General features: G+C 73.7%; 56 protein-coding genes and 1 pseudogene (2 of these 57 running past the window's edge). 27 read left to right on the forward strand and 30 right to left on the reverse strand.

The annotated features are described in order from the left end of the window. Nucleotides 1–118, forward strand: the final stretch of a protein-coding gene (locus tag ACW14Y_RS01565) for an SDR family oxidoreductase (RefSeq protein WP_456985605.1). Its footprint begins 992 nt before the window's first position; 118 of the gene's 1,110 nt are visible here — the last part of the coding sequence; its start codon lies beyond the left edge, outside the window; its stop codon occupies nt 116–118. A 330-nt stretch (nt 119–448) separates the two neighbouring features. On the opposite strand, the gene ACW14Y_RS01570 is transcribed toward ACW14Y_RS01565, so the two are convergent. The 3 genes from ACW14Y_RS01570 to ACW14Y_RS01580 form a co-directional block, all read right to left on the reverse strand. Continuing rightward, nucleotides 449–868 carry an ASCH domain-containing protein gene (locus ACW14Y_RS01570; RefSeq protein WP_456985606.1) on the reverse strand — a complete coding sequence of 140 codons (420 nt, stop codon included), beginning with the start codon at nt 866–868 and terminating at the stop codon, nt 449–451. A gap of 172 nt (nt 869–1,040) precedes the next feature. Continuing rightward, entirely contained in the window at nt 1,041–2,471 is a 1,431-nt protein-coding gene (locus tag ACW14Y_RS01575) for an amidohydrolase family protein (protein ID WP_456988408.1), read from the reverse strand. 130 nt (nt 2,472–2,601) lie between these two features. Next, a complete protein-coding gene (locus ACW14Y_RS01580) occupies nt 2,602–2,883 on the reverse strand; it encodes an Atu4866 domain-containing protein (RefSeq protein WP_456985607.1) in 282 nt (93 codons plus the stop codon). A gap of 113 nt (nt 2,884–2,996) precedes the next feature. On the opposite strand from ACW14Y_RS01580, the gene ACW14Y_RS01585 reads away from it, so the two are divergent. The 3 genes from ACW14Y_RS01585 to ACW14Y_RS01595 all read left to right on the forward strand — a co-directional run bounded on the left by ACW14Y_RS01585 (nt 2,997) and on the right by ACW14Y_RS01595 (nt 5,513). After that, nucleotides 2,997–3,896 (forward strand): helix-turn-helix domain-containing protein, encoded by a 900-nt coding sequence (locus ACW14Y_RS01585; protein ID WP_456985608.1) that lies wholly within the window; start codon nt 2,997–2,999, stop codon nt 3,894–3,896. Between the two features lie 146 nt (nt 3,897–4,042). Further along, on the forward strand, nt 4,043–4,942 hold the full coding sequence (locus ACW14Y_RS01590; protein WP_456985609.1) for a DUF4344 domain-containing metallopeptidase: 900 nt from the start codon (nt 4,043–4,045) through the stop codon (nt 4,940–4,942). 136 nt (nt 4,943–5,078) lie between these two features. Next, nucleotides 5,079–5,513, forward strand: coding sequence for a YdeI/OmpD-associated family protein (locus ACW14Y_RS01595; protein ID WP_456985610.1), 435 nt, complete (start codon nt 5,079–5,081; stop codon nt 5,511–5,513). A gap of 33 nt (nt 5,514–5,546) precedes the next feature. On the opposite strand, the gene ACW14Y_RS01600 is transcribed toward ACW14Y_RS01595, so the two are convergent. After that, nucleotides 5,547–6,263 (reverse strand): hypothetical protein, encoded by a 717-nt coding sequence (locus ACW14Y_RS01600; RefSeq protein WP_456985611.1) that lies wholly within the window; start codon nt 6,261–6,263, stop codon nt 5,547–5,549. A gap of 315 nt (nt 6,264–6,578) precedes the next feature. On the opposite strand from ACW14Y_RS01600, the gene ACW14Y_RS01605 reads away from it, so the two are divergent. Beyond that, nucleotides 6,579–7,973, forward strand: a complete 1,395-nt coding sequence (locus ACW14Y_RS01605; RefSeq protein WP_380301425.1) for an alpha/beta fold hydrolase — start codon at nt 6,579–6,581, stop codon at nt 7,971–7,973. A gap of 178 nt (nt 7,974–8,151) precedes the next feature. Next, complete coding sequence (locus tag ACW14Y_RS01610) at nt 8,152–8,544, forward strand: hypothetical protein (RefSeq protein ID WP_456985612.1); 393 nt, start codon at nt 8,152–8,154, stop codon at nt 8,542–8,544. A gap of 112 nt (nt 8,545–8,656) precedes the next feature. Here the strand turns inward: ACW14Y_RS01610 and ACW14Y_RS01615 are convergent, their stop codons facing one another. Then, on the reverse strand, nt 8,657–9,520 hold the full coding sequence (locus tag ACW14Y_RS01615; RefSeq protein ID WP_380393877.1) for a LysR family transcriptional regulator: 864 nt from the start codon (nt 9,518–9,520) through the stop codon (nt 8,657–8,659). Nucleotides 9,521–9,563: 43 nt separating this feature from the next. After that, a complete protein-coding gene (locus ACW14Y_RS01620; RefSeq protein ID WP_456985613.1) occupies nt 9,564–10,778 on the reverse strand; it encodes an RNA-guided endonuclease InsQ/TnpB family protein in 1,215 nt (404 codons plus the stop codon). Between the two features lie 50 nt (nt 10,779–10,828). Here ACW14Y_RS01620 and tnpA point away from each other — a divergent pair, with 50 nt between their 5' ends. After that, nucleotides 10,829–11,257 (forward strand): IS200/IS605 family transposase, encoded by a 429-nt coding sequence (gene tnpA / locus ACW14Y_RS01625; protein ID WP_380393883.1) that lies wholly within the window; start codon nt 10,829–10,831, stop codon nt 11,255–11,257. Continuing rightward, a complete protein-coding gene (locus ACW14Y_RS01630) occupies nt 11,154–12,734 on the forward strand; it encodes an aminotransferase class I/II-fold pyridoxal phosphate-dependent enzyme (RefSeq protein ID WP_456985614.1) in 1,581 nt (526 codons plus the stop codon). The genes tnpA and ACW14Y_RS01630 overlap by 104 nt, the downstream gene beginning before the upstream one ends. A 13-nt stretch (nt 12,735–12,747) precedes the next feature. On the opposite strand, the gene ACW14Y_RS01635 is transcribed toward ACW14Y_RS01630, so the two are convergent. The 4 genes from ACW14Y_RS01635 to sigK all read right to left on the reverse strand — a co-directional run bounded on the left by ACW14Y_RS01635 (nt 12,748) and on the right by sigK (nt 16,536). Beyond that, on the reverse strand, nt 12,748–13,131 hold the full coding sequence (locus ACW14Y_RS01635) for a hypothetical protein (RefSeq protein WP_456985615.1): 384 nt from the start codon (nt 13,129–13,131) through the stop codon (nt 12,748–12,750). A gap of 71 nt (nt 13,132–13,202) precedes the next feature. Next, entirely contained in the window at nt 13,203–14,816 is a 1,614-nt protein-coding gene (locus ACW14Y_RS01640; protein WP_456988410.1) for an AMP-binding protein, read from the reverse strand. Nucleotides 14,817–15,046: 230 nt separating this feature from the next. Continuing rightward, nucleotides 15,047–15,955: an anti-sigma factor gene (locus tag ACW14Y_RS01645; protein ID WP_456985616.1), complete on the reverse strand. Its 909-nt coding sequence runs from the start codon at nt 15,953–15,955 to the stop codon at nt 15,047–15,049. Continuing rightward, entirely contained in the window at nt 15,952–16,536 is a 585-nt protein-coding gene (gene sigK, locus ACW14Y_RS01650; protein ID WP_380301414.1) for an ECF RNA polymerase sigma factor SigK, read from the reverse strand. Before sigK ends, ACW14Y_RS01645 begins: the two co-directional genes overlap by 4 nt. Nucleotides 16,537–17,051: 515 nt before the next feature. On the opposite strand from sigK, the gene ACW14Y_RS01655 reads away from it, so the two are divergent. The 3 genes from ACW14Y_RS01655 to ACW14Y_RS01665 all read left to right on the forward strand — a co-directional run bounded on the left by ACW14Y_RS01655 (nt 17,052) and on the right by ACW14Y_RS01665 (nt 18,646). After that, complete coding sequence (locus ACW14Y_RS01655; protein ID WP_380301412.1) at nt 17,052–17,450, forward strand: hypothetical protein; 399 nt, start codon at nt 17,052–17,054, stop codon at nt 17,448–17,450. A 169-nt stretch (nt 17,451–17,619) separates the two neighbouring features. Beyond that, entirely contained in the window at nt 17,620–18,111 is a 492-nt protein-coding gene (locus ACW14Y_RS01660; protein WP_456985617.1) for an ATP-binding protein, read from the forward strand. Between the two features lie 109 nt (nt 18,112–18,220). Then, nucleotides 18,221–18,646 (forward strand): YidH family protein, encoded by a 426-nt coding sequence (locus ACW14Y_RS01665; RefSeq protein WP_456985618.1) that lies wholly within the window; start codon nt 18,221–18,223, stop codon nt 18,644–18,646. Nucleotides 18,647–18,771: 125 nt separating this feature from the next. Here the strand turns inward: ACW14Y_RS01665 and ACW14Y_RS01670 are convergent, their stop codons facing one another. From ACW14Y_RS01670 to ACW14Y_RS01680, 3 genes are all read right to left on the reverse strand, one after another. Beyond that, nucleotides 18,772–19,566, reverse strand: a complete 795-nt coding sequence (locus tag ACW14Y_RS01670; protein WP_456985619.1) for a pyridoxamine 5'-phosphate oxidase family protein — start codon at nt 19,564–19,566, stop codon at nt 18,772–18,774. 84 nt (nt 19,567–19,650) lie between these two features. Continuing rightward, the gene (locus ACW14Y_RS01675) at nt 19,651–21,081 is read right to left on the reverse strand and encodes a S10 family serine carboxypeptidase-like protein (RefSeq protein ID WP_456985620.1); all 1,431 of its coding nucleotides are present in this window, start codon (nt 21,079–21,081) and stop codon (nt 19,651–19,653) included. 27 nt (nt 21,082–21,108) lie between these two features. Next, entirely contained in the window at nt 21,109–22,347 is a 1,239-nt protein-coding gene (locus tag ACW14Y_RS01680) for a phosphatidylserine decarboxylase (RefSeq protein WP_456985621.1), read from the reverse strand. A 384-nt stretch (nt 22,348–22,731) separates the two neighbouring features. Between ACW14Y_RS01680 and ACW14Y_RS01685 the strand changes: the two genes are divergently transcribed. Then, nucleotides 22,732–23,232 (forward strand): hypothetical protein, encoded by a 501-nt coding sequence (locus tag ACW14Y_RS01685; protein ID WP_380301401.1) that lies wholly within the window; start codon nt 22,732–22,734, stop codon nt 23,230–23,232. Nucleotides 23,233–23,355: 123 nt separating this feature from the next. After that, entirely contained in the window at nt 23,356–24,738 is a 1,383-nt protein-coding gene (locus ACW14Y_RS01690) for a hypothetical protein (RefSeq protein WP_456985622.1), read from the forward strand. On the opposite strand, the pseudogene ACW14Y_RS01695 reads toward ACW14Y_RS01690, so the two are convergent. Continuing rightward, nucleotides 24,620–24,912: pseudogene (locus tag ACW14Y_RS01695) on the reverse strand (hypothetical protein); the annotation flags it as partial. The gene ACW14Y_RS01690 and the pseudogene ACW14Y_RS01695 sit on opposite strands and share 119 nt — an antisense overlap. 94 nt (nt 24,913–25,006) lie before the next feature. Here ACW14Y_RS01695 and ACW14Y_RS01700 point away from each other — a divergent pair. Then, entirely contained in the window at nt 25,007–26,227 is a 1,221-nt protein-coding gene (locus ACW14Y_RS01700) for a hypothetical protein (RefSeq protein ID WP_456985623.1), read from the forward strand. A 39-nt stretch (nt 26,228–26,266) separates the two neighbouring features. Here ACW14Y_RS01700 and ACW14Y_RS01705 read toward each other — a convergent pair whose 3' ends face one another. The 4 genes from ACW14Y_RS01705 to ACW14Y_RS01720 form a co-directional block, all read right to left on the reverse strand. Next, complete coding sequence (locus tag ACW14Y_RS01705; RefSeq protein ID WP_380301395.1) at nt 26,267–27,451, reverse strand: MFS transporter; 1,185 nt, start codon at nt 27,449–27,451, stop codon at nt 26,267–26,269. Nucleotides 27,452–27,652: 201 nt separating this feature from the next. Further along, nucleotides 27,653–28,354: a hypothetical protein gene (locus tag ACW14Y_RS01710; RefSeq protein WP_456985624.1), complete on the reverse strand. Its 702-nt coding sequence runs from the start codon at nt 28,352–28,354 to the stop codon at nt 27,653–27,655. Continuing rightward, the gene (locus ACW14Y_RS01715) at nt 28,354–29,004 is read right to left on the reverse strand and encodes a SigE family RNA polymerase sigma factor (protein WP_402725281.1); all 651 of its coding nucleotides are present in this window, start codon (nt 29,002–29,004) and stop codon (nt 28,354–28,356) included. Before ACW14Y_RS01715 ends, ACW14Y_RS01710 begins: the two co-directional genes overlap by 1 nt. Nucleotides 29,005–29,182: 178 nt before the next feature. Further along, nucleotides 29,183–30,214, reverse strand: coding sequence for an NAD(P)-dependent alcohol dehydrogenase (locus ACW14Y_RS01720; protein ID WP_456985625.1), 1,032 nt, complete (start codon nt 30,212–30,214; stop codon nt 29,183–29,185). Between the two features lie 235 nt (nt 30,215–30,449). Here ACW14Y_RS01720 and ACW14Y_RS01725 point away from each other — a divergent pair, with 235 nt between their 5' ends. The 4 genes from ACW14Y_RS01725 to ACW14Y_RS01740 all read left to right on the forward strand — a co-directional run bounded on the left by ACW14Y_RS01725 (nt 30,450) and on the right by ACW14Y_RS01740 (nt 34,803). Further along, on the forward strand, nt 30,450–31,061 hold the full coding sequence (locus ACW14Y_RS01725) for a TetR/AcrR family transcriptional regulator (protein ID WP_380395117.1): 612 nt from the start codon (nt 30,450–30,452) through the stop codon (nt 31,059–31,061). 181 nt (nt 31,062–31,242) lie between these two features. Next, on the forward strand, nt 31,243–32,073 hold the full coding sequence (locus tag ACW14Y_RS01730; RefSeq protein WP_380395118.1) for a PIG-L family deacetylase: 831 nt from the start codon (nt 31,243–31,245) through the stop codon (nt 32,071–32,073). A gap of 276 nt (nt 32,074–32,349) precedes the next feature. After that, nucleotides 32,350–34,017, forward strand: a complete 1,668-nt coding sequence (locus ACW14Y_RS01735) for a molybdopterin-dependent oxidoreductase (protein WP_456985626.1) — start codon at nt 32,350–32,352, stop codon at nt 34,015–34,017. 117 nt (nt 34,018–34,134) lie between these two features. Next, entirely contained in the window at nt 34,135–34,803 is a 669-nt protein-coding gene (locus ACW14Y_RS01740; RefSeq protein WP_456985627.1) for a fasciclin domain-containing protein, read from the forward strand. Here the strand turns inward: ACW14Y_RS01740 and ACW14Y_RS01745 are convergent. The 4 genes from ACW14Y_RS01745 to ACW14Y_RS01760 all read right to left on the reverse strand — a co-directional run bounded on the left by ACW14Y_RS01745 (nt 34,767) and on the right by ACW14Y_RS01760 (nt 38,189). Then, the gene (locus ACW14Y_RS01745) at nt 34,767–35,093 is read right to left on the reverse strand and encodes a hypothetical protein (RefSeq protein WP_456985628.1); all 327 of its coding nucleotides are present in this window, start codon (nt 35,091–35,093) and stop codon (nt 34,767–34,769) included. The two genes, ACW14Y_RS01740 and ACW14Y_RS01745, sit on opposite strands and share 37 nt — an antisense overlap. Nucleotides 35,094–35,154: 61 nt before the next feature. Continuing rightward, nucleotides 35,155–36,732 carry an MFS transporter gene (locus tag ACW14Y_RS01750; RefSeq protein ID WP_402725285.1) on the reverse strand — a complete coding sequence of 526 codons (1,578 nt, stop codon included), beginning with the start codon at nt 36,730–36,732 and terminating at the stop codon, nt 35,155–35,157. A gap of 195 nt (nt 36,733–36,927) precedes the next feature. Then, nucleotides 36,928–37,506: a helix-turn-helix domain-containing protein gene (locus tag ACW14Y_RS01755; protein ID WP_456985629.1), complete on the reverse strand. Its 579-nt coding sequence runs from the start codon at nt 37,504–37,506 to the stop codon at nt 36,928–36,930. 107 nt (nt 37,507–37,613) lie between these two features. Next, the gene (locus ACW14Y_RS01760) at nt 37,614–38,189 is read right to left on the reverse strand and encodes an O-methyltransferase (RefSeq protein WP_456985630.1); all 576 of its coding nucleotides are present in this window, start codon (nt 38,187–38,189) and stop codon (nt 37,614–37,616) included. Nucleotides 38,190–38,286: 97 nt separating this feature from the next. On the opposite strand from ACW14Y_RS01760, the gene ACW14Y_RS01765 reads away from it, so the two are divergent. Together ACW14Y_RS01765 and ACW14Y_RS01770 are read left to right on the forward strand one after the other, a co-directional pair. Then, nucleotides 38,287–38,670, forward strand: a complete 384-nt coding sequence (locus ACW14Y_RS01765) for a cyclic-phosphate processing receiver domain-containing protein (protein WP_456985631.1) — start codon at nt 38,287–38,289, stop codon at nt 38,668–38,670. A 200-nt stretch (nt 38,671–38,870) separates the two neighbouring features. Further along, entirely contained in the window at nt 38,871–41,633 is a 2,763-nt protein-coding gene (locus tag ACW14Y_RS01770; protein WP_456985632.1) for an ATP-binding protein, read from the forward strand. 75 nt (nt 41,634–41,708) lie between these two features. Here the strand turns inward: ACW14Y_RS01770 and ACW14Y_RS01775 are convergent, their stop codons facing one another. Next, nucleotides 41,709–42,650 (reverse strand): GNAT family N-acetyltransferase, encoded by a 942-nt coding sequence (locus tag ACW14Y_RS01775; RefSeq protein ID WP_456985633.1) that lies wholly within the window; start codon nt 42,648–42,650, stop codon nt 41,709–41,711. A 330-nt stretch (nt 42,651–42,980) separates the two neighbouring features. Here ACW14Y_RS01775 and ptlI point away from each other — a divergent pair, with 330 nt between their 5' ends. After that, a complete protein-coding gene (gene ptlI, locus ACW14Y_RS01780; protein ID WP_456985634.1) occupies nt 42,981–44,375 on the forward strand; it encodes a pentalenene oxygenase in 1,395 nt (464 codons plus the stop codon). Between the two features lie 40 nt (nt 44,376–44,415). Here the strand turns inward: ptlI and ACW14Y_RS01785 are convergent, their stop codons facing one another. After that, entirely contained in the window at nt 44,416–44,943 is a 528-nt protein-coding gene (locus tag ACW14Y_RS01785) for a CGNR zinc finger domain-containing protein (protein WP_380391325.1), read from the reverse strand. A 26-nt stretch (nt 44,944–44,969) separates the two neighbouring features. Here ACW14Y_RS01785 and ACW14Y_RS01790 point away from each other — a divergent pair, with 26 nt between their 5' ends. Continuing rightward, complete coding sequence (locus ACW14Y_RS01790) at nt 44,970–46,391, forward strand: MFS transporter (RefSeq protein ID WP_456985635.1); 1,422 nt, start codon at nt 44,970–44,972, stop codon at nt 46,389–46,391. A 99-nt stretch (nt 46,392–46,490) separates the two neighbouring features. On the opposite strand, the gene ACW14Y_RS01795 is transcribed toward ACW14Y_RS01790, so the two are convergent. Then, nucleotides 46,491–47,588 (reverse strand): baeRF3 domain-containing protein, encoded by a 1,098-nt coding sequence (locus tag ACW14Y_RS01795; protein ID WP_380301363.1) that lies wholly within the window; start codon nt 47,586–47,588, stop codon nt 46,491–46,493. A gap of 151 nt (nt 47,589–47,739) precedes the next feature. After that, a complete protein-coding gene (locus ACW14Y_RS01800; protein WP_456985636.1) occupies nt 47,740–48,447 on the reverse strand; it encodes an IclR family transcriptional regulator in 708 nt (235 codons plus the stop codon). A gap of 76 nt (nt 48,448–48,523) precedes the next feature. Here ACW14Y_RS01800 and ACW14Y_RS01805 point away from each other — a divergent pair, with 76 nt between their 5' ends. The 4 genes from ACW14Y_RS01805 (at nt 48,524) to ACW14Y_RS01820 (ending at nt 51,336) form a co-directional block, all read left to right on the forward strand. Continuing rightward, nucleotides 48,524–49,174 carry a nitroreductase family protein gene (locus tag ACW14Y_RS01805; protein ID WP_456985637.1) on the forward strand — a complete coding sequence of 217 codons (651 nt, stop codon included), beginning with the start codon at nt 48,524–48,526 and terminating at the stop codon, nt 49,172–49,174. Between the two features lie 204 nt (nt 49,175–49,378). Next, complete coding sequence (locus ACW14Y_RS01810; protein ID WP_456985638.1) at nt 49,379–50,296, forward strand: GNAT family N-acetyltransferase; 918 nt, start codon at nt 49,379–49,381, stop codon at nt 50,294–50,296. A 200-nt stretch (nt 50,297–50,496) separates the two neighbouring features. After that, nucleotides 50,497–50,823, forward strand: a complete 327-nt coding sequence (locus ACW14Y_RS01815) for a hypothetical protein (RefSeq protein ID WP_380301354.1) — start codon at nt 50,497–50,499, stop codon at nt 50,821–50,823. A gap of 66 nt (nt 50,824–50,889) precedes the next feature. Continuing rightward, on the forward strand, nt 50,890–51,336 hold the full coding sequence (locus tag ACW14Y_RS01820) for a hypothetical protein (protein ID WP_380441744.1): 447 nt from the start codon (nt 50,890–50,892) through the stop codon (nt 51,334–51,336). Between the two features lie 27 nt (nt 51,337–51,363). Here ACW14Y_RS01820 and ACW14Y_RS01825 read toward each other — a convergent pair whose 3' ends face one another. From ACW14Y_RS01825 to ACW14Y_RS01835, 3 genes are all read right to left on the reverse strand, one after another. Next, a complete protein-coding gene (locus tag ACW14Y_RS01825) occupies nt 51,364–52,152 on the reverse strand; it encodes an HAD hydrolase family protein (RefSeq protein ID WP_456985639.1) in 789 nt (262 codons plus the stop codon). A 66-nt stretch (nt 52,153–52,218) separates the two neighbouring features. Then, on the reverse strand, nt 52,219–52,905 hold the full coding sequence (locus tag ACW14Y_RS01830) for a M24 family metallopeptidase (RefSeq protein ID WP_380301446.1): 687 nt from the start codon (nt 52,903–52,905) through the stop codon (nt 52,219–52,221). A 119-nt stretch (nt 52,906–53,024) separates the two neighbouring features. Continuing rightward, complete coding sequence (locus ACW14Y_RS01835) at nt 53,025–53,801, reverse strand: class I SAM-dependent methyltransferase (RefSeq protein ID WP_380301348.1); 777 nt, start codon at nt 53,799–53,801, stop codon at nt 53,025–53,027. Nucleotides 53,802–54,087: 286 nt separating this feature from the next. Between ACW14Y_RS01835 and ACW14Y_RS01840 the strand changes: the two genes are divergently transcribed. Next, on the forward strand, nt 54,088–54,456 hold the full coding sequence (locus ACW14Y_RS01840; RefSeq protein WP_456985640.1) for a gamma-glutamylcyclotransferase family protein: 369 nt from the start codon (nt 54,088–54,090) through the stop codon (nt 54,454–54,456). A 41-nt stretch (nt 54,457–54,497) separates the two neighbouring features. Here the strand turns inward: ACW14Y_RS01840 and ACW14Y_RS01845 are convergent, their stop codons facing one another. After that, nucleotides 54,498–54,815, reverse strand: the 3' end of a protein-coding gene (locus ACW14Y_RS01845) for an ABC transporter ATP-binding protein (protein WP_456985641.1). The gene runs 1,242 nt beyond the window's last position; only the last 318 of its 1,560 coding nucleotides appear in the window; its start codon lies off the right edge, out of view; its stop codon occupies nt 54,498–54,500.

Raw genomic sequence — 54,815 nt, forward strand, 5'->3', positions numbered from 1 at the left:
GGCGGATCTGCCCGCCGCCGCGGCCGGGTGTCTCGCCCGGATCCGGCACGCACGCGGCCCGCGCACGCCCCCAGGGACGGAAGGAGTGACCATGCCGCCGTCGACCACTCCCGGTTGACCGGGCCGGAACCCGCACACGTCCCCGACCGACAGGAGATCCGCATCCATGGGCACCGTCCCCGTCCCCCCGGACCCCGACCTCACTCCCGCACCCCCGCCCGGACCGTCCGCACCGCCCTCGCCGCCCGCACCTCCGGTGCCGGACCGGCCGCCCGTGACCCCGGACCCGCCGGCCCCGCCCGGCCGCCCGGTCCCGCCCGAGCTGCCGGAGCCGCCAGAGCCGCCGTCCCCGGGACCCGACCGCGGCCACCCGGCCCCCGGGCGGCACGGCCCCGCCGAGCCGCCGGACTGACGGCACCCCGCCGGTCGCACGCGCCGCCGACCGCGGTCACGGGTGGCCGGCGACCAGCAGGACGACCTCGATGGCGAGAGCGCCCAACTGCTCCTTCTCGGGCGGGTAGATGCCGCGCAGGGCGGCGAGTATGCCGTCCCGGTCGGCGGCCGGGTCGATGGTGGCCGGGTCCTCGCGGTCGAGGAGGGCATCGAAGCCCGAGTAGCGGTCGACCCGGAGGACCTCGCAGGTGACCGGTCGGTCGTGGTCGGTGCGGAAGACGATCCGGTCGCCGGGCCGGATCAGGGCCTTGGCCGGGCTCGCGGTGCGCACCTCGACGGTCTTGGTGCCGTCGGCCACCAGGGCGTGGTAGTCGGGGAGGAGGTGAAGGTCGTGGGTAGTGGCCGGCCGCTGGTGCTCGGGCGGGGAGCGGCGGGCACCCCGGTCGAGGTGGACGCTGTCCTTGGGTTGGGTCACAGGCTGCTTCTCTCCTCCGGAAGGCGGGCTGCCCGGCCTCCGTCATGGCCGGGCAGCCACGGGCCGGAACCGGCGCCCGGCCCGTCCCGGCAGTGTGTACCCGGTCCGCGCGCGGGCAGTCGGCCGCGGCGGGGGGCGGGGCCGACTGCCGTGGTCGCGCGACCGACCACCCCTACCGGCCACCGCCGGTCGCGCCCGCCGCCACCCCCGCCGCCACCGCCGCACGGTGGACGTGGTCGCGGGAGGCCGCGGCCTCCGCCCGGAGGGCCGGGAGGTCGACGTCCAGCAGGCGCCCGGCCCACTTGCGGACGCGGCCGGCGATCAGGACGGTGTCGATGTTGCGGGCGTCCGCGCCGAGGACGACGGTGCCGATGGGATCGTTCAGGGGGAGGTTGTTGATCTCGTCGGCGGTGATCATCAGCAGATCGGCCTGCTTGCCCGGGGTGAGCGTGCCGGTCGTCGCGCCGAGGCCGACGGTGGCGGCGCCCTGGCGGGTGGCGAAGTCCAGCACGTCGGCGGTGGTGATCCGGTCCGGCGGCCCGTAGCCGTCGTGGGCGCCCCGAGCGGCGTTGACGGCGCGCATCCGCTGGATCGCGTGCAGCGCCCGCATCTGGGTGAACATGTCGCCCGCCAGCGCCACCTCGACGTCGAGGCCCAGGCCGGGCCGGACGCCCGCCGCCAAGGCCTCGTCCACCGCCGGGACGGCGTCCTCCAGGCCGATCTGGGCCTCGGAGGTCGGGGCGAGCGACACCCGGGTGCCGCTCGCCCCGATCGCCCGCCACGCCTCGCCGGTCAGCCCGGTGGCATGGATCAGGGTCAGTCGTTCGCCGAGCAGGCCCGCGCGCTCCCAGTCGAGCACGGCCGCGGAGGAGGCCCGGCCGAACACCGCGTCCACGCTGACGCCGACGCCGAGTTCGGCGGCGACGCGGGCCAGTCCGGGCCCGAACGCCAGGGCGGGACCGGCGATCTCCGCCGTCGCGAGGGCCGCCAGGCGGAACGTGACCAGCCCGGTGCCGCCGCCGTACCGGTCGACGAGTCGGCCGAGGTCGGCCGGCCACTGCCGGTCCCAGTCGCCGAAGTGCGGCCCCATCGCCGCGTGGATCCCGCGGATCCCGCTGTCCAGCAGCGCCTGCACGGCCGCGTCGGAGTGGGCGGCCGTCCGGGAGTTGTGCGAGAAGTCGAGCATCGTGGTGATGCCCGCGTCCACGGCGCCGAGGGCGGCCAGCCTGGTCCCCACGTACATGTCCTCGGGCCGGTAGACGGGCGCGTACCGGGCCAGCGTGGTGCCCACGTAACCCGCCAGGTCGTCGACGTCGGGGAGGATCCGGCGCAGCTGGCCCTGCCAGGCGTGGCGGTGGGTGTCGACGAAGCCGGGCACCAGGATCGTGCCCGAGGCGTCGACGACGATCGCGCCCGCCGCCGCGTCCGAAGCCTCGCCACCGGCCCGGAGATCGGGGCCGACCGCGGCGACGGTGCTGCCGACCACCAGCAGGTCGCCGGTGGTCAGGGTGCCGAGGGCGGGGTCCATGGTGACGACGGTGGCGCCGGTGAACAGGATGCGCCGCCCGGGGTCGCCGTCGGTGCGGCGCAGCAGGTCGAGCAGCGCGGGCCGGGCGGTGTCGGTGGGCCGGTGGACGGGTTCGACGGGTTCGACGGGTTCAACGGGGTGGAGGGGGTGGACGGGGTGCACGGTGGTCCGTTCACGAGGAGGGGCGGCGGGCGTTCGGCGAACCTCAGGCACGGCGGGTGTTCGGGGCCGGGGGCGTGTCGCCGTGGCGGTGGAGCACCAGGTGCTCGTGGTACAGCACGCCGTCGCGGACGTCGCCGGTCGCGGTGAAGCCGGTGTCGTCCAGGTAGTCGATGTGGCTTCCGGTGACGGTGTAACGGCCGGTGTACGCGCTCCGCCGGCTGCCGCGCGCCTCGTCGTACCGGCCGTCGGGGCGCAGTTCCTGACGGATGAAACCGTCGGCGGTCACCCGGAGGCCGACGAAGGGATGGGGCAGGTCGTTGCTCATGACCTCCACGCTGGCACCGGGTCGCGGCCCCCTCCAGGCCGCACTGTTCCTGGGTGCGGCCCACCCCCGCTCAGGGCTTCGCACGGCCCCGGCCGCCCCGTAGCCTCGACCGCATGCACACCGACGAACCCCCGCACCCGCTCGAACTCCCCGGCGGGCGGCGGGACGACGGCCCGCCGCAGGGCGCGGCGCGGGCCGGGCGGTCCGACAACCCCCTCGGCGAGTACCTGCGGGCCCGTCGGGAACACCTCACCCCGGACCGGGTGGGCATCCCCCGCGTCGGCCACCGACGCGTCCCCGGACTGCGCCGCGAGGAGGTCGCCGTGCTGGCCGGGGTGAGCACCGACTACTACACCCGGCTGGAACAGGGCCGCGAACGCAGCCCCTCCCCCCAGCTGTTGAACGCGGTGGCGCGGGCCCTCCGCCTCGACGAGCACGCCGCCGCGCACCTGCTCCGGCTCGCCGCCCCGCGCCTCACCCACCGCCCGCCCCGTCGGGCCCCCGAGCGACCGTCGCCCGCGCTGCGACACCTCCTGGACAGCCTCGACACCCCCGCCCTCGTCGTCGGGACCGCCCTCGACGTCCTCGCCCTCAACCCGCTCGCGGCCACCCTGTACGCGGTCTTCGCCCCGGTGGACAACCTGGTCCGGACGACCTTCCTCGACCCGGCCGCCCGCACCTTCCACCGCGACTGGGACCGTGCCGCCCACGACGCCGTCGCCGCCCTGCGCGCCGCCGCGGGCCGTGACCGCGAGGACCGCCGCCTCATCGAGCTCGTCGGCGAACTCTCCCTGAAGAGCCCCGAGTTCGGCCGCCTGTGGGCCCGCCACGAGGTGCACGGCAAGACCGGTGGCAGCAAGCTGTTCCACCACCCGCAGGTCGGCGACCTCGACCTGCACTACGAGACCCTGACGGTCAACAGCGCCCCGGGCCAGCAACTCGTGGTCTACCAGGCCGCACCGGGCAGCCCGTCCGCCGAGGGCCTGCTGCTGCTCCGCGCGCTGACTCCCTGAGGCCCCGGCGACGGTCCGGCCGACGGCCCTCGTGCGATCGGTACGCCCCGGGCCGCACCGGCGTACCTCGGCACAGCGGATGCAGGTGCCACCGGGGTGGGCGCATGCTGAGAGGAGCGGTTGGTCGAGCCGGCGAGGTGGTCGTCGTGAGCTGGAGGAGCGGGGGCCGGTTACGGTGGGCAGCGGCGGTGCCGTTCGCGCTGGTCGGACTGCTCGGGGCGCCCGTCGGGACCGGTGCCGCGACCGGGACGCGCGCACCCGTCGAGCGGACGGCGGAGCCCACCGAGCAGGTGACTGAGCCCGCCGAGGAGGGTGCGCTCGTCCCGTCCTACGAGGCGGGCCTGACGCCCGAGGACGAGAAGGTCAAGGCCTTCCTCACGCAGAACGCGGTCCTGGAGGACATCGCCGCCTACGCCTCGGAACGGATCGTCCTGCCCCAGGACGTCCCGCTGCACGCCGCCAGCTGCGGAGAGGCCAACGCGTTCTGGGACCCGCGGGCCCAGGACATCACGTTCTGCTACGAGTACCTGGAGGAGCTCGCACCCCTGCTCGCCGCGCAGCAGAGCGAGGGAACCGCCGAGGAACGCTCGGCGCAGCTCGACCAGGACCTCGTCGGGGTGACCAACGAGGCCGTCCTGCACGAGCTCGGCCACGCGCTGGTGAACCTGTACGACCTGCCGGTCGTGGGCAAGGAGGAGGACGCGGCGGACCAGCTGTCCGCCCTGCTGCTGGCCTCCGGCGACGAGCGCCACGTCGGGTACGCGCTGAGCACCATCACCTCCTACGCGGCGCTGGCGAACGCGGCGGCGAGGGGCGAACAGCCGCTGAAGGTCTACGCGGACGAGCACTCGCTGGACGCCCAGCGCTTCTACAACTGGGTGTGCTGGCTCTACGGTTCCGACCCCGCCCAGTATGCACCGGTCGTCCAGAGCGAGACGAACCCCGACGGCGCCCTGCCGCCGGAGCGGGCGGCGCGCTGCCCGGGCGAGTTCCTTCAGATGGAGAAGTCCTGGAGCCCGGCCCTCAAGCCCTACCTCAAGACCTGAGACGCCGGACCGGGGGCGACCCCGCCCGGCCGGCTCCGTGGTGCTCTCCGTGGTCGGTACGGATGTGGGCCCGCAGCGGGCGCGAGAAACTGTGGTCGTGGCCGACACCGGCCGCACCGACCATCAGGGAGCATCCGTGAAGTTCCACTCCGTCGTCGAACCGCCCGAGCCCATGCGCGGGCTGGAGGTCCCGCCCGAGGTGGTGGAGGCGCTCGGCGGCGGCGCCCGGCCGCCGGTGACGATCACGGTCAACGGACACTCCTGGCGGAGCCGGGTAGCCATCCTGCGCGGCCGCCACCTGATCGGCCTCAGCAACGCCAACCGGGAGGCCGCCGAGGTCGAGATCGGCGAGGAGGTCGAGGTCGAGCTGGAGCTCGACACCGAGCCGCGCGTCGTGGTCGAGCCCGAGGACTTCGCCCGGGCCCTGGACGAGGACCCGGCCGCGCGCGCCGCGTACGACCGCCTCTCGTTCAACCGGAAGCGCGAGCATGTGCGCGCCGTCGAGAGCGCGAAGAAGCCGGAGACGCGCCAACGGCGCATCGAGAAGGCTCTCGCCGCCCTGCACGGCTGATCCGGCTCCCCCGATCCGTCCGGTGTGCCGCGGTCAGTCCTGCTCCAGGTCCGGGTAGTAGCCGCGCTGGTAGGTCGACAGGAGGGAGATCGCCAACTGGCCCGCGCCCCGGCAGATGGGGCAGAACCGCGTCGTGGCACACTCCGCGCACCGGCGCCTGAGGTCGGACCGGCCGGGTGTCCGCAGCACCCACCCTCGACCGCCGCATCCCGGGCAGCGACCGTCACCGTCGCACTCGTAGCACAGGACGTAGCCGGGTGTGACGGTCTCCGGCCTTCGCTCCGGTTCCCGTTCCGGTTCCGGTTCCCGCTCAGGCTCCGGCTGCCCGGCCGGTTCCGGCGGGCGCAGCACCAGCGCCGCTGTCTGCCCCCGGAACGCCACGGCGCGCGTGTCCTCGCTCGTCAGGACCCGGATGGTGCAGCCGTCCCGCTGAGCGAGGACCACCGTCCACAGCAGCCCGTCGTCGTCCTCCTCCGACACCGCGACCTCCCAACCCGCCGCACGAAGAAGGGAACCCGCCCGGTCGGCCGTCCCGGCCGCCGTCACGCCCGCCGGCCGGTCGCCCTGGTACACCGCCGAACAGCGGTAGCGCGACGGATCCCTCCCGTCGGCCACCTCCGGCCCGTCGAGGACCAGCCGGCGCACGTGCACACGAACGGTCAGATCGGTGATCAGCACGACCATCTGCTCGCGCAACGACCGTCCCAGCCGGTCCAGTTCCTCACGTGCCGCCCCCGACGTCCCGTCCATGTCGACCCCCTGCCCGGAACGTAACACAGCACCGTCCGCTCGGAGCCGGGACCTGCTCCGGCCCACGCGCCCGTCGCGCTGCCTCCAGAACGGTAGAGGGTCGACGCATCCCGGAGGACCGGCGCCTCCCCCTGAACCGACGTCGTCCAGCTCCTCCCGGCGGGGCGGCCGTGGCCGTGTTCCGGGGCCGTTCGGGTTCTGGTGGGCGGTTCCCGGTCGCGTCGTGCGCCGGGCGCGGGCCGTCGGCGCGGCTCGCGGGGCAGGCTGCTTCCGTCGCCGTGCCGGCATGGGCCCGGCACGATCGGAAGGACGAGCATGACGAGCATGCGGGGGCGCGTCGCCGCCCTGCTGGGTGCCGTGGCGGTGATCGCCGGGAGCGCCCTGAGCGCTCCACCGGCCGGGTTCGCCGTCGCGGCCGGTGTGCCCGGCGTCGGCGGCGGGATCACCGGCCAGGCGCCCTGCCCGGAGGCTCCCGGGTTCATCTGCGGGACCCTCACCGTCCCGTTCGACCGCAGCGGCGCCGTGCCCGGCACGCTCGGCCTCCGGGTGGCCCTCACCGGCAACAGCGCGGCGCCCAGGGGCGACCTGCTGTTCCTCACCGGCGGCCCCGGCCAGCCCGGCGCCTCCGCGATCGAGCGGATGGCGAGCAAGCTGGAACCCGTCCTCAAGGACTACCGCCTGGTGATGTTCGACCAGCGCGGCACCGGACAGGGCGCGCTCCGCTGCCCCGGTCTCCAGGAGGACATGGGGTCCTCGGACCTCGCGGTCCCGCGCAGGCAGTCGATCGCCGACTGCGCCGCCGCCCTCGGCCCGGACGCCCGCCACTACAGCACGGCGGACACCGTCGCCGACATCGACCTGCTGCGCCGCGCCCTCGGCGCCCGGAAGCTCACCCTGGACGGCGTCTCGTACGGCAGCTTCGTCGCCCAGCGGTACGCGCTCGCCCACCCGACGCGCGTGGCCCGGCTGGTGCTCGACTCGGTGGTACCGCAACAGGGTTTCGACCCCCTCGACCTGGCCGCGCTGCCCGCGACCGCCCGGGTGCTGCGGGCCGCGTGCCGGGCCACCGCCTGCACCACCGACCCGGCCGCCGACCTCGCCGCCACCGTCCGGCGCTACGGCAACGGCGCGCGGATCCTCAGCGCGCTCACCGGCTTCGAGTTCGTCGACCCGGACTACGGCGGGGTCCCGGAGATCCTGCACGAGGCCGCCGCCGGGCGGCCCGAGAAGCTCCTGGAATTCTTCGAGTTCGTCCACCGGGAGGTCGACGCCGCCCCGGCCGAGGAACTCAGCCAGGGACTGCACTCCGCCGCCCTGTGCGCCGACTCGCGCTTCCCCTGGGGCACCACCGACACCCCCGTCGACAGCCGCCCGGCGGCGCTGGAACGCACCCGCGAGCGACTCACCGCCGAACAGACCTGGCCCTACGACGCGGCGACCGCGACGGGGCTCGGCAGCATGCTGGTCTGCCTCCACTGGCCGCGCGAGCAGGTGCCGCCGGCGCCGCACCGTCGCAAGCTGCCGGACGTGCCGGTACTGCTGCTGGGCGGCGACCGGGACATCTCGACGCCGTACGAATTGCTGTACGAGCAGGCCGAGTCGATGCACCACCCGCAGATCGTGATCGTCCCCGGCGCGGCGCACTCGGTGCAGAACCGGGCGGAGAACCCGGCCGGTCGGCAGGCGGTGTACGACTTCCTGCTGCGGTAGCGGGAGCCGACGGGCAGGGAAGCGGCGTGGTGGAGTGGGAGAGGGACGGTGCGCGCACCCTCTCCAGATCCTCGACATCGCCGCAGCCGCCACCACCCTCGCCCGGCCCCCGCGACAGCGCGTGAGTGCCACTTGCACGGCATGACGTGAGGACCTGCCGCTGTGAAAACCTCGGGCCATGCCTGAACCACGAGAACCCGCCGACCGTACCGTCCGGCTGCTCGGTTTCTGGGTGACACCCGGAGACCCGTCGCTGCCGGACCCCGCTGGTCTTGTCGATCCCGCGTGGGAGGAGTCGCACCGGCAGTGGGTCGCGGACTACCTGGACCGCGGGCAGGTCGCCGGCTCCTGGATGGGGGTCTCGCGATGCAGGCTGTGCTCGTGTCCGAATGGTTCCCGTGACCTCACCGACGGCTACTACCTCTGGCCGGAAGGGCTGAGCCACTACGTGCTCGACCACAGTGTGAGGCTTCCGGGCGAGTTCCTCGCTCACGTCGGACAGAGGCTCGACACCCTGGAGGAGATCGAGCGGGACTCCTCCTGGTGGCGGCGGAACGCCACGAAGGAATAGCGCGTCGGCGGTCAGTCGTGGGTGACCGCCGGGATCCGGTCGAGGACGGCCGACGCCCGGATCGGGTCCGCGCGGAGCCGGGTGGTCAGATGTTCTGGCACCGAACAAGCTTTCAGGAGGAGCTTTGAGGAGGGCTCTCGCCCCACGCCTCGGTGATCCTCCGCGCCTGCGCGGCGAGTGCCTCGCGCAGGGTGTGCGCGGAGTCGGAGACGGTGGAGCGGAGCATGGCCGCGCTGATCCGCCGGGCGAGCGGCGGGCCGTCGACGGGGCGGACGGCGATGTCGAGTTCGGCCTCGTGGCCGGTGAGGGCGAGCCGCGGGATGAGGGCGACCGCGATGCCGGCGGCCACGAAGCCCTTGAGCATGCCGTAGTCGTCGGTGCGCATGACCCGGACGGGTTCGAGTCCCTGCTGTGCGCAGGCCCAGGTGAGCACGCGGTCGCAGGGGTCCCAGTCGCTGGCGCCCATGATCCAGCCGGCGTCGCGGAGCCGGGCCAGGGGGACGCGGTCCAGGGCTGCCAGTGGGTGGTCGGCGGGGAGTGCGAGGAGCAGCGGGTCGTCGAGCAGGGGGTGCAGGACGAACTCCTCGTCCAGGTCGAGCGGTTCTCCCGGCTGGGAGTAGACCAGGGCGATCTGGACGCCGCCGGTGCGCAGGGCCTCCACCACGGTCGGGAGTTCGCCTTCCACGAGGGAGACCTTGACGCCCTCGCGGGCCAGTTGCCGCAGGGCCGGCGGGAGCAGGAGCGCGCCGGCGGTGGGGAAGGTGGCGGCGCGGAGAGCCTTGGTGCCCTGTTCGATCAGGGCGCGGACCTCCTGTTCGACGAGTCCCACCCGGCCGAGTACGGCTTCGGCGGCGAGGTGGTGCGCGACGGTCGGCTGGCTGTGGTGCAGCGACCGGGCGGCGGCCGCGAGGGAGCCCTCGCGGGCGACGGCCCGCAGGACCTGGAACTGGCGGAGCTCCAGCACGCCGATCACCATACTTTCTGTGACTCCTCCCCCACGTAAACGTGGGGGCTTCTCGCTAACCCTGGCGGGCGTCGCGACGGACCAGCCCGGCCCGTAGAACGTTGATGGCTCCCACCGTGTCCGCGTGCGCACGGTGGCCGCAGCTGACGCAGTGGAAGATGTCCTGAGAGGGCCGGTTCTCCGCCGCAACGTTCCCGCAGAGCGGGCAGGTGCGGGAGGTGTTGCGGGGGTCCACGGCGATCACTTCCCGACCGGCGCTTTCAGCCTTGCTGGTGAGGATCGTGAGGAACACCCCCCAACCGGCATCGTTGATCGACTTGTTAAGCCCTGCCTTGGCCGCCGCACCGTTGGGCAGGAACGCGCCCGGCCGGTCGGGGTCGGGCTTCGGCGCGGGGGCCTTGACCATGTTGCGGATCCTGAGGTCTTCGTGCGCGATGAGGTCGTGCGCCCGGACCAGGTCAAGGGCGGTCTTGTGGGCGTGGTCGAGGCGCTGGCGGCGGACCTTCCGGTGCAGGTCGCCAACACGCTGCACGGCCTTCTGGTGGTTCTTGGTGCGCTTGTCGCGGCGCACGCGGGGGAACCTGCTGAGGGCCTGCTGAGCTGATTCCAGCTTCGCGGCAGCCTGCCTGCCGTGACGCGGGTTGGGCACGAACTCGCCGTTGGAGTCGGCGAGGAAGTTGGCTATGCCCATGTCGATGCCGATCACGCTGCCCGTCGGGGACAGCGGCTCGGGCTCGGCCTGCTCGGCGGTCAGGATGACGTACCAGCGCTTGCCCTCGCGCTTGACGCCGACGGTCCTGACCTTGCCGACCACCGGCCGGTGCTGGTTGACCTTGACGTGACCGACCCCTTGGAAGCGCACGCGGGTGGTCCGGTCATGCGGGGTGGAGTCCCAGCGGCAGCCGTCCCCGTCCTTGGGGAAGTCCACCGTGTCGAACCGGTTCGCCCCGCGAAAGCGCGGGTAGCCGGGTTTCTCGCCGGACTTGACCCGCCGGAAGAACGCCGCGAACGCCTTGTCCAGACGGCGAAGCGTCGCCTGCTGCGAGCTGAACGACCAGCGGCCCTGACGCTCCGGGTCGAACGCCCGGATCTCCTTCAGCTGCGCCGACTGCATGCCGTACTTGATGCTGGTCTTCGACACGTGCCGGTAGGCGTCCCGGCGCTCCTGGAGTGCCCCGTTGTACAGCGCGCAGTGATCCCTCAGCATCTCGCCGAGCGCCTGCGTCTGGCCCACGGTGGGCCGCATGAGGAACTTGTACGCACGGATCATCCGACCCACCCCCTTCCTGGTCAGCTCAAAGATCGTACTACGCTTGGAGTATGTCACCACGCTGGGAGCCAAACCCCGACGTTCGCACCGGACGGCACGTCGCTTACAACTTGCACGCGCACTTGGTGTTCGTCACGAAATACCGCAAGGGCGTCTTCGATGACGCCATGCTCAAGCGGTGCGAGGAGATCATGCGCGAGGTCTGCGACAAGTTCGAGACCGAGTTGCGCGAGTTCAACGGCGAAAGCGACCACGTGCACCTGCTGGTGCACTACCCGCCGAAGATCGCCCTGTCCAAGCTGATCAACTCCCTCAAGGGCGTCAGCTCCCGGTACCTGCGCGCCGAATACGCCGGCCGCATCGACCGCATCGGCCTTGGGTCCGTCTTCTGGTCCCGGTCCTACTTCGCCGGGTCGTGCGGCGGCGCACCTCTCAGCACCGTCCGCCAGTACATCGAAGGCCAGAAGCGGCCCATCTGACCGTCACCCCAGAGCCGCAGCGAACTCCGCCGCCCCCTACGCCGAGGCGCTGACCGCCCACGCGCGGGAGCCCTGGCTGCGACTGAACGTCCCCGGCCACGCCGCCGACCCGGACGCCTTCGCCGAACTGGCCGCCTTCACCGGCGAGGCCCAGCTGCGCCTGGACGTCCCCCCGCTGCTCGACGGCCTCGACCTGGGACCGGACAGTCCGCGGGCGACGGCGCTGCGGCTCGCCGCCGAGGCGTGGGGCGCGCGGCGCACGTGGTTCCTGACCAACGGGGCCTCGCAGGGCAACCGGATCGCCGTGATGGCGCTGCGGTCGCTGGGCGAGTGCCTGGTCGTGCAGCGCAGTGTGCACTCCAGCGTGGTCGACGGACTGGTCCTGTCCGGCCTGCGGGCCGCGTTCGTGCAGCCCGCCGTGGACCGCGCCCTCGGCATCGCGCACGGCGTCACCGCGCCCGACCTCGCCCGCGCCCTCGCCGCGAACCCGGACGCCGCGGCCGCCTGCGTGGTGACACCCAGCTACTTCGGCGCGGTCGCCGACGTCCGGGCCCTGGCCGACGCGGCCCACGCGGCCGGGGTGCCGCTGGTGGTGGACGAGTCGTGGGGCGCCCACTTCGGCTTCCATCCCGAGCTCCCGCGCAACGCCCTCGCGCTCGGCGCGGACCTGGTGATCTCCAGTACGCACAAGCTGGGGGGCAGCCTCACCCAGTCGGCCATGCTGCACCTCGGCGACGGCCCCTTCGCCGACCGGCTGGAACCCGTGCTGGAGCGGGTGTTCCAGCTCACCCAGTCCACCAGCGAGAGCGCGCTGCTGCTCGGCTCCCTCGACCTGACCCGGCGCCGCCTGGCCACCGGAACGGACGCCGTCGGACGGTCCCTGCGCGCGGCCGAGCTGGTGCGCGCACGGATCCGCGACCGGGGACGCTTCGCCGTCGTCAGCGACGGGTTCGCGGACTTCCCCGACATCGTCGCCGCCGACCCGCTGAGAATCCCCGTCGACACCCTCGCCGGCGGCATCCCCGGCCACGAGGCGCGCTGGCGGCTGATGACCGAGCACCAGGTGCTGGTCGAGGTCGCCACGGACTCGGCGATCGTCGCCGTCGTCGGCGCCGGCTCGGCCCCGGACACGGCACGGTTCGTGGCGGCCCTGCACGCCCTGCCCGTGACGGTGCCACCGGGCCGTGGGACCGAGAGCCTCGAACTCCCCGTCCCGGGCGAGGTCCGGATGACGGCCCGGGAGGCCTTCTTCGCCCCCAGCCGCAGCGTCCCCGCCGAGGAGGCCGTCGGCCAGGTGTCGGCGAGCACTCTCGCGGCCTACCCGCCCGGCATCCCCAACGTCCTTCCCGGCGAGGTCATCACCGCCGAACTCGTCTCCTTCCTGCAGAGCACCGCCCGTACCCCCGGCGGTCACGTCCGCGGAGCCTCCGACCCCGAGGTGCGGAACCTGCGCACGGTCAGCCGCCCGAGGTGCTGACCGGGCCGCGGCCTCACGCCCCTGGCGGGACGGCGAACGGGTCGTAGTCCTCCGGCATGAAGCAGCCGTAGTCCTGCAGCGGCTGCGGATCGTTCAGCACGATCTGCTGCCGCTCGCCCGCAGGGGAGAGTCCGTCCGGGCGGTCCAGAAATCTCCGGCCGGGAATTCCGGAGGAGGGCTCCGGCGCATCGGCCGCGAGCCGGCCGAAGCGGTCCAGCACGGCCCAGACTGCGTCGTAGACATCGCGGATGTCCTCGGCCGCCCGCTCCTCGGTGATCTCGGGGAAGGCTTCGCGGTACGCCGCGCGGGCCGAAGCGACAAAGCGCTCCGGGTCGACGACCACCACGTCCTGCCGTGTCCGAACGCTGATCGTCATACCCGCTGTCGGGATCGGCATATTGTCCACCTGCGCACGGTACTGCGTCGAAGGCACGGCCGTCCCTGACCGGAGGCAAGGGTGACGGTCGATCAGGAACTGCCGCCGGAGGCCGAGGCGCGCAGGCGGAGGAGTTTCTTGTCGGGCTTGCCGGCATCCGTGAGCGGGAGCGTATCGGTGAAGTGGACGTGGTCGGGTTCGTACATCTCGCCCCGTCCCTCCCGGACCCAGGTCCGGAGCTCGTCGGCGGTGACGGCGGTGCCCGCGGCGGTGACGACCGTGGTGTGGACGCGTTCGTGGCCGCCGTCGCCCTTCACACCGTAGACGGCGTTCTGGAGCACCGCGGGGTGGGTGTTGAGGAAGTCCTCGAGTTCGGTGGTGTACACATGGCCGCCGACCACCGCGATCATGTCCTTGATCCGGTCGACCACCGTCAGGTAGCCCCGCTCGTCCAGCCGCCCCAGGTCACCGGTGAGCACCCAGCCGTCCCGCAGCACCTGCGCGGTCAGCTCCGGGTTCTTCCAGTAGCCCTCCATCACCTGCCCGGAACGGGCGCAGATCTCCCCCACCTCGCCCACCGGCAGCACCCGGCCGGCCTCGTCCCGGATCTCGACCTCGACCCCCGGGACGGGCCGCCCCGACGTGCGCAGGATGTCGAGGCGGTCGGGATCGTGCTCGGCGGCGGTCAGGAAGCTCACGGCACCGGCCTCGAACTGGCCGTACCCCTGCTGGAGAACGGGGCCGAGGCGGCGCACGGCCTCGGCGATCCGGCTCGGGGAGGAGGGCGTGCCGCCGTAGGTGATCCCGCGCAGGCTGGAGAGGTCGGCGTGCTCGGCGTCCGGGTGGTCGAGGATCTGGTACAGCAGGGGCGGCAGCAGCATCGTGTTGGTGATCCGCTCGCGGGCGACCGTGGCGAGGATCTCGGCCGGATCGAACGTGTAGTGCAGGACCACGGTGCCGCCGGCGGAGAGGGTGCTGTCGGCGATGAACCCGGCCGCGTGCGAGAGCGGGGTGCAGACGAGGTCCCGGCGGCCGGTCCCGCTGAACAGCTCGCGGATGCCGTCGATGCCGGCCTGCATCCGGCCGAAGGTGCTGCGCACCCCCTTGGGATGCCCGGTGGTACCGCCCGAATGCCGGATGAAGCACAGGTCCTGCGGGCTCGCGCCACTGGCCAGGGGCTCACCGGACTGCTTCGCGGCGAGCGCGAGCAGGTCCTCACCCGAAGCCGAAGCCCAACCCGGATCCGCGTCGGCGTCCACGTCCGCGTCCGCGTCGGGTTCCGCGTCAACGTCCCCGCCGAGCCGCAGGACGTGCTCGATCGGCGGCACGACCCGGACCAGCTCGGCGGCACGCCCGGCCAACCGCGGATCGACGACGAGGGCGAAGGTGTCGACGTCCGCCATCATCGCGGCCTGCACGTCCACCCCGAGGCGGTTGTAGAGGTGGTTGTAGTGCGCGCCGAGCAGGTTGACCGCGTACCGCACCGCGATCGTCTCGGGCAGGTTCCCGCACAGCAGGGTCACGGTGCGCCCCGGCCCCACCCCGCGCTCGCGCAGGGCCCGCGCCAGCCGGTAGACCAGGGAACGGAACTCCCCCGCCCCGATGCGGCGCTCCCCGCTCACCAGGACCACGTCGTCAGGCCCGTCGGCCAGGCCGTCGAGAACGATCTCCACGTAGTTCCGGAAGCCCTGCTCCGACACCGACACCGACACCGCACGTCCCCCTCGTCTCGGACCGCCGACCCCCGCTCGCCCCGACCACATGCTCCCGCGGCCGGGCGCACAGCACCCGAAGCCGACGACGACCGGTCCGTGCACGGCCATCCCTGCCCAGCCCGGCCCGCGGCCAACCCCGCTCCCCCGGGACCGGCACGAGCTCTGCGGCGACGGGCCACCGAACAGGACGCCGCCGCCCGCCGCAGTCCGGCGGCCCCGTGCTACGTGGCGCGGCCCTGGGTCAGCCGCAGCGCCATGACCGGCTGGGTGGTGGGCCGCTCGGATCCTCCGGCGGGCTCGTCGGTGACGCCGACGGCGCGGGCGCCGTCGAGCGGTGCGGTGAGGACGAGGGCGCCGTTGCCGTCCGGCAGCAGGCCGGCCGGGGTGAGGGTGCCGTTGTGGTCGAGCCAGAGTTCGTAGACGCGGCCGGGGGCGGGATCGGGGAGTCCGGCGGCGAGGAATCCCGCCTGGTTGCGACTGGCCGACCACACCACGGTGCCGGTGCCGGCCGTGCCCGGTTCGGTGGCGGCCGCGGTGGTGGTGGTCACGCGGGCGTCGGGCGCGGTCAGCAGTTCGCCGAAGGCCGCCTGCTGGGCGCGCAGTTGCCCGGCGGCGGCGCGCTCCTGCTGTACCTGTTCGTGCTGCTGGACCGCGACGACGCCGAGCACGGTGGCCGCGGCGAGGGAGGCGGCCAGGGCGAAGCGGGGCCAGCGGCGCGCCCGGGACCGGTGGTCGGCCGCACGCGGTGCGGTCACGGCGGACCCGGCGGACCCGCCGGACCCCACGGACACAGCGGACCCGACGGTCACGGCGGTCTCGGCAGACCCGACGGTCACGACGGGCCTCGGAAGCGGCGGCAGCTGGCGTTCGACCTCGGTCCGGGCCAGGATCCGGGCGCGAAGTTCGGCCGGGGGCGCGACGGGGGCCTGCGCGGTCGCGATGCGGGCGAGGGCGCCGCCGAAGCCGACCGCCTCTTCCTCGCAGGTGCCGCACCCGGCCAGGTGGGCCTCGAAGGCCGCGCGTTCGCTGTAGGCGCCGTCGTCGCCGTCGCCGTCGCCACCGTCGTCGAGGGCGTTCAGGGCGTAGGCGCCGCCGAGGAGGTGGATGTTGCCGTCGGCGGAGGTGGTCATGATCCGACTCCCAGACAGTCGCGCAACCGGATCAGGGCGTCACGCATACGGGTCTTCACGGTGCCCAACGGGGCGTCCAGCCGTTCCGCGACCTCCCGGTAGGTGAGGCCCTGGTAGAACGCGAGCAGCACCGACTCGCGTTGCAGGTCGGTCAGCCGACGCAGGCAGTGACGCACCTGCTGGTGCTCCAGGTGGGCCTCGGCGCGCTCGGCGACATCGTCGAACGGCGTGTCCTGCGCACCGGCGGCGGCCTTCCGGTCACGGTCGGCAGCCGTCCGGCAGCGCCGGACCCGGTCCACGGCACGGCGGTGGGCGATGGTCATCACCCACGGCATCACGTCACCGCGGCCGGGGTCGTAGCGGGCGGCGCCGCGCCAGACCTCCAGCATCACGTCCTGCATCACCTCCTCCGACTGGGCCTCGTCCCGCAGGACCCGGCGCACCAGCCCGAAGACCGGGCCCGCGACCGCGTCGTACAGGCGGGCGAAGGCCTGGTGATCACCCCGGGTGACGCGTTCCATGACCGTCTTCAGGTCGGCGGGGGGCTCGGGGCGGCCGTGCAGGAAGACAACGGAGTTCACCGCGGCCGCCTCCACCGCCGGTCGCACCCGCGCCCCCGTGGGTGGCAGTGCCGCGGGCGGCGGTACTGCGGGCGGGTGCTGTCCGGACGATCGGGTGCGGCGCACATGGCGGCCTCCCGGGGCTGCTCGGCGGGTTCGGAACTCTCGTCGGTCCCTCGCGTCACTCGCACGGTATTCGTCGCCGACCGCCCGACGGATTGGCGATCCCCGGATCCGGCCCGCGCACTGCCGCGTCGGCCCGCACCGGCCCGTACCGACCCGCGCCGACCCCGTACCGACCCGCACCGGCCCCGCGCCGCAGAGTCCGGCGGCCGACCGGACTCCGGGACGGACTCGGCCAATCCGCACCCGCCACCACGGCGAATCAGGGGCAGGAAGATCCCGAGCGGCCGACGCCCCGCCGAACAACTCGGACCCGCACCACCGGGCCCCGGGAAAACGCCTCATGACGGTGCGTCAGCCAGGGATCGACCGCTTCCCCTCGTACCCATGTCTCAGGAAGGAGGTGTACCACCATGCGCGCAACGCGTATCCGGCGCCCGCTGGCCGTCGCCATGGCCGGCGCCCTGCTGGCCGGCGGCGCCGCCCTCACCACCGCCGCCTCTGCCTCCGCGGCCCCCGCCGCGGCCCCGACAGCCGCCGCGTCGACCGTCCAGACGCATCAGCACGGCCATGGCACGTGCACCTGGCACCCCGGCTGGTGGGAGAACAAGCTCGTCGCCGGACAGTGGTCGAAGGCCTGGCATCCCAGCTGGTCGCAGAACCAGTGGCACGCCGGCTGGTGGGACGGACAGCACCACTGGCACGACGGCTACTGGCACCAGGTCCGGCACGACGCCGGCTGGAAGAACGTCTGGCAGCCGGCCCACTGGGAGAAGGTCTGGCACAACGGCTACTGGAACTGCTGGCACTGACACCCGTCGCCGACCGGGACCGTACGGGCCCGGTCGGCCCGACCGAGCGGCCCCACCCCACCGGGGCCGCTCCCCACGCTTCTCCCCCACGCTTCTCCGCCACCGCCCGCCACTGCCCGGAACCACCGCCCGCCACTACCGGACGGACGGGAGCCGAAGGACCCCGACCATGAGAACCACGACCGCACCCCCGCCGATCCACCCGAACGACACCTGCCTCCCGACGGACAGCCTCTCCCTGTCCTTCCCCAACGACGCCGGGTGCATGGCCCGGATCCGCTCGGCCACCGGGGCCTTCCTCCGACGCACCCACCCGCACGACCGGGCCCTGCTCGGAGACGCCCTCCTCGTCGTCACGGAACTCGCGACCAACGTCGTCCGGCACACCGACGGACCCGGCCGGCTGACCCTCACCGCCCACCGGCGCGGAATCGGCATCGAGGTCAGCGACACCAGCCGGGCCCTGCCCGCCCCCGCGCCCCTCGCCCCCGAGGACCTCCACGGCAGAGGACTCCTCCTGGTCGCCGCCCTCACCGAGAGCCTCACCCTCACGCTCGACCCCGGCAGCGGCAAGACCGTCCACGCCCTCCTGCCGGACCGCACCGCAGCCCCCGTCCCGCCCGACCCGCGCGGCGCACGGCGCCCGCAGCGCACCTGGTGACGGCCGGCCGCGGACCGGCCGCACCGGGACGACCGTGTCCGCGAGGCCGACGGGACGCGTCGAACGGGGCGCGTCGGTCCGGGACCGCCGACGCGCGGCCGGGGACACTGTGCCGAACGAGCCCGAGGAGCAGCCGGTGCCGGTGAACGGTTCGCAGCACGACGGGGAGCGCGCGCCGCGCTCCCCGGTCCGCTGGTGGGAACAGGGCGAGGAGCCCGACTACCGGGCGACGATGGCGAACGAGCGGACGTTCCTGGCCTGGTCGCGTACGGCGCTGGCCCTGCTGGCGGGGGCGTTGGCGGTGCTGGGGATCGGGCGGGTGGGGCCGTACGGTCTGCGGCTCGCGCTGGCCTGCTATCTGATCCTCCTCGCGGTGGCGGCGACGGTCGCGGGGTACTGGCAGTGGCGGGTGCGGCAGCGGCGGATGCGGCTCCGTGAGCCGCTGGGGCACAGCTCGGTCAACGCGATGCTGGGGCTGGCGTTCCTGGTCCTGACGGGCATCGTGGTGGTCACCGTGGCCGCCGGCGCGCGCTGACGGCCCGTCCCCGCGACGGCCGCCGACGGCCGCCAGGGGGCGGGAGGTCAGCGGCCCTGTACGGAGGCGCGGGCCCCGGCGCGGATCACCCGACCCCGCCGCGGATCACCCGGCCCCGCCGCGGTTCACCCGGCCTCGCACCCGGCGATGAGGGCCTGGACGGAGCGGGGGACGGCCGAGCCGCGCTGCGCGGCGGTGCTGTCGGGCAGGGCCGGTCCGTAGAACTGGCGGATCGGCAGCAGGCCCGCCCAGTTCTGGCCCTCGTTCCAGTCCCGGTCGGCCTGGGTCTCGTGCTCGGGTTCGGAGATGCAGTGCGTCTTGGCCTGGGTCGTGATGTCGGTGATGCTGACGGACAGGACGCCGATGGTGGGGGTGCTCTTCCCGTCCGTGTCGAGTTCGCTGGGGCTCCCGCCCCGGCCGTCCTTGATCGGGCGGAACTCCGACCACCGGCCCGGAATGATCTGGTCGGTGAGGGCCTGGAACGACTTGGCTCGGTCCCCCTCGGCGACCGGCCGGGCGATCCCGTTCACCACCACGGACCGGAAGTTGAGCGAGGTGCTGATGGCCGCGCGCCCGACGAACAGGCCGTCCACGAGGGTGACGGTCACGGAGACGGGGACGCCCTCCGTGCTCCACAGATGCTGCAGCGTGCGGTGGGTGGGTGGGGTGGCGGGCGGCCAGTAGAGGGAACCGTGCAGGTAGAGGAGCCGCTCCGCCCCCTCCTCGTGATAGGCGTAGACCATCGGGACGCAGCGGGGCACGGCCTGCGACGCATCGGCACCGGCGGGGACTTCGACGTGTGCGACGGTGCAGACGTAGGCCGCTTTCAGGATTTCCACACAGGTCGCCAGGTCGTTGACCGGCTTCGTGCCCCGGACGGCGACGGGCGCTTCCTGGGGGTGGTCGGGCTGCTGCGGCACAGGGGTTCCTCCGTGGTCGGGGTGCGGTGGGTGGTGGGCGGGGCGGGACGCGACCGGCGGACCGGCCGCGTCCCGCCCGGGCGCTCAGCCCGATTCGTTGGCGGCGTCCTTCCGGGCCTTCTCCAGGATGTTCCGGGCCACGGCCTCGGGGTCCTGGCCGGTGAAGGGGCGGTCGAAGAGCCAGTTGTAGAGCATCTCCCGGCAGATCTCCGGCTGGTAGGCCGGGACTTCGTGGCCGGAGTCGGGCAGCGCGACCTGGGTGACGTTCCGCAGGCTGCGGACGAACCCCTTCGGGTTGCCCTGGGCCTGCTTCCAGATCCGCCGTTCGGCCTTGCGCCACTCCTCCTGCGGCGTCACGATGCCGTCGAGGATCTCCTCGGTGCTCCGGTAGCCGCAGGCGCTGTCGAAGTCGCCGGTGTAGAGCAGGACCCGATAGCCCCTGCCGATGAGTTCGGCGTACCAGGGCGAGGCGTCCGCCATGTTGTCGGCCTTCAGGGCAGTGGCGACCGGACCGGAGTTGTCGGCGCACTCCCACTTCCGGTCGGTGTTCAGGGCCTTCCGCACCGCCGGGGTGTTCAGGTAGGCGCGCAGCGCCCCCATGGAGAGGTCGTCCCAGCGCCGCACGTCGTAGACGTCGAAGTCGCCCCCGTAGGCCAGGACGGCGTCGACCAGGCCGTTCCCGAGGTCGGTGGCCTGCTTCAGCTTCTCCGAGTCGTGGTTCTTCTCGCCTTCCTCCAGGACGTCCTTGAACGTGCCGTAGGCGTCCTCCAGGAGGCTCTTCTGCCCGAGGCCGAGGAACCCGGAGGCGTAGGCGTAGTCGATCATGACCTGGACGGACAGCTCCGGTTTGATCCAGCCGTTGCCGACCGCGATCCCCTTGAGTTCCAGGTGCGTTCCGGCGTTCCGGCCGTTCTGCTCGTCGATCTTCCGGGCGATGGCCGGCACGTACTTGCCCGCGTAGCTCTCGCCGCAGACGTACAGCGGGCAGTTCCGGTACTCGGGGTAGGTCGCGAAGAACTGCTGCAGACCCTCCCAGAACATCAGGGCGAGGGTGTCCTCGTCCTGGACGTGGCTGCCCGCGGTGTCGCTGTAGCTGTAGCCGGTGCCGACGGGCTGGTCCCAGTAGACGACGTGCGCCTCCTGGTTCCAGGTGTCGGCGCTCACCGAGACGCTGCCGGCGGCGTCGTCACCGATGCGCAGCGGACCGTTCTCGATGAACAGGCCGAGCAGCGAGGAGGCGCCGGGGCCGCCGTTGAGCCAGATCAGCAGCGGCGTCCGGTCGATCAGGGCCTGCTGGGCGGTCGCGTCGAGGTTGGGGTCGCAGGTCTGGCTCTCGAAGAACCAGTAGAACAGGTGGCTCTTCGCGCCCGGGGCCGGTCCGTCGACGTCGGCGTACCCGGCGTAGGAGCGGACCTTCTTCGGGACCTCGCCCTCCTCGTCCTCGCGGGGGTAGAAGTCGATCGTCTGCGTGCCGAGGAGGTTGGCGGGGATCCCGTACACGGGACTGCGCTGCATGGTGTGCCTTCCGTGGTGGGACCGGGGTCAGGAGACCGGCGGGACGCGCCGGGGCGTCGTGCGGCGGAAGTTCCGGAACAGGAAGTCGGAGCGCTCGGTCTCCTCCAGGACGCCGATGCGCTGCCCCATCAGGAGCTGCAGGGCGGGGAAGCGGCCCGGCTCGAACAGCAGGATGTTCAGCGAGCCGCCGTACTGGAAGTACCCGATCTCCTCGCCCTTCTCGACCGGGACCGGCTTCGACTCCTTGGTGATGTTCCGGAACTTCTCGTGGAACTGCACCGAGCCGATCGAGTTGAGGCCGACCGGAATCAGGGCGACGTGGCCGTGGCCGTCGGGCTTCCCCTCGTGGTCCACGTACGGGGTGCGGAAGACGACGTATCCGCGGCGGAAGTCGTCGAACATGCTGTAGTCGTAGCCGTAGCCGACGTTGCCCTTGTCGAGCAGCGCCGGGAAGTCCTTCATCCCGTAGTAGACGCCGCCGATGTCGTCCCGGGCCTCCACCACCTCGCCGCCGACCGGGGCGTGGTACCGGTGGTAGGTGTCGGGCAGCAGGATGCACGACACGGCCGTACCGCCGGGGCTGCCGGGCCCGCTCGGGGTGAAACAGGACGCGTAGTCGGAGCCGTCGAGAAGCTGACGGACGTTCATGGTCACGGTCTTGACCGGGAGCTGCGTCGAGTCCGTCAGATCGTCGACGATCATGTTGATGACGCAGTCGGTCGGGGCGACCACCACCCCGGGGTCGAGCCTGGCGTCGATCGGCCGCGCGCCGGGCGCCAGCTCCCGGACGAAGAACTTGTTGAAGGTCGACCAGTCGCCCGGCTCGAAGTCGGCCATCTTCTTCGGCCCGAGCTCCTTGATCCACCGATCGACGAGGTGCTTCGACTTCGGGTCGTCCATCTGCAGGCCCTGCAGATGGGTGAAGTCGGCCAGCATCTCCCGGCCGGGGCCGGACGTCACGAAGTCCATGCCCGCGTCGTTGCGGTAGGTGATCCAGCTGAACTTCTCGATGAAGTCGAGCCCGTCGTGGACACCCTGGTCCCACCCCCACTTGTGCCACGCCTTGAAGAAGCTGCGCAGCTCCTTGACGGTCGCGCCGGTCCAGTCGTGCCAGACCTTGTCCTTGATGTCCTCCGGGCGCGGTTGCACTCCCTTGATCGCCCCGTCGAACGCGGCCTTGAAGTCCGGGTCGTTCAGGTACACGTTCTCGACCCTGTCGAGGAACGTCTTGAGGTCCGGCGAGGGCGGGCTGAAATCCTGGCTCACGTCGTACTTCCTTCGCTGCACTGGCCCCCCGGCGCGGCTGCGCCTTCACCAGTACGTCCCGGATCCGCAGGAGGTGCGCCCCCAGGTGCTCCGTTCGTATGGGAACGACCTCCGCGCGGCCGAACACTCCCCTTCGGGCCGCCTGGAACGCGGCTCGGCACTCAGTCACTGCCGCCCGGGGCGGCCCCCTGGTCAAGAGGCCCCGCCGTGCCTCCCGGGGTGCCTCTTTTCTTTGACCGTTCGGATCGAATTCCATAAATTGCGTGACGCGCGCCGGGACAACGGTTCGACAATTCGGAACCCGGCCGATGCGTTCACGTTTTCGAGCGGAACAGACAAATGCGTGGCCGTCCGAGTGCAAGCGCGAGGAAAGGAGCCGTTCGAATGGGTCTGGTGATCGGTGACCCGCACCACGGGCGGGTGGAGATCTTCGTCGACCGCGAGCGCGGGGTGGTCGAGGTCAGCTCGCCCTCCCTGCCGGACGCGACCATCGTGCGCCGCGACGGGACCCCGGTCGGCGACCCGTCGCCGATCGGGACCCGGGATCCGCGGCAGGTGGTCCTGACGGTGGGGAGCGGCTCGGGGCGCGTGTTTCCGGGGACGGGCTTCGCCACCCGCAGGTCGTACCGCATCCGCGCTCACTTCCGCGATGCCGTCTACGAGTTCACTCCGCGTTCGGCGAACGTCAGTCGCTTCTCGCGGAACGGGGTCGAGCTGGCCGGCTTCGAGCGGGCGCCCACGGGATGGCTGGACGTCTCCTGGGCCCCGGGCGCCTCCGTCACTCCCGGTGAGGCCGCCCTGGCCTACCTGCTCGTCGGCGCCTACGGAGTGGGATCACCGGGGGTACTGAAGTCCGTCCTCGGACACGGCGGAACACCTTTCTGAGGAATGTGTTCCCGACACGAAGCGCTCGGCCGGAATCCACCGGCCGAGCGCTTCCGCGCATATTCGAGGAGATCGACAGGACCTGGCCCGCCCCGTCGGAGCGCGGTAGAATCGGGCAGCATCATGGCGCACCCCCTCACTGTGCTGCGGGCGGTACTGGGCCTTTCCCAGCCCGAGTACGCCCGGCTCGTCGCGCGCGCACACGACGAGCTCGGCCTGGGGCGGACGGCCGCACGCCGCGAGAAGGTGTCCCGCTGGGAATCGGGGCGCATCGTCCCCGAGCACTCCGCCCAACTCGCCATGGCGCGCATCCACGGCGTTCCGGCCCGCGAGGTCGCCCGGCTCGGCTGGCCGTTCTGGCTGCACCTGGCCACCGGCGACGGCGTCCCCCTGGACGGCGCCCGCGACGGGCCGCGGCTGTACCTGCCCCGAGGCGGCCCGCGGTTACCCGCGTCCGAGCGTCCACCGGGGTCCGCGCTGCCGGGGTTCGCGCTGCGGGGCGACAGGCTGGCCGCCCAGGTGAACGGGCTCCTGGCCCGGCTGGCCGGCCCCCGGCCCGCCCTCGGACGCGAGCAAGCCGCACAGGCCGCGCAGGTCGCGCAGGCCGTTGAACGGATCGACTGGATCGAGGCGCGCACCGGGGCCCTGGAGCAGCAGATGCTCGTCAGCCTCCTCCCGGCCCGGTTGCTCCTGGCCGCGGCACACACGGAACACCGGCAGGTCACCCACCTGCTGGCCGCCGCCGGACCCGGCGGCGCGACGGGCCGGCGCCTGCTCCTGCTGTCCGCCCGCACCGCCCTGCTGTGCTCCGGGTTCAGCTGCGCCCTCGGGGAACTGGCCGACGCCGAGCGCCACGCCCTGACCGCCGTCCGGGCGGGTGCCGCCGCAGGGGATCGCGACGTCTCGGCGACCGCCATGACCCAACTCGCCCGTCACCACCTGCTGGCGAGCAACGCCGCCGACGCCCTCGGCCTCCTCCGCGCCGCCCGCACGGCCGCCCCCGACCTGCCGGCGTCCACCGCGCTGGAGCTGCACAACTGCGAAGCCTCCGCGTTCGCTCAGCTCGGCCGGGCCACCGAGGCGGCCCGGGCGCTGGACCTCGCCGCCGAGGCGTTCACCGCGGCGGACCGCGCGGCGACCGGCACCGCCACGGACTCCGAGGCCTACCGCCGCTTCGTCGCCATCGGACGGGCGTCGGTCTGGTCCTTCCTCGGGCGGCCCGCCAGGGCCAGGCCCCAGCTGGCCGCCCTGGCCGACAGCCTCACCGCGTCGGGCGGTTCCACTCCCTCCCCCTACAGCGCGCTCTGGTTCCTCTACGTCGTCAACGGGCACCTGGCACTCGGTGAACTCGACGTCGCCGCCGACGCCGTCCACCGGATCCGCGCCCTCACCGGCGAACTGCCGCCCGTCCTGGCCTCCGACCTCCGGCAGCTGCTCGCCCCGCACCGGAACGAACGCCTGCTGCGCGAGGCACTCGACGACCTCGGCGCCACGAGGACGTCGTGAGGACGCCGCGAACGAGCGCCGCTCGGTCCGGTCGCGGATCGGACGCACGGCGTCGACGCCCTGTCCGGCCGGGTCTTCGAGCTGCCGGTCCGGACGGGTCCTGCCGGGGAAGAACGGGCAGGCGTCGCCGCAGCCCATGGCGATCACCACCTCGGAGGACCGGACCGCCTCGGTGCGGCTCTTCCGTCGAGTGGCGCAACAGTTGTTTGTTTGTGCGCGAACCGACGAAGGATCACGACACCATCCCCCACACCAGGGAGCACGGCTCATGGATCCCGTCCACTCGCGTCCGGTCCGGTTCGGGGCGCTCACCCTCAGGTTCACCGGCCTCCCGCAGGGCGGGCCGCGGCTCGACGAACCGAACGGCGAAGGCTGGCGCGCCCTGAACAAGGAAGCCGGCAGCTGGATCCTGGAGGTACGCGACACCGACCCCCGCGGCGACCTGGTGCGCCCCGCCGCCGACTGGGAGAAGCTCGGCGAGCTGCCGACCGGGGACGTGGTGTGGCGGATGGTCCCGCCGGACGGCTACCGCACCTTCAGCGACTTCGTCCTCGCCCCGGGGCAGGACCCCCGCCACGGGCCGGACGAAGTGTTCGGATGCGTGAAGGAGAACCACGACGGGTTCAGCTACGCGCATCCGGCCGACGTGGCCGCGCCCGTGACCGCGGATCTGTGGCCCGTCGTCGCCCCCGGCCACTGGTACGGGACGAACGGCATCAGGATGACTCCTTCCGACGTCGGCGGGTTCTGCTGGTCCCCCGGCGACAGGCCGGTGGGTCGGCCGCCCATGCACGTGCTCAACCTGCCCGTCGGCACGCAGAGCGGCGCCGGGTCGCGGACACCCCTGATGGACGGCTTCGGCAGGCCGGCCGACGTCACCAACTGGGCCAGGGAACACGTCGTCACGGTGCCGTTCCCCGCCGTGAAGGACAGCGACCGGAGCACGCTCAGGCAGGTCCGGAGGTCCCCGGTGTACACGATCCAGCGCGACGCGCAGTACCGGCTGGAGAAGTACATCGACAACGAGCACCGCGACACCGCGCAGAGCGTGGGCTACAGCGTCACCAAGGGCGTCAGCCAGATCCAGTCCGCCGCCTGGCGAGCGAAGGTCGGCGTCTCGGTGACGGCCAAGGGGGGCATCGGCATCGAGGCCGCCGAGGCCGGGCCGAGCGCCACAGTGACCGTCGAACTCGGGTACTCCTCGGCCACCGGCGTGAGCGAGCTGGCCAGCCGCACCGACACCGGCACCCTGAGGGTCCCCGGCCGGCACGCCGGGGCCGTCTACTCGGTGACCCACCGGCTCACCGTCCTCCGGGAGGACGGCACCCCCGTCGGCGGCGCGGCCGGCAGTCTGACGTTCACCCCCGACCAGGACTACTGCTTCGTCCAGTACCCCGAGGCCGACGGTGACGGGAACAGCGTCGAGAGGCTCTCCCTCGGCGAGGGCGTTTCCGGGAACCGGCACGGTGATGTCCCGGACTCCTTGTGAAAGGAACGGCGGGAACGGGGCGCCCCGGAGCCGGCGGGGTCAGTCGATCCGGGCCGCCCGGGCCGCGGCCACGGCCACCAGCAGGCCCAGGCCGACACAGGCCGCGCAGACGAGGAACATCGTCCGGTACCCGGCGGCCCCGGCGACCAGTCCGAGGGCGCCGCCGCCGGCCGCGAGGCCCACGGTGAAGCAGGCGCCGAAGGTCGACAGCGCCGTGGCGCGCCGGCGTTCGCTGACCGATCGCACCACGAACAGGCCCAGCATCGGGTAGATCTGCCACATGCCCACACCGATGAGCACACCGCCGACCACGCCCAGGCCGAGGCCGTCCGCCACCCCGAGCAGCGCGACCCCCAGGGCCTCGACGAGGAACAGGCCCGCGAGCTCCACCGGTCGCGTGGCCTCCCAGCGGATCCAACTGCCCGCCACCCGCAGCAGCACCACGGTCAGCGAGTAGGCGGTGACCACGACCGCGCCCCCGGCGATGCCCAGGGCGTCGAACTTCGCGACCGCGAATCCGGACACGGCCGCGAAGCCGAACGCGGTGAAGATCAGCGCGACGCTGGGCAGCACCACGCCGAGCAGCGCGGCCCGGCCCTGCTCGACGCCGGCCCGCTCCGAGGTCGAGGAGAGTCCCACCTCGGGTACGGACAGGACGATGGGGACGACGAGCAGAGCGACCAGCCCCGAGATCACGAAGGTGGACGCCGTACCCACCAGGTGCTCGATCAGGGAACCCAGCGGCGCGCCCAGGCCGATGGCCACGTAGTTCACCGTGCCGCCCAGTCCCAGCGCCCAGCCCTGCCGGTCCTTGGCGACCAGCTGCACCGGCCAGACGCCGACCGCGGCCAGCATCACGCCCATGCCGATGCCCAGCAGCATGCGCAGGCCGACGAGTTCGCCGATCGACCCGGCGAGCGGGTAGCAGACCGTGGCGAGCGCGGCCAGCAGCGTCCCGCCGATGGTCAGGGCCCGAGTGCCGAGCCGGTTCATCAGCACCCCCGACACCGGCCGGGCCAGCAGCGCCGTCACCGCGTAGCCGCTGATGACCGCGCCCACCTCGGCCGGGCCGCCGTGCAGTCGGCCGGTGACGTGCCCGGGCAGGATCGGGACGGTCAGGGCGAACGGCAGATAACCGATACCGTTCGCCAGGGCTATCAGCAGCGCGTGCCGGACGGCTCGCTTGTCGGTGGTCTCGATCTCGGGTTCCAGCTCGGTTCGCACAGATTCGCTCCCTCGCGTCCGGGAGCGAGCCTAGGCGGGAAACGTGCACGGAGCTTGTGATCGCCCGAAGTACTCGTCACTGCGCAGAACTTGGCCGGTCGTGGTCGAAGGACGCTCCGGAGCCCCGCGTCGAAACCCGCGCCGAAACCCGCGCCGGGCCCCGCGGAGCGATCCGCGGGACCCGGCGCGGTCGGCACCGGATCAGGGCGCCAGCGTCTTGCTCGCCAGCACCTTCCCCTCGGCGTCGTACGCGGCGAACCGGACGCCGCCGGGCGGGTACTCGCTCGGGGTGTCGGACTCCTTGAGGGCCGGCCCCCAGAAGAAGCCGCTGGCGAAGCCCGGACTCCCGGGGAGCTGGGCGACGGTGACCCAGTGCGCCTGGCCGTCCACCTCGATGGCCATCGAGGCCACCCGCCCGGGCCCCATGTACACCAGGTTGTAGAAACCCTCCTGCCGCTGCGGCGGCAGTCCGTAGTACTGCATGGTGATCTCCGTCGCGCCTCCCGCCCAGGAGTGCCCGCCGCAGCCCGGACCGGTCTTGTACGCGGGCTCGTCGTGGATGCAGACCTCCTGGTCGCTCAGCCGCATCCACCAGTTCTCGCGGCCCAGCGACAGCTGCTGGCCGGGCTCCACGACCACGGCCTCGGGCGCCGGCCCGGCCGGCGCCGACAGGGGTTGCGACGCCGGCGCCACGGTACGGACCCCGTCCCGCGCCGCCAGGACGACGCCCGTGCCGCCCACCACCACGAGCGCGGCCGCCACCGCGGACACACCCAACGCCGCACGGCGGCCCCGCCGCTGCCGGCGCACATGGACCTGCACGGCCCCGGCCGACCAGTCCCCCACCGTGAGCCCGTCCGCCTCCGACCGCAGCGCGCCCCGCACCATGTCCTCGGTGTCCATCACCCGTTGTCTCCGTTCGTGCCCTCGATCGTCGAACCGGACCCCACCGCGTACGAGGCCAGCGCCGGATGGCCGCGCAGCTTCGCCAGCCCCCGGCTGGCCTGGCTCTTCACATTGCCCGCCGAGCAGCCGAGCACCTCGGCGACCTGGTTCTCGCTCATGTCCTCCCAGTAGCGCAGGACGACCACGGCCCGCTGGCGCGGCGGCAGTTCCGCCAGCGCCTGGAGCAGCACCGAGCGCTCCTCGACCTCGCGGTGACCGGCGCCCGCGCTGTGCGCCCGCTCGGGGAGGACGGGCACCAGCAGCTGCCTGACCCGGCGCCGCCGGTGGCGGGTCAGGTTGTTGTTCACCAGCGCCCGGTGGACGTAGGCGTCCGGCTCGTCCAGCCGACTGATCCGGCCCCAGCTCCGGAACACCTTCGCCAGCGTCGCCTGCACCACGTCCTCGGCCTCGTGGTGGTCGCCCGTCAGCAGGTAGGCGGTACGCACCAGCCGCCGCCACCGCGTGGCGGCGAACGCCTCGAAACCGAGCTCGCGCACACCGGACCCCGACGCCTCCCCGGCGACCGCCCGGGAAGGTGGCCCGGCCGCCGCTTCCGCGACCGGCCGGGACCGGTCCTCCACCGGTACGGGTATTGCACTCGCGGTCATCCCATTCCTCTCCGCGATCCGCGCGACGGCCCCACCGGACCGCCACTCCGCCCTACTCACCCCCGCCCGGCCGCAAAGGTTGCACGTCAGCGCTGATTCACCCACGACGCCGCCGAACGTGACGCCCAGTGCCACGGCGGCGAGCAGGCGGACACCCGCGAGCGGTGGGCCCGGGGCGTCACGGTGCGGGGACGGTGAGGGCCAGCTTTCCCGTGATCCGGCCGTCGAGGAGGCGGCGGACGGCGGTGGCGGTCTCGGCGAGGGGGTGGACGCCGGCGAGGACGGGGGTGAGCTTGCCCGTCTCGATGAGGGCGGTCAGGTCGCGCAGCCCGTCGGCGTGCTCCGAGGCGATGAAGGTGCCCAGGTGCTGGCCGACGAACGGGGACAGCAGCTGCGCGCGCAGCTGACGGTCGGTGCCGCCGAGCCAGCGGCCGTTCGTCTCGCCTCCGGTGATGACGAGCCTGCCCCGCGGTGCGAGGGCGCGGCGCAGATCGCGCAGGGTGCGGTTGCCCGCGATGTCCACGATCGCGTCGTAGCGCCGTCGGCCGGCGAGGAAGTCGTCGCGGGTGTAGTCGACCGCACGGTCGGCGCCGAGTGCCCGGACCGCGTCCAGCTTGGCGGTGCTCGCGACGGCCGTGACCCGGGCGCCGAGGGAGTGGGCGATCTGGACGGCGAAGGTCCCCACGCCGCCGGCGGCTCCGGTGATCAGGACCTGCTGGCCCGGCCGGACCATCGCCCGGTCACAGACCGCCTGGAGCGCGGTGAGCGCGCTGACGGGGACCGTCGCCGCCTGTTCGAAGCTCAGCCCGGCCGGCTTGGGCGCGATCCGGTCGGGGCGGGTGGCGGCGTACTCGGCGAAGGCCGCGACGGCGGTGCCGTAGACCTCGTCGCCGGGCGCGAACCCGGCCACGTCGCGGCCGACCTCCTCGACGACACCGGCGACGGCGCGGCCGGGGTTGGGCAGCTTCGGCCCCCGCAGCCCGCTCACGGGCCGGACCGCGTACGGCAGCCCGGCCATCATGTGCCACGTCCCCCGGTCCACGCTGGAGGCCAGCACCCGCACCAGCACCTCGCCCGGTCCGACGGCGGGCCGGGCAATGCGCGCCGTGCGGAACACGCCCTCGGGCTCGGCGCCGTAGCGCTCCTGCACAACGGCCGTCATCGTCCCGGTCCCGCCGATGGTCCCGCCCGGCCCGCCCGTCTTCCCCATGGTCACCGCTCCTGCCTCCTTGCCTCGCCCACTTACGCTGTAAGCAGGCGACTTACGCCGTAAGTACAGCACTTACGGCGTAAGCTCGTCAACGCCGTCAGCACCCGGGACGCCCGACAGAAAGTGACCGCCGACCGTGACCCCCCGCACTCCCCCGCAGTCGCCACAGCCGTCTCCGCGGTCGTCCCCGCAGTCGTCCCCGCAGCCACCGCGCAGGACGCTCACCCGTGAGCGCGTGCTGCGGGCCGCCGTCGAACTCGCCGACGCCCGCGGCCTGGAGACTCTCTCCATGCGCAGGCTCGGCGAGGCCCTCGGGGTCGAGGCGATGTCCCTGTACAACCACGTCGCCAACAAGGACGACCTGCTCGACGGCATGGTCGACCTGGTGTTCGGCGAGGTGGACCTGCCCGTCCCTGGCGACGACTGGCAGCGGGCCATGCGGCAGCGGGCCCTCTCCCTGCGCCTCGCGCTGTCCCGCCACCGCTGGGCGATCGGACTGATGGAGTCCCGCTCCACCCCGGGACCGGCCACCCTGCGTCACCACGACGCCGTCCTCGGCTGCCTGCGCCGGAGCGGCTTCTCCCTCCCGCTGACCGCCCACGCCGTCTCGGCCCTGGACAGCTACATCTACGGATTCGCGCTGCAGGAGAAGACCCTCCCCTTCGACTCCCCCCAGGAGACCGCCGAACTCGCGCACAGCATCCTCGACGGCCTCGGCGACGACGAGTACCCGTACCTGACGGAGATAGCGACCGCCCACGTCATGCGGCCCGGTTACAGCTTCGGCGACGAGTTCGAATTCGGCCTCGACCTCATCCTCGACGGCCTCCGCCGGGCGGCCGGCTGAGCCTGCGGGAACGGGCCGCCGCACGGGCCGGGTGCGACGGAGGCGCGGCAACCGCCGCCCCGGAATAGGGGCAGCGGCCCCGTCGTTCCCAACAGTCGATCAGAGGCACGGCGGGCCGCCCACTGTCGGACCCGTGCCGCACACTGAGGCCGAACACTCGGCAGACCGAAGGACGATTCCCATGACCGACCGGCCCCTGACGCTGATGGCCGTGCACGCCCACCCCGACGACGAAGCCACCGGTACGGGCGGGGTGCTCGCCCGCTACGCGGCCGAGGGCATCCGGACGGTGCTCGTCACCTGTACCGACGGCGCTTGCGGAGACGGCCCGGGAGGTGTCAAGCCCGGCGAGGCCGGACACGACCCGGCGGCCGTCGCCGCGATGCGCCGTCAGGAGCTGCAGGCCAGCTGCGAGGTCCTCAAGGTCGGCCACCTCGAAATGCTCGACTACGGGGACTCCGGGATGATGGGCTGGGCCGCCAACGACGCGCCCGGCTCGTTCTGGACGACGCCGGTGGACGAGGCGGCCGCCCGCCTCGCCGACCTGATCCGGACGTACCGGCCCGACGTGGTCGTGACGTACGACGAGAACGGCTTCTACGGCCACCCCGACCACATCCAGGCCAACCGCATCACGTCGAGGGCCCTGGAGCTGGCCGGCGCGACGCCGAAGCTGTACTGGACGACGGCCCCGCGTTCGATGATGGCGCGGTTCGGCGAGGTCATGCGCGAGCTCGGCGGCGACTGGGACGAGCCGGGCACCGAGGAGTCGGAGCTGCCCGAGATCGGCCTCCCCGACGAGGAGATCACCACCTGGGTGGACACCACCGGGTTCGGCGGCCAGAAGTTCGACGCGCTGGCCGCACACGCCAGCCAGGGCGAGAACATCTTCTTCCTGAAGATGGGCAAGGAGAAGTTCACCGAGCTGATGGGTGTGGAGACCTTCGTCCGGGTCCAGGACACCACCGGCGCTGCGCTCCCCGAGAACGACCTCTTCGCCGGCCTGCGCTGACCGGTCGACCGCCCCACCGCTCGGGCGGTCCGGTCCTGCCGCGTCGCAGGACCATGACCGCCTGAGCGCGTGACCGACCGAGCGGTGGGGCGGTCCGATCCCCCGGTGGGCTCGTCGGTGACGCCGACGGCGCGGGCCCCGTCGAGGGGTGCGGTGAGGAGGAGCGCCCTCCATCACCGTCGTGAGGCGGATCGACCTCGGTCGGATCCGCCCGGCCCGCTCACCCGATCGGATGAAGCCGGACGGCTCACCCATCCGCCGCGGCGGACGGGCCGAATGCCGGACGTGACCAACGATGTGACCACCCTCCGGATCCGGCGGCCTGCCCCGGTCGCCACGCTGCCGGTCCGGATGGCGTGCGGGATCGCCGCCGTCTGCGCGGGCGTCGCCGCGGGCGAAGTGGCCGCGGCCTTCGTACGCCCCCAGGCGGCCCCGGTGGTCGCGATCGGCTCGGCCGCCATCGACCTCGCGCCCACCGCGGTCAAGGAGTGGGCGGTGCGCTCCTTCGGCACCTGGGACAAAACGGTCCTCCTGGCCGGGATCCACACCACCATGGGCGTGACCGCCGCCGCCCTCGGGCCGATCGCCGCCGCCCGCCGGGCCGCCGTTGTCGCGCTGCCCCTCGGCTTCGGCGCAGTCGGGGTGTGGGCGGCACTGGCCCGCGCGGACGCACGTCTCCCGGACGCGCTGCCCTCGGCCGCGGCCGCCCTGGCCTGCGCCGCCGTCCTCTTCCTCCTGACGACGCGGCGAACGGCCCGCCCGCACGCACGGCCCGTCCCGCCCGGGCCGGGGCAACGGCCCGGCGATGCCGTCGCCCGCGCGGGTGACGACCCCGCGCCGGCCAGTGGCGCCCCGTCCGTCGAACCGCACCCTCGACCCGGACGTCGAACCGCGCTCACAGCGGGCGCCGTCGTCGTCCTGTCGGCCGGCCTCGGCTCCGCCGGGCGCCACCTGGCCGACCGTCGCAACGACGTCTCCGCGGCCCGCGCCTCCCTGACCCTCCCCCCACCGGCCCGGCCCCTGCCGCCGACGCCTCCCCGGGCCGCTCCCGCGATCCCCGGACTGACCCCGTTCCGCACTCCCGTCGGCGACTTCTACCGGGTCGACACCGCTCTCACCCTGCCCCGCATCGACCCGCGGGACTGGACGCTGCGCCTCCACGGCATGGTCGAGCGCCCCGTCGAGCTGTCCTTCGCCGACCTGCTCGCCCTGCCGCTGGAGGAGCTGGACCACACCCTGTCCTGCGTGTCCGGCGAGGTCGGCGGGCCCTACGCGGGCACCACCCGCTGGCTGGGAGCGCCGCTGCCCGCGCTGCTGCGCCGGGCCGGGATCCGTGCGGGTGCCGACCAGTTGCTCGGCCGTTCGAAGGACGGAATGACGATCGGCACGCCGCTGGAGTGCGTCCTGGACGGCCGGGCCGCGCTGCTCGCGGTGGCCATGGAGGGCCTGCCGCTCCCGGTCGCGCACGGCTTCCCCTGCCGCAGTGTGGTCCCCGGCCTCTACGGCTACACCTCCGCCACCAAGTGGCTGGTGGACCTGGAGGTGACCACCTTCGCCGCGCACGATCCCTACTGGGTGCGGCGCGGCTGGGACCGGACCGGCGAGGTGCGCACCGCCTCCCGCATCGACGTGCCCGCCGCCTTCGCCCGCGTCCCGGCCGGGGACGTCACCGTCGCGGGCACGGCCTGGGCGACCCACCGCGGCATCGCCGGCGTCGAGGTCCGCGTCGACGGCGGGCCCTGGCAGGAGGCCGGACTCGCCGCCGACGCGGGGCCCGACGTGTGGCGCCAGTGGCACCACACGTGGCAGGGGGCCGCCCCCGGCACGCACCGCCTGGAGGTCCGCGCCACCGACGCCACCGGGGCCGTGCAGGAGGAGACCCGCCGACCGCCCTTCCCCTCCGGGGCGACCGGCTGGCACAGCACCGTCGTCACGGTCCACTGAACCGACCCGAGGCGCGGCGGGCCCGCCGTCGCGTACGGCACGGGACCACTGTCCGAACTGTCCGAACCTTCCGAACCGTCAGAACAATCCGAACCGTCCGAGAAGAGAAGAATCCCGATGACCGTCGTCCAGCACCGCAGCCCCCTCACCGCCCTTCTTGTCGCCGGCCTCCTCGCCGCCTCCCTCACCGCTTGCGCGGGTGACGACGGAGGCAAGGCGTCCGACACGGCCGGTGGTGCGGCCACGACGGCCGCGGCGACGGCCCCCGCGGCGAACCCCATGGCGGAGCCCGCGGCCGACCGGGCGACGGCCGGACAGCCGTTCGGCGCCGCCTGCACCGCCGTGCCCAAGGACGGCGCCGGCTCCTTCGCCGGCATGGCCGCCGACCCGGTCGCCACCGCGGCCTCCCACAACCCCCTGCTCTCCACCCTCGTCACCGCGGTCACGAAGGCCGGGCTCGTCGACACCCTCAACTCGGCGAAGGACATCACCGTCTTCGCCCCCACCGACGACGCCTTCGCCAAGCTGCCGAAGAAGGACCTCGACGCGGTCCTCGCCGACAAGGAGAAGCTCACCAGGATCCTCACCTACCACGTGGTGCCCCAGCGTCTCTCCCCCGCCGCCCTGACCGGCGCTCACAAGACCCTGGAGACCCACGAGGTCACCGCCACGGGCAGCGCCCCCGACTTCACCGTCAACGGATCCGCCAAGGTCCTGTGCGGGAACGTGCAGACCGCCAACGCCACCGTCTACATCGTCGACACGGTGCTGATGCCCGCCTCCTGACCCGCCCCCGAACCGCTGTCCCCGGCCCGCCCCGCGGCCGGGGACAGCGACGTCCCCGCCCGCCCGAGCCCCATCCTGCGCCGGACAGCGTCTGCCCGTCCTTCCCCGTCCGACACGGCGTCCCGGAGCCGGGCCTGCACGGCCTCGACCAGGGCGGTCGCCAGTTCGAGCGGGTCGACGCCGACGGTGCCGCCGTGCGGCGGGGCGGGAACGTACCCGATGTTCTCCAGGGCTTCCTCGACGAGGTTCCCTTCTCCGCGCCGGACACCGGCGCCGGCCGCCTCCCGCACGAGGTCCGGCAGCGTCGGGGCGTTCGTCTCCGGACTCCTTCCCGTGTCGGCACGGCACCGCTCAGGCTCCGCCCTCACGCCCGCTCGGCAGGGGCTGCTCCTCGTCCGCCGCGGCGACCTCCGCCTGTACACCCCCGCGAAGGCCGACGATCGCCACCACCGCGGCCACGGCCATGATGACCGACATCCAGTGGAAGACCGTCTGGGTGGCCTGGGCGAAGTCGTCCCGGAAGAACTGCGGGATCGCCGCGGCGCCGCCGCTCCCGCCCCCGCCGCTCTGTGCCTGGACCTGGGAGAGGTGGGCGGCCGTGGCCTCCGCCTGGTCCTGCGGCAGGCCCTGGGCGACCAGGGAGTCGGTCAGCCGGGTCCGCAGGTCGGTGACCAGGACGGTGCCCAGCACCGCCAGCCCCAGGCTGGCGGCGTAGTTGCGGACCGTCTGGGTGATGCCGGTCGCCTCGCCGTAGGAGAGCCGCGAAGCCCGGTTGACGGCGTCCGTGCTGGCGGGCGAGAGCATGAAACCCATGCCAGCGCCGGCCAGCACGACGTCCCACTGCTGTTCGCCGAAGCTCAACGAGGTCGCGTCGCCCGCCCACAGGTGGAACCCGATCGCGGCCAGGACGCACCCGATCACCACCGGGCGTTTGGCGCCGCCCCGGTCCAGCATCCGGCCGCCGATCTGCGAGGCGATCACGAAGCCGATGAAGAACCAGAGCAGGAAGACACCGGCCTCCGAGGAGGAGTCGCCCAGCGCGATCTGCGCGTACTCGCTGGAGAAGAAGAACACCGGGACGAAGACCAGCATCGAGATGCCGAGCACCAGGTTCTGCACGGTGAACGCGCGGATGCGGAAGATGTCGACCTTGATCAGCGGCGAGGCGGTGCGCTTCTCGACGAACGCGAAGACGACCAGCAGCCCGGCTCCGGCCGCGATGCAGAGCCCGATCGCCGGGTTGGACCAGCCCCAGACCTGCGACTGCTGGAACCCGAAGACGCTCAGCGCGACACCACCGGCGATCAGCGCCAGGCCCCGGTAGTCCATCGGCGCCGGGCGGCTCTCCGTCACCGGCTTGGAGATCGCGACCAGCACCAGCGCGACGGCGGCCACCGGCAGGTTCACCCAGAAGATGGCACGCCAGGTCCACTCGGTCAGGTAGCCGCCGAGGACCGGTCCGATCGCGGTCAGACCGCCGGCGATCCCGAAGAACAGGGCCAGCGCCCGCCCCCGCTCGCGCAGTGCGAAGTTCTGCACCACGATCGCCAGCGCCGCCGGGAACATGATGGCGCCGCCGAAGCCCTGGACGGCGCGGAAGGTGATCAGCCAGGCCTCGGCCAGGCTCCCGGTGGGGGTGAGGCCGCAACAGGCCGAGGCGCCCGCGAAGACCAGCACCCCGAGCACCACCATCCTGCGGTGGCCGACGGTGTCGGCGAGCCGGCCGCCGAAGGCGAAGAACGCCGCCAGGGTGAGCAGGTAGGCGTTGACCGCCCACTGCACGCCCGTACTGGTCAGCTTCAGCTCGTACTGGATGTTCGGCACGGCGATCGACACGATGGTCTGGTCGATGAAGGTCATCGCGACGGCGAAGATCATCGCCGCCAGCACCAGGTAGCGCGAGGATCCGCCGGTGGGAGCAGCGGCCATCACTGTGCCTCCGGGGCGTGTCCGCACGTCGACTGCCGGCGGACCAGCTGTGGGGCGGGCCGTTCGCTGTCGAACCGGCCCGGGTTCCTGCCGTTGATCCGGCGACTCCCATGCTAGCCACCGGCCCGGGGCGACGCCTGCCGGACCCGGACCGGTGCGGTGGCGTCCGGTGCGGTGATGTCCGGCGCGGTGGGCTCAGTGATCCGTAGGCGCGCCCGCGATGCTCCGCCGCCGGTGCTCGCGCGGTGTCAGCCCGTACGCCTCGCGGAAGGCCCGGCCGAACGCGGACGCGTTCGGGAAGCCCCGGCGGGCGGCGAGGTCCCGCACCGAATGGTGGGCCAGTTCCGGCCGGGCGAGGTCGGCGCGGCAGCGTTCGAGGCGGCGACGGCGGATCAGCCTGCTGACGCTCTCCTCCTCCTGCCGGAACAGCAGGTGCAGCGAGCGCACGGAGATGTGGTGGCGCTCGGCGATCGTGCCGGGCGCGAGGTCGGGGTCGTCGAGGTTGTGCTCGATGTACGCCTTGACCCGCTCCAGCAGGGCCGGCGCCGGCGCCCCGGCCTCGACCTCCTGGGCGGCGTCGGCGTGCTCGGCCAGGCAGACGGCGGCGAGGTCCCGGGCGATCGCGCCCAGCCGCCCCAGCTCCTCAGGACCGCACTCGGCGGCGTGCTCGTCCAGGGAGGTGAGGAACCGGACCAGTATCGCCCCCGTCCCGCGCCGGGGGATCCGCGCCGGGTTCGCCCCGTCGAGCAAGGCCGACCGGTACTGCTCGACCACCCGTACCGCCCCCCGTCGCCCTCGGCCGCACACGGCGGCCGACCCCTCGTCCAGTGTAGTTTCCGCACGTCACCGGCCCGCATCTGACCCATCGTCCGCTCGCGGCACTACGGACACCGTGTCGCGACGACCGCCGAGGCGGAGGGCGCGGTGAGGATCTCGGCGGCCCGAAGGAGGGGGTGGGTGAGATAGAAGAGCCGGAGCTCGTCCACCTCGCCGCCGTAACGGGGCGGCCAGTCGGACGAGGGCGTGAAGTCGTCCAGGACGAGAAGGCCGCCGGGGGCGAGCAGTTCGACGACCCGTTGCGGATCGTCCCGCTTTCCCCCGCCGTCGCAGAAGAAGACGTCGAAGGGGGCGTGCCGCTCCAGAAGCCGCCAGTCGCCCGTGAGAACACTCACCCGCCGGTCGTCGGAGAACACCCCGGCCGCCCGACGGGCCAGTTCCTCCTCACGCTCCACCGTGACCAGGCGCGCGCCCGCACCACCGAGGCCGCTGTGCAGCCACGCGGTGCCGACTCCCACGCCGGTGCCGCTCTCCGCGACGGTCCCACCGGGTTTCGAAGCTGCGGCCAGGCAGAGCAGTCTGCCCACGTGAGGAGTGCAGCTCCGCGTGAACGCCAACTCCGCGGCGATCCGCTCCGCGGCCACCACACGTGCCGGAACGGCGGGTTCTGCTGCGTTCACGACCCTCCCCTGTCGAAGCACTGGCCGATGGAGCGATAGACCGATGGCCTGATGGACTGATGAACGAAGGTCACGCTACCCACCGCACAATGGTCCGATGGAAGACATCTCCGCCACGCCCACGCCCGGGCCCGTCGTCCTCGGTGTGGACGACCTGCGGCCGCTCCCCCGCGCGACGCGGATCGCCCGTAACAGCCGGGACGGCGTTCGGCTCCTGGAGGAGCATCGCGACCGCTACGTGGACGAGCTGTGGCTGGACCACGATCTCGGCGGCGACGACACGATCATGCCGGTGGTGACCCTGCTGGAGCGGGCCGCCTTCGAGGGACGGCCGTTCCGGATCGGTGAGGTGCTCGTCCACAGCGCCAATCCCGTCGGCGCCGCGACCGTGGTCCGGTCGCTCGCGCGCTGGGGCTACCGGGTGCGGCGGGCGTCCGCCGAGGGCCGGTCCGGCGCTTCCCGGACGGCGTCGCACGCCTGATCGACCGGCTCTGACCGGCCGTCCCGGAGCGGCCCGGGAGGGAGCGGCGGGGGCGACGGCGCCTGCCGGCCGGCCCCGGGACGGGTGGCCTCCAACGGACAAACCCGCTGATGAGAGGATCGCGGGGGTGGCCGACGGTCGCCGCCGTCCGGTCCCGCGGGGACCGCGGGCGATCAGGACACACGGAGCAGGGGCACATCGTGCGGGGGCGCAGTACGGAGCGGGAGCGGATCGGCCGGCTGCTGGCGGACGGCCGCCGGGGCAACAGCGGCGCGCTGCTGATCCACGGTGAGGCGGGGATCGGCAAGTCCGCCCTGCTCGACTGGGCGGCCGGGCAGGCCGGGGGCGCCCGGGTGCTGCGGGTGGAGGGCATCGAGTCGGAGATGGAGCTCGCCTACGGCGGCCTCCACCAGCTGTTCCTGCCCGTCCTGGACCTCGTCGACAGCCTGCCGCCGGCGCAGGCCGACGCCCTGCGGGCGGTGTTCGGGCTCACCTCCGACGAGGTGCGGGACAGCTTCACCGTCGGCCTCGCGGTCCTGACCATGCTGTCGGAGGCCGCCGCCGACGGGCCGCTGCTCTGCCTGGTCGACGACGCGCAGTGGGTCGACCGGCCGTCGGTGGACATGCTGACCTTCGCCGCGCGCCGACTGCGCGCGGAGGGCGTCGTGATGCTCTTCGCCGTCCGCGACGGGGCGCCGGGCGCCACCGTGAAGGGCCTGCCGGGGCTGCTCGTCGAGGGTCTGGACCGTACGGCCGCCGCCGAACTGCTCACCGGTCTGCCCCCGTACGTCGCCGATCGCGTGATGGAGGAGGCCGGGGGAAACCCGCTGGCCCTGATCGAGCTGTCCGCCGCCCTGACGCCCGCCCAGCGCGCCGGTCGGCTGGGCCCGCTGGCGCTGCCCGAGACGGCCGCCGGACTGCGCGGCCGGATCCAGGACGGCTTCCTGGACCAGGTCGGGCGGCTGCCCGAGGCCACCCGGCTGGTCCTGCTGGTAGCGGCCGCCGACGACACCGGGAGCCTCGGCACGGTGCTGGAGGCCGCCCGGGAGCTCGGCGCGGGCGTCGAGGACCTCGAACCCGCCGAACGGGCCGGGCTGGTGATCCTCTCCGGCGAACTGGTGCGCTTCCGGCACCCGCTGGTCCGGTACGCCGCCTACCGGAGTGCCCCGCTCGCCCGCCGGATCGCCGCCCACCGGGCGCTCGCCGGGGCGCTGGGCGGGGCCGGACAGCCGCACCGGCGGGCCTGGCACCTGGCCGCCGCGGCGACCGGCCCGGACGAGGGCGTCGCCGAGGAGCTGGAGCGGGTCGCCGAGTGGGCCGGGAACCGGCAGGCGATGGCGTCCGCCTCCGCGGCGTACGAGCGTGCCGCCCAGCTGACCGCGGACCGGGACCTGCGGGCCCGCCGCCTGGTCCAGGCCGCCCGGAAGGCCGCCGACGCGGGCCAGGACCAGCGCTGCGGCGCCCTCGCCGACCAGGTGCCGCTGCCGCTGGCGGACCAGGAGGTGGCGGCGAACTTCGCCCGGGCCAGGGCGGCGGTCGAGCTCGGCCACCGCAGCCCGGCGGCGGCCGCCCGGATCCTGCTCGACAGCGCGGACCTGACCGGTGCCGCGCACCCGGAGGCGACGGCCTCGCTGCTCGTCGACGCCGTCCACGCGGCCTACTCGGGCGGGGACGCGGCGCTGATGGCGGAGGTCGCGTCCCGCGCCCCCGAGCTGCCGGTGCTCGCCGTGCCCGCCCTGCTGTTCGGCGACGGCGCGTCCGACGTGCCCGACGTGCCCGACGTGTCGGGCACGCTGCGCCCGCTGGTGGCGGCGACCGAGGTGACGGCCACGGGGGTGATGGAGCGACTGCTGACGGGCATCCACTGCCTGCTGACGGGCGATCACCCGACCGCCCGCCGGGTGGCCCTCGGTGCCGTCGCCCACTGCCGGGAGCAGGGCATCAGCGGTTGGCTGCCCACCACGCTCGACCTGCTGGTCCGCACGGAACTGGCCCTGGGCCACCACGAGGAGGCGGTGGCCCGGGGCACCGAGGCGCTCCGGCTGGCCGAGTACTACGACCTCGCCCACCGGGCCTCCCACCTGCGTGCCGCCCTGGCGCTGCCGGCCGCCGTCCGGGGCGAGGAGGAGCAGGTCCGGGCCCTGACCGAGGAGGCCCTCGGGTACGCGCGGCCGCGCGGTGTGGGGCGGGCCGCGGCGGACGCGCTGTGGGCCCGTGGTCTGCTCGAACTGGGCCTGGGCCGGGCGCAGGCGGCCCTCGACGAACTGGCGGCGGCCCGGCAGGAGGTCGGCCATCCGCTGCTCTGCCTGCCCCTGCTGCCGGACCTGGTGGAGGCGGCGGTCCGGGCGGGCCACCCGGAGCGGGCGGCGCAGGCGGCGGGTGTGCTCGACGCATGGGCCACCGCGCTGGACCGGCCCGCGCTCGGCGCCCTGGCCGCCCGGTGCCGGGCGCTGACCGGGCCCGACGGTACGGCCGAGCAGCACTTCACCGCCGCGCTCGCCCTGCACGGCGACGGCGACAGCGACAGCGACAGCGACAGGCACGGGGCCACCGACCGGCACGGGGCCGGGACCGGGAACGCGTTCGACCGGGCCCGCACCGCGTTGCTCTACGGGGAGTGGCTGCGCCGCCTGCGCCGGCAGATCGACGCCCGGGAGCAGCTGCGCGCCGCGCTGGACGGCTTCGAGGCGCTCGGCGCGCGGCCCTGGGCCGAGCGGGCCAGGTCGGAGCTGGGCGCGGCCGGCGGGGAGACCGTGCTGACCACCCGGCAGGACGGGCCGATCAGCCTGCTCAGCCCGCAGGAGCGGGAGGTGGTCCGGCTGGCCGCCACCGGGGCGAGCAACCGGGAGATCGCGGCGCAGCTGTTCCTCAGCCCGAGGACGGTCGGGCACCACCTGTACCGGGCCTTCCCCAAGCTGGGTGTCGGCTCGCGCACCGAACTCGCCGCCCTGCTGGCCGCCTGAGGCGGAACGACCCCGGGACGGAGCGCCGGGGGCCGCACCGCCGGCGGACCGGGTCCGCTCAGGCGGCCGGGCCGGTCAGGCGGCCGGGGACGACCAGACCAGGCGGGTCTGGGCGACCCGGTAGCCGGCCCGGGCGAAGGCGGCGGCCATCGGGGCGTTGTCGGAGTCCGTGGTCGCCGTGATCAGCTCGGCCCCCGCCTCCACCTGGACCCGGGTGATCTCGGCCAGCACGTCGTCGACGTACCCCTGCCCGCGCAGTTCGGGGACCACGCCGAGGTAGCCGACGTTGCGGTTGTACGGCGTCGCCGACGGCAGGGCCAGACCGGCGACCGCGCCGTCCGGGGTGCGGGCGATCCGCCACCAGGAGCGCTCCCCCGGGCAGCCGAGGTAGAAGTCCACCTCTTCCTGGGCGGCGGCCTCGACCCCCATCAGGGCGACGTTGCGGCGGGTCTCGCCGTCCAGGCTACCCTGCGCGATCCGCCGGAAGACGTCGAGGAACTCCTCGTCCGTGCCCTCGGTGAAGGTCAGCCGGCCGCTGGAGACGGGCAGCCCGGCGTCGGGCGTCCACTCCAGGCGCAGCCGTTCCACCATGTCGGTCAGCCCGGCCGCCAGCGCGGCCTCGCGCCGCCAGTCGGTGGCCGCGACGGCGGCGGGGTCCTCGCGCCAGCCCTGCGGGAGCGTCAGGTTGTAGAGCGGGAGCTTGGTCGCGCCCTGCTCGGTGAAGGCCCGCAGGCCGGCCCGGACCAGTTCGGCGCCGAGTGCGGCGCGGTCCTCCACCGAGGGGTCGACGTACAGGCAGTCCAGGGCGAGCGGGTGTTCGCCGGTGGCGTGGCCCCACCACAGGGCGCGGGCCAGGACCCGGCCGTCCTGTTCGGCGATCCAGGTCCACTCCGGGCGGTACATGCCCTCCTTCAGTTCTTCCAGGTAGCGGTCGGCCTCGATCCAGCCGACCGGCTCGTCCACCGTGACGGAGGTGACCCGGTCGAGGTCGGACTCGGTGGTGGGGCGTAGCTGCATACGGTTCTCTTTCGTACAGGTGCTTCGGTGACGTCACTGACACTAGGTCGCCCGCCGGACGACCGGCTTCAGTCATGCCGACGTAATGTGACCGGCCGCCGACCGACCGGACGACCGGACACCGACCGGGCGACCGGACGACCGGACGACCGGACGACCGACCGACCGACCGGCACGGTCCCGCCGCGCGCCCCTCCCCCGGGGCTCGCGCCCCCGTGCGCGCGGCCCGCGGACAGCCGGGCTTCACCCGGGCGGCCGACCGGCCGATGCAGTACTCGGGGCGCGCCGCCGAACGGGTGCGGCGCGGACCCGGGGACGAGGAGGAACGCGTTGGCAGAGCGGACGTTCGTGGTCGGGACGGCCCCCGGAGCGGTGCCGGGGATCGGGCACGCCTGGCAGATGATGCGCAGCCCGGTCCGGTTCATGACCGCGCTGGCCGCCCACGGCGACCTGGTGCGGATCAGGATCGGCCCGTCCACGGCCTACGTGCCCTGCCATCCCGAACTGCTGCGCCTGGTGCTCACCGGCGACCAGGTCTACGACAAGGGCGGGGTCTTCTACGACCGGGCCCGCGACGTCGCCGGGAACGGCCTGGTCACCTGCCCGTACCAGGACCACCGCCGACAGCGGCGGCTGATGCAGAGCGCCTTCACCCGCCCGCAGCTGCGGCACTACGCCGAGGCGATGCACACCGAGATCGAGGCCACCACGGCACGCTGGCAGGACGGCCAGGTGATCGAGGCGTTCCCCGAGCTGTACGGGCTGGCGCTGCGGGTGGTGGCCCGCACGCTCTGGTCGACCGCGCTCGACGAGGAGCTGACCCGGGGCGTGGAGCGGGCCTTCGACACGGTGCTGAACGGGCTGTTCCGGCAGATGTTCCTGCCCCGGACGCTGCGCCGGCTGCCGACTCCGGCCAACCTCCGCTACCGGGCGGCGCTGCGGCAGCTGCACGAGGTGACGCAGCGGCTGATCGCCGGGTACGAGGGGAACCCCGCGTCGACGGCCGGGGCGACCCCGGACCTGCTCGGCGCGCTGCTCGCGGCCCGGGACGAGGACGGCGGCCGGCTGACCGACGCCGAGGTGCACGACCAGGTGATCACCGTGATGGCGGCGGGCACCGAGACGGTGGCCGCCACGCTGGTGTGGGCCTTCCACCGGCTGTCCCGGCACCCGGAGGTCGCCGAGGAGCTGTACCGGGAGATCGACACCGTCCTCGGTGGGCGCCCGGTCGGCTGGGAGGACCTTCCCGCTCTCCCGCTGACCGGCCGGGTGATCACCGAGACCCTGCGCCTCCACCCGCCCGGCTGGCTCTTCACCCGCCTGACCACCACCGGCGCCGAGCTGGCGGGCGTCCCGCTGCCGAGCGGCTCCACCCTCGTCTTCAGCCCCGCCGCCGTCGCCCGCGATCCGGCGGCCTTCCCGCGACCGGACGAGTTCCGCCCCGACCGCTGGCGGCCCGAGGAGGAGTCTCCGCTCGCCCGCCAGGCGTTCACCGCGTTCGGCGCCGGGGCCCGCAAGTGCCTGGGCGACCTGTACGCGCGGACCGAGGCCACCCTCGTCCTCGCCACCGTCCTCTCCCGCTGGCGGCTGGTCCCCGAGCCGGACGCCGACGTCCGCGCCGTCCCGCTCGCCACCGTCTACCGGCCCCGACGGCTGCGCCTGCGGCTGTCGGAGCGCGAGCCGGTGCCGAGCCGACCCGCGCACCGCACGGGCGCGACGACGTGACGGGCGGGGCGCTGTTCAGCACCCGGGCCGACCGGTGCGCTCAGGCGGCGGACGGGTGGTTCGCGCGGTGGCGGCGGACGGCGTCGCGGTTGGCGCAGCGCTGGGAGCAGTAGCGGCGCCGGCCGGTGCGGGTGGTGTCGGCGAAGATCGTGTCGCACTCCGCGACGGCGCACCGGCCCAGCCGGTGCATGCCGCGTCCCACCAGGTGCAGCGCGGTGCCGACGCCGATCAGCGAGAACAGCAGGGCGCCGAGCGACAGGTCGTCCTCCCGGTAGTGCAGGTGCCAGCCGTCGCCGGTGTGGTCGGTGAGTCGGGGGTGGGCCGCGCCGGCGGCGAGCATCAGGTTCAGCCTGGCGGCCCGTTCGCGCTCGTCGGCGGCGTCGACGACGGCCTCCCAGGCGTCCAGCACCGCGTGGACGCGGGGCAGGTCGTCGGCCGCGAACGGTCCCTCGACCACCAGTCCGGCCGCCCGGCAGCGGTCCACGAGTTCGTCGACGCTCCTCGGCCGCTCGTTCGCCAACTCCGCGGCCAGATGGACGGCGTCCTCGCCGTAAGGGTTGAGGTGCATAAGACCATTACAGCAGTCTGATCGCCATGAGTCATCACACCGACGGTCCGACCGACGTCCCGGGCGGGCCGTCCCCGTTGCCGTACCGCTGGACGATCCTCGGGGTCGCCACCTTCACCCAGGCCGCCGCGTGCTTCTTCGTCCAGGGCATCGGGGCGATGGCGGTGCCCCTGCAGAACGCGCTGGACCTCAGCACGACGCAGTTGGGCCTCTTGCTCTCGGCCTCCCAACTGGTTCCGCTGGTCGGCCTGTTGGTGGCCGGTGAGCTGCTGGACCGGTACGGCGAACGGTGGGTGGTCGGCATCGGGGCCGGGGTGGTCGCCGCGGGCCTGCTCGCCGGGAGCCTGGCCCGGGGGTACGCGTCGCTGCTCGTGGTGCTGCTGGTCGTCGGGGCGGGGTACAGCGCGATCCAGCCCGGCGGCAGCAAGTCGGTGGCGGCCTGGTTCGAACCCTCGCGGCTCGGGTTCGCGATGGGCGTGCGGCAGGCCGGGCTGCCGCTGGGCGGGGCGGTCGCGGTGGCGGTGCTGCCGGTGGTCGCCGCCGGGGCCGGGTGGCGGGTCGCCGTGCTGGTGGGCGGGTTGGTCGCGCTGGCGGGGGCGGTGGCCTTCACCGCGCTCTACCGTCGCCCGCCCGGGGCGGTCGCGAAGCGGGCGGCGGGCCCGGTCGGCGAGGATCCGGTCGCGGCAACGGCCTCGGCCCCGGTCGCGGCGGCCCACGTCTCGGCCCCGACCGCCACGGCTCCGGTGTCACCGCCGCTCATGGACCGGCTCCGGCTGTTGCGCGAGCCCGCGATGGCGAAGGCGCTGCTGTCGGGCACGGCCATGGTCTCGGTGCACAGCGGCATCGGCGTGCTCGGCGCGCTGTACCTGCACGACGTGACCGGCCTCGGGGCCGGTGCGGCAGGTACCGTCCTGGTCGCGGCCCAACTGGCGGGCATGCTCGGACGGATCGGCCTCGCGGCGTGGAGCGACCGCAGCCGCGCGGGCCGCTACCGGCCGGTCCTGGCGAGCATGGTCGCGGCGGCGGCCGCGCTGGTGGCACTGGCGACCCCGCTCGGCGGGCATCCGCTCGCGGCCGCCCTGCTCCTCGCCTGGCTCGGCTTCTTCGGGATCGGCTGGTACGGGCCCTGGGTCGCGCATCTGGCCGAGGCGGCCCCGCCCGGCCGGACCGGCTTCGCGCTCGGGCTCGTGATGGCCGTCAACCAGGTGGCCGTGATCCTCGCCCCGCCCGCCCTCGGCCTGCTGCGGGACACCACCGGCGGCTACAGCGCCGCCTGGAGCGCCCTCGCCGTGGCGACGGCCGGGACGGTGGCGGTCACGGCCCGGGGCGGGAAGCGGCGCGGCCCGGACGTCTCCGGTCGCGGCCGCCCGCACCTCGGGCCGGGCACCGACGGCACCGCCGCCGACGCGAGCCGCGTCGGCGCGACGGCACCCCGGTCGGTGGCCTGAGGCCCTGAACCGCACGGGCCGACCTCCCCGGCCCCGGGTCTCTCCTCGGCTCGTTCGTCGCCGCCGCCGCCGAGGAGAGATCCGGCTACCGAAGGCGGGTCAGTACCGCAGGTCGGCGGCGATCCGGCCGGCGTCCGAGAGGGTGCCGTCGGGGACGAAGGACACCTGGGCGCCGGTGTCGAGGGCGCGCTCGATCACCTCGTCGACGATGTCCTCGCGCGCGCCCGCCTGCTCGGCCTCGGCGGGCACCAGGTGGTCGCCCTCGTCGCGGACGGTGACCCGGAAGTTCTCCTCCACCACCAGCTGGGCGACCCGCCCCTCGGCGGCGGTCCGCCAGACCTCGTCCACTCCGGCCGCGAACGCCTGGCGGCCCCGGGCCTTGTCGAGCCGGGCGAGCGCGTCGGAGATCCCGGCGTCCGCATGCGCGCGGACGGCGGGCTCGACCACCTTGCGGACCGTCTCGGCGTCCGCCTGGGCGAGGCCGCCGTGCGGGATCTGCGCGGTGGCACCGCGGACGACCGGCCCGGCGGCGTCCAGCAGGGCGAGGGCCGCCGCCTCGCCGACCACGTACAGCGGGCGCGGGTCGGCGGCCAGCACCTTGCCGAGCTCGCCCTCCGCCTGCCGCAGGAAGATCTTGGTCTCCTCGTCCTGGAAGGTGCTGGGCTTGTCGCCGATCCGCTCCTGCCGCTCCGGGTCGGGGTTCTCGTACTGGCGCACCAGCGGGAAGCCGTGCCGGGTGTCCTCCGCGACCCGCTCGCTGGTGCCGCCCCACAGCAGCACCCGGTCGGCGGCGAGCGCGAGCACCCAGTGCGGCCGCTCGGCCGCCTGGGCGGCGACCAGGTTGCGGGTCAGGAAGGTGTCGGACAGCACCACCCGGGCGGGCGCGGTCCGGCCCAGCGACCAGACGTGGTGCTCGCCCGGCGCGACCAGGATCGCCAGGCCGTCCTCGGCGTGCACCAGGTCGACCTCGGCGAGCGCCCGGTCGAGCTGCTCCAGCACGTCGATCCGGACCGCGCGGGAGACCTCCGGGTCCTCCTCGATCCGCTTCCTCGCCGAGGCCGCGAGAGTGCGCAGCCGGACCGGGTCCTGCGCGTTGTCGGGCTCCCGGCGGTGCGTGGGCATCAGGATCGACACGGCCGGGTACGGCCTGGGGCGGCGCAGCTCGGTGAGGACGGCGGGGGTGAGAGCGGGGTACATGGGAGCCCTTTCCGAAGGCGGTTCGGCCTTCTGCGGGTGGACGCACACATCATGGATTTTGTCCCAATCATCACCAATTTACCCATTGTCGTGCTGGGTTGTGGGACCTCGCGCGTCCCGCGCCGTCGTGGGTCCCGAGTCGCCTCCCGGGTCAGGGCGCCGGTGCCGGAGGCCGGACCCGCGCGGCCGCCGCCCGGACCGCCGCCACCACCCGGTCCAGCGGCACCCCCGTCGGGACGGTGACGCCCACCGCGCCGACCGTCCCGCCCTCGCCCCGCACCGGGGCGGCCACCGTCACCTCGCCCAGCCGGAACTCCTCCGCGCAGACCGCGAGGCCCGCCGCCCGGACCCGGGCCAGCTGTCCGGCGAGGACCCCCGGGGACACCACGGTGTGCCGGGTGTGCCGGGGCAGCTCGGCCGGCGGGGCCGCGAGCAGCACCTTCCCGTACGCCGTGGCGTGCGGCGGCGGCCGGTCCCCGCCCACCAGACAGAGCACGCCGTCCGCGGAGGGCCCGGCGAGCACCGCCAGGTCGGCGTGCCCGCCGGTCCTGGCGCCCAGCTCCCGCAGGGCCGGGAGCGCCGCGTCGAGGAGACCGCGCGGGCAGGGCGCGGCCGCGCCCAGCACCCGCAGCCGGAGCCCGAGCCGGTAACCGCCGTCCGCGCCCCGTTCCAGACCGCCCCACGCCACCAGCTCCCGCACCAGCCGCAACGTCGTCGGCGCCGGGAGGCCGGTGCGCGCGGCGATGTCGGTGAGCCGCAGCACCGGCGGGCGTCCGCCCACGCCCCCGCCCTCGAACGCGTCCAGCACCGAGAACAGCCGACCCGCCACGCTCTCGCCCAACTCCCGTCCCCCGTCCACTCGTCGGATCCCACTCGTTCCACTCAGTGGAAGCCCGGCCTTCCCCCGGCGGTCCGGTCCGTACGAGGCTCAACGCATGAACCTCGGTCTCGCTTCCGACACCCTGCTCTCCACCACCCGGGCCGTGCGCCACCGGCTCGACCTGACCCGGCCGGTGCCGCGCGCGCTCCTGGAGGAGTGCGTCGACCTCGCCGTGCAGGCGCCGACCGGCCGCAACCGGCAGCGCTGGCACTTCGTCATCGTCACCGACCCGGCCCGCCGGGCCGTGCTCGCGGACCTGTGGCGGGCGGGCCTGGCCGTCCCGCAGGCCCATCAGCCGCTGCCCGCCCGCGACGTGCGCCGGGCCGAGGTGGCGCCGGGCGTGATGGAGCGGGTGTACACGGGCGTCGATCACCTGTACCGGCACCTGCACGAGGTGCCCGCCTACGTCATCCCCTGCGTCGAGGGACGCACCGAGGGCCTCTCCGTCACCCACCAGGCCGGCACCTGGGGATCGATCCTGCCCGCCGCGTGGAGCTTCATGCTGGCCGCCCGCGAGCGCGGCCTCGGCACCGTGTGGACGACCGGGAACCTGCCCCTGGAGCGGGAGTTCGCGCAGGAGCTCGGCATCCCGTACGCGGAGGTCATGCAGGCCGCGTTCATCCCGGTCGCGTACACCCTCGGCACCGACTTCCGCCCCGCCCGCCGGATCCCGCGCGAGCAGGTTCTGCACTGGGACGGCTGGTGACGGAGCGGTGCCCACCGGGGCCGCGAAAATCCGTGGACGGATCGACGGAGGATCACGTACGGTGGCGCCACGCCTTGAGACCAACGGAAGGAGGCGAGTGCCGTGCGGTCCATACCTTTCCAGCGCTCCCTCTCCCGCTGTCCCGGCGTGCCTCACCAGTCCTGACCGGGAGCGCTCCACGCAGCCTGTATCCCGGAGGAATCCATGACCGACACGGTCATTCGCACGCTTTCCGCGAGCGACACCCATCTGTTCGACGCACATCCTGACCCGTTGGACGCCCGAGAGAGCCACCGGCGGACCACGTTCCGCCCCGAGTGGAAGCGCGTCGCCCTGCGCGACGGCGAGGTGGTCGCCCGCGGCGCCTGGTGGGGCGGCCCCGAGGACGCGGAGCCCGTCAACATCAACTGGTTCGACGTCGCCGAGGGCCAGGAGCAGGCCGGGGCCGAACTCCTGCGCTCCGCCCCCTGGCAGGTCGAACTCGAGATCAACCTGCCGGGCGACTGGCGGGAACGGCCCGACCTGCGCTCCGCCGCCGAGGCGCGCTTCGCCGCCGCCCGGGCCGCCGGGTACGAACTCCTCGTCGAACGCTTCCTGTACCGCTGGACCCCGGAGCACGGACTGCCCGAGCGCCCCGGGCGGCTGCGCTTCGAGGCCGAACCCGACGACGCCGTCTTCCTCGACGCCCTGCGCCGCATCCACTCCGCCACCCTGGACGCCCACGCGCTCCGGGCGATCGCCGAGGGCGGCGTCGACCAAGCCGCCCAGGAGGAGCTCGACTTCTTCCACTGGTGTCCGTCCCCGCGGGAGTGGTGGCAGACCGCCCGCACCCCCGACGGCGACCTCGCCGGCATCCACATCCCCGCCCACAACCCCTCCGGCCCGACCATCGGCTTCATCGGCGTCCTCCCCCGGCACCGGGGCCAGGGCTACGCCTACGACCTCCTCGCCGAGTGCACCCGCACCCTCGTCGAGCACGGCGCCGAATCCATCACCGCGGCCACCGACCGCACCAACCACCCGATGGCCGCGAACTTCACCAAGGCCGGTTTCCCCGTCGTCCGCGAGCGCATCAACTTCCACCCGACGGAACGGACGGAGCCGACAGACCGAACGGCCTGACAAGCACCGGCCACGGCGGGGCGGTCCGGGCCCACCCGGGCCCGGGCCGCACGCCACGGTGCCGGTGGACCGGATCAGGAGGACCGGAGCCGGGGAACAGTGCTCCGTTCCCGTGGTCACGGTTCGATGACTACCCGTCAGTTCTGTTCCAGGGCTTCGGCACCGGCGGCATTCTGGGGTGCATGCGGGGGACCGGGTGGGTGGCGCAGGTCGTTGACAGTGACCTCGTCCAGACGGCGTTCTACGGCGGCCTGACGCTGGTGCTCGATGTGTGGCTGCTGTCGCACACCGGGTTCGCCGGGCGGGCCGTGGCCACGCTCGGTGCGCTGGTGGCGGTCGGTGCGCTGCTCGGTCTCGGTGTCGGCCTCCTGCGTCGGCGCCGCGGTGCGCCGAGCGACAGGATCCGCCTGCTGCGCGGTGCGTCGACCGGGAGCCTCTACAGCCATCTCGTCCTGCCCGCCGCCGTGCTGGTCGACCTCGTCCTGCATCCGGACCACACCATCTGGTACCTCGGCGGGGTCTACTAGCGAACCCGGATGCCCCTTTCCGCCTCACCGCCGACAGCACTCCGGCCCGTAGAGAACAGGACCACGATGCCGCTGATCGACCCCGCTCCACCCGGCAAGGGCGCCCCCGTCTCGCTCGGGGTGGCCGCGTTGCTGCTCACGCTGATCGGCCTCTACCTGTGGCCGTGGTGGCCCGACGGCTTCTCGGACCCGACCTTCCTGGAGTTCCGCCGGGAGTACACCGACGGACCCCCGCCCGTGACCTGGTGGGACACCGTCTACTACAGCTGGTTCCAGTACGGGTACCTGGTGCAGACCGTGTCCGTGCTCGTCCTGCCGTTCACCGTGGCGCGGGACGACCGCTGGCACTGGCTGTCGCTGGCGGCCGTGCTCACCTGCGGCTGGCAGCTGGCCGGGGTGCTCGGCAGCACCGTCTTCCAGACCACCCCCGCCCCCTTCCTGGGCCCGCTCGCCGGGATCCTCGCGCTGGTCGGCTGGCTGCTCGGCCGCCGGAAGGCGCCCCGCGTCGCGTAGCACCCGGGGCGGGGCAGGGGCAGGGGGTCAGTGGCCGGCCGTCCCGGCGGTGGCCCGGGCGGCCTCCGCCAGCAGGGAGATCTCGGCCGCGACGGCCTCCGGGTCGGCGGGGACGGTGATCGTGGCGACGCCGTCCAGGCCCGGACGGGAGCCGACGCGGACGGCCCGCTCGGCGTTCCGCAGCAGGTCGAAGTCGTTGATGTCGTTGCCGAAGGCGATGTACTCGGTGATCCCCATCGAGGTCAGGGCCTCCCACTTCGTCGTCGAGCCCGGGGCGAAGTCGATGATCGCCTCGTCGAGGTGGTGGTTGACGGTCAGTCCCAGCCCTCGGCCGGCCTCGGCGAGCGCCACCGGGTCGGAGGCGCCGACGGCGAGGAACTTCACCACCTCCGGGAGTTCGGCGAGGTCGACCCGCCGGGCGAGCCGGCCCTGGTCGACCCGGCCGCGGATCGGGTGGTCCTCGGGCCCGGTGTAGGCGTAGTCCCAGGGACCGTCCGCGAGGTAGCTCGCCCCGTGGCGCCCGACCGCGTCCATCAGCGCGGCGAACCCGACGGCGTCGAAGGCGGCCCGGGCCCGCACCCGGCCGCCGACCGAGACCAGGCTGCCGTTCCCGCCGATCAGGGTGGCGGCCGGGAAGGCTCCGTCGAGGACGGGCAGGAGGTCCCGGACGGGCCGCGCGGACGCGAACACCAGCCGGTGGCCGGCGCGTTCGCAGGCGTCGATCGCCGCGAGGATCCGCCGGTCGATCGTCCGGCCGTCGAAGCAGAGCGTGCCGTCGATGTCGAAGACCACCGTACGGGCGTGAAGATTGATCATGATCGGATCATATCCGGACGAACCGGGCACCCGACACGACGCCGGCCGAGGCCGCGCCGCCGGTGGTCAGGCCAGGTCGAGGAGTTGCTCGTAGAAGCCGCCGAAACCGCGCCGCTCGTCGACGAGGTGGACCTCCAGGATCCAGTGGCAGCGCCAACCGGCCCGGTCGGTGCGGCGCAGCGGGTTCTCGTTGTCCGGGGTGATGTAGGACTCGGTCTTGGCGCCGTCGATGCTCTCGTGCGGGAACTCGCCCACCAGGTGGCCCGCGTGCCAGCCGCCCAGGGCCCAGCCCCGCTCGGCGGCGAGCCGCTCGACGTGGGCGTACAGGTGACGGCCCGTCACCTGAGGGTCCGCGTGGAAGGCCGCGCGGCCGCCGGCGAAGACCTCGGCCAGGTCGTCGCGCAGGCGGTGCTTGTGCGGGTCCTCGCCGAGGACGAAGGTGCGGCCGAAGTCCGCCTCGTACTCCTCGAAGATCGGGCCGAAGTCGGCGAAGGCGATGTCGTCCTCGCCGAGGAGCCGGTCCGGCGGGTTCTCCTGGTAGGGGAACAGGGTGTGCGGGCCGGAACGGACGATGCGCTTGTGCCAGTGCTTGGTGGTGCCGAACAGGTCGTTGGCGAGGTCGCGGATCGCGTCGCTGATCTCGCGTTCGCCCCGACCGGGGGCCACCAGGCCGCGTGCCTCGACCTCGGCGAAGAGGCGTTCGGCCTTGGCCTGGGCCTGGACGAGTCCCAGGGCGCGCAGTTGCTCGTCCATCCGGTCGGGTTCTCCCACGGTGCCGCTCCTGTTGCCGAGTTCGGGTGTCACGGGGTCACGGGGTCAGATACTCGCGAGGTCACATACTCACGCGGTCACGGACTCACGGGGCCACCGGCTCACGGCGTCGCGCGCACGAGGACGAGCGAGCCCTCGTGGACGGCCCGCGTGCGCAGGTGGCCGTGGCGGCGCTCCCACTCGCCGGACTCCAGGTCGTGGCGGAGCTTGCGGTCGAAGCGTTCGCGCGCTCCGTCGTCGACGAAGCTCCAGGCCGAGCAGGCCTGCCGGGCGGCGGGGTCGAGCAGCATCTCGGGGCGGCCGTAGTACGCCTCGTTGAAGCCGTCGGTGCAGTCGAGCGGGATCGGGACCGGCTGGACGGTGACGCTGCCGCCCAGCGCGGCGGCCAGTTCGCCGATCGGGGGGTAGCGGCGGGCCTCGGTGTCCAGGACCTCGGGCGCGTACTCGTACAGCCAGAAGTCGCGCACCAGCAGCGGGTCGCAGGTCAGCACGACGACCGGGCCCCGGGTGACGCGCCGCATCTCGCGCAGGCCCGCCCCGACGTCCTCCCACTGGTGGACGCTGAACAGCGTCATCGCGGCGTCGAACGCCCCGTCCTCGAACGGCAGGTCCCCGGCGACGGCGTCGACGGCCGGGGCGAGGTGGGCGGGGCGGCCGGCCCGCATGGACGCCGACGGCTCGACCGGTGTCACGACCCGGGCCGCGCTCTCGTAGGAACCGGTGCCGGCGCCGACGTTGAGCACGGTCAGCGCGCCGCCGAGGGCCTCCGCGATGACCTGCGCCACCCGGCCGTCGGGCCTGCGGTAGGAGGAGTAGCCGGATCCGATGGCGCCGTAGTCGACGTCCCCGGCGCTGCCGTCCCGGGTGCGTGCGTTCATGGGTCCTGGCCTCCCTCGGTCACGACCGGCTGCCGAGCCGGCCCGTTGCCATTCTTCCCGGCTTCGCCAACCCGGTGGGAGAATCTTGCATCCGCGAGGCAAGATATGTAAAACAGCTGGCAGATGCTTGTCGTTTCGCCCAAATGACCAGCAGCTGCGACAGTCCTGGATCGTGCGGCCCTCCGAACCGCCCGGGGCGGACCCCGCCGCCGGGGGCGGCCGGTGACGCGCCCTACGATCAAGGCCCCGCCCGCACAGTCCCCGCACAACCGGAGGTCGCGCACCCATGGCCGGAACGGCAACCCAGCGTCTCTTCTCCTACGGCACGCTGCAGTTGAAGCAGGTGCAGCTCAGCAGCTTCGGCCGACTGCTGGACGGGCAGGCCGACGCGCTGCCCGGTTTCCGGCTCACCATGATCGAGATCACCGACCCCGAGGTGATCGCCGCCAGTGGCACCGACCGGCACCCCCTGGTGCTGCCGTCGGACGAGGCGGGCGACGCCGTCGACGGCACGGTCTTCGCGATCACGGACGAGGAGCTCGCCGCCGCGGACGAGTACGAGGTCGACGACTACGCCCGCCACGAGGTGGTGCTCGCCTCCGGCACCAGGGCGTGGGTCTACCTCTCCGCCGCGTACAGCCCCGCCGGGAACTGACCCGACGGGGCACCGCCGCCCCGGCTCAGGCCCCGTCGGACTCAGGCCCGGTCCGGCACCGTGGGCCCAGTCGGCACCGGGGACACCGGGGCCGCGGCCGGGTCCCGCCGCCCGTGCGGGTCCGGCCCGGGGCGGCCGAGCGGGAGGACGGTGTCGGCGTGCGCGGACACCAGCGGCAGGTCGTGGCTGACCAGGACGATGGCCAGGCCCTGGTCGTCCCGCAGCTCGCGCAGCAACGCCATGATGCCCTCCGCCGTACCGGCGTCGAGGGCCGAGGTGATCTCGTCGCAGAGCAGGACGTCCGGTTCGGCGGCCAGGGCCCGGGCCACGGAGACGCGCTGGCGCTGCCCGCCCGACAG

The sequence above is a fragment of the Kitasatospora sp. cg17-2 genome, assembly GCF_054031055.1.

Excerpts from the sequence above, each read along its gene's own strand:
- ACW14Y_RS01580 (WP_456985607.1), bottom strand. The coding sequence starts at position 2,883 with ATGAGCAACGACCTGCCCCATCCCTTCGTCGGCCTCCGGGTGACCGCC.
- ACW14Y_RS01585 (WP_456985608.1), top strand. The coding sequence starts at position 2,997 with ATGCACACCGACGAACCCCCGCACCCGCTCGAACTCCCCGGCGGGCGG.
- ACW14Y_RS01600 (WP_456985611.1), bottom strand. The coding sequence starts at position 6,263 with ATGGACGGGACGTCGGGGGCGGCACGTGAGGAACTGGACCGGCTGGGA.
- ACW14Y_RS01605 (WP_380301425.1), top strand. The coding sequence starts at position 6,579 with ATGACGAGCATGCGGGGGCGCGTCGCCGCCCTGCTGGGTGCCGTGGCG.
- ACW14Y_RS01610 (WP_456985612.1), top strand. The coding sequence starts at position 8,152 with ATGCCTGAACCACGAGAACCCGCCGACCGTACCGTCCGGCTGCTCGGT.
- ACW14Y_RS01615 (WP_380393877.1), bottom strand. The coding sequence starts at position 9,520 with ATGGTGATCGGCGTGCTGGAGCTCCGCCAGTTCCAGGTCCTGCGGGCC.
- ACW14Y_RS01620 (WP_456985613.1), bottom strand. The coding sequence starts at position 10,778 with ATGATCCGTGCGTACAAGTTCCTCATGCGGCCCACCGTGGGCCAGACG.
- tnpA (WP_380393883.1), top strand. The coding sequence starts at position 10,829 with ATGTCACCACGCTGGGAGCCAAACCCCGACGTTCGCACCGGACGGCAC.
- ACW14Y_RS01635 (WP_456985615.1), bottom strand. The coding sequence starts at position 13,131 with ATGCCGATCCCGACAGCGGGTATGACGATCAGCGTTCGGACACGGCAG.
- ACW14Y_RS01645 (WP_456985616.1), bottom strand. The coding sequence starts at position 15,955 with ATGACCACCTCCGCCGACGGCAACATCCACCTCCTCGGCGGCGCCTAC.
- ACW14Y_RS01655 (WP_380301412.1), top strand. The coding sequence starts at position 17,052 with ATGCGCGCAACGCGTATCCGGCGCCCGCTGGCCGTCGCCATGGCCGGC.
- ACW14Y_RS01660 (WP_456985617.1), top strand. The coding sequence starts at position 17,620 with ATGAGAACCACGACCGCACCCCCGCCGATCCACCCGAACGACACCTGC.
- ACW14Y_RS01675 (WP_456985620.1), bottom strand. The coding sequence starts at position 21,081 with ATGCAGCGCAGTCCCGTGTACGGGATCCCCGCCAACCTCCTCGGCACG.
- ACW14Y_RS01685 (WP_380301401.1), top strand. The coding sequence starts at position 22,732 with ATGGGTCTGGTGATCGGTGACCCGCACCACGGGCGGGTGGAGATCTTC.
- ACW14Y_RS01690 (WP_456985622.1), top strand. The coding sequence starts at position 23,356 with ATGGCGCACCCCCTCACTGTGCTGCGGGCGGTACTGGGCCTTTCCCAG.
- ACW14Y_RS01700 (WP_456985623.1), top strand. The coding sequence starts at position 25,007 with ATGGATCCCGTCCACTCGCGTCCGGTCCGGTTCGGGGCGCTCACCCTC.
- ACW14Y_RS01710 (WP_456985624.1), bottom strand. The coding sequence starts at position 28,354 with ATGGACACCGAGGACATGGTGCGGGGCGCGCTGCGGTCGGAGGCGGAC.
- ACW14Y_RS01715 (WP_402725281.1), bottom strand. The coding sequence starts at position 29,004 with ATGACCGCGAGTGCAATACCCGTACCGGTGGAGGACCGGTCCCGGCCG.
- ACW14Y_RS01720 (WP_456985625.1), bottom strand. The coding sequence starts at position 30,214 with ATGGGGAAGACGGGCGGGCCGGGCGGGACCATCGGCGGGACCGGGACG.
- ACW14Y_RS01730 (WP_380395118.1), top strand. The coding sequence starts at position 31,243 with ATGACCGACCGGCCCCTGACGCTGATGGCCGTGCACGCCCACCCCGAC.
- ACW14Y_RS01735 (WP_456985626.1), top strand. The coding sequence starts at position 32,350 with ATGCCGGACGTGACCAACGATGTGACCACCCTCCGGATCCGGCGGCCT.
- ACW14Y_RS01740 (WP_456985627.1), top strand. The coding sequence starts at position 34,135 with ATGACCGTCGTCCAGCACCGCAGCCCCCTCACCGCCCTTCTTGTCGCC.
- ACW14Y_RS01750 (WP_402725285.1), bottom strand. The coding sequence starts at position 36,732 with ATGGCCGCTGCTCCCACCGGCGGATCCTCGCGCTACCTGGTGCTGGCG.
- ACW14Y_RS01765 (WP_456985631.1), top strand. The coding sequence starts at position 38,287 with ATGGAAGACATCTCCGCCACGCCCACGCCCGGGCCCGTCGTCCTCGGT.
- ACW14Y_RS01775 (WP_456985633.1), bottom strand. The coding sequence starts at position 42,650 with ATGCAGCTACGCCCCACCACCGAGTCCGACCTCGACCGGGTCACCTCC.
- ACW14Y_RS01785 (WP_380391325.1), bottom strand. The coding sequence starts at position 44,943 with ATGCACCTCAACCCTTACGGCGAGGACGCCGTCCATCTGGCCGCGGAG.
- ACW14Y_RS01790 (WP_456985635.1), top strand. The coding sequence starts at position 44,970 with ATGAGTCATCACACCGACGGTCCGACCGACGTCCCGGGCGGGCCGTCC.
- ACW14Y_RS01795 (WP_380301363.1), bottom strand. The coding sequence starts at position 47,588 with ATGTACCCCGCTCTCACCCCCGCCGTCCTCACCGAGCTGCGCCGCCCC.
- ACW14Y_RS01805 (WP_456985637.1), top strand. The coding sequence starts at position 48,524 with ATGAACCTCGGTCTCGCTTCCGACACCCTGCTCTCCACCACCCGGGCC.
- ACW14Y_RS01810 (WP_456985638.1), top strand. The coding sequence starts at position 49,379 with ATGACCGACACGGTCATTCGCACGCTTTCCGCGAGCGACACCCATCTG.
- ACW14Y_RS01820 (WP_380441744.1), top strand. The coding sequence starts at position 50,890 with ATGCCGCTGATCGACCCCGCTCCACCCGGCAAGGGCGCCCCCGTCTCG.
- ACW14Y_RS01825 (WP_456985639.1), bottom strand. The coding sequence starts at position 52,152 with ATGATCAATCTTCACGCCCGTACGGTGGTCTTCGACATCGACGGCACG.
- ACW14Y_RS01830 (WP_380301446.1), bottom strand. The coding sequence starts at position 52,905 with ATGGACGAGCAACTGCGCGCCCTGGGACTCGTCCAGGCCCAGGCCAAG.
- ACW14Y_RS01835 (WP_380301348.1), bottom strand. The coding sequence starts at position 53,801 with ATGAACGCACGCACCCGGGACGGCAGCGCCGGGGACGTCGACTACGGC.
- ACW14Y_RS01840 (WP_456985640.1), top strand. The coding sequence starts at position 54,088 with ATGGCCGGAACGGCAACCCAGCGTCTCTTCTCCTACGGCACGCTGCAG.